44 protein-coding genes and 3 pseudogenes are annotated in these 51,579 nt (G+C 45.7%); 14 read left to right on the top strand and 33 right to left on the bottom strand.

What is annotated here, in order from left to right:
- Together RH949_RS16090 and RH949_RS16085 are read left to right on the top strand one after the other, a co-directional pair.
- Nucleotides 1-234, top strand: a pseudogene (locus RH949_RS16090) (hypothetical protein); the annotation flags it as partial.
- 102 nt (nt 235-336) lie between these two features.
- Nucleotides 337-483, top strand: coding sequence for a hypothetical protein (locus tag RH949_RS16085; RefSeq protein WP_446354474.1), 147 nt, complete (start codon nt 337-339; stop codon nt 481-483).
- Nucleotides 484-776: 293 nt separating this feature from the next.
- On the opposite strand, the gene RH949_RS16080 is transcribed toward RH949_RS16085, so the two are convergent.
- From RH949_RS16080 to RH949_RS16060, 5 genes are all read right to left on the bottom strand, one after another.
- Nucleotides 777-2,873 (bottom strand): AAA-like domain-containing protein, encoded by a 2,097-nt coding sequence (locus RH949_RS16080; RefSeq protein WP_446354472.1) that lies wholly within the window; start codon nt 2,871-2,873, stop codon nt 777-779.
- A 118-nt stretch (nt 2,874-2,991) separates the two neighbouring features.
- On the bottom strand, nt 2,992-3,408 hold the full coding sequence (locus RH949_RS16075) for a secondary thiamine-phosphate synthase enzyme YjbQ (RefSeq protein ID WP_006099225.1): 417 nt from the start codon (nt 3,406-3,408) through the stop codon (nt 2,992-2,994).
- A 47-nt stretch (nt 3,409-3,455) separates the two neighbouring features.
- Nucleotides 3,456-4,055 carry a hypothetical protein gene (locus tag RH949_RS16070; protein WP_006099279.1) on the bottom strand — a complete coding sequence of 200 codons (600 nt, stop codon included), beginning with the start codon at nt 4,053-4,055 and terminating at the stop codon, nt 3,456-3,458.
- An 11-nt stretch (nt 4,056-4,066) separates the two neighbouring features.
- Nucleotides 4,067-4,876 carry a hypothetical protein gene (locus RH949_RS16065; RefSeq protein WP_006099510.1) on the bottom strand — a complete coding sequence of 270 codons (810 nt, stop codon included), beginning with the start codon at nt 4,874-4,876 and terminating at the stop codon, nt 4,067-4,069.
- A gap of 18 nt (nt 4,877-4,894) precedes the next feature.
- Nucleotides 4,895-5,986: a hypothetical protein gene (locus RH949_RS16060; protein WP_006099492.1), complete on the bottom strand. Its 1,092-nt coding sequence runs from the start codon at nt 5,984-5,986 to the stop codon at nt 4,895-4,897.
- Nucleotides 5,987-6,349: 363 nt separating this feature from the next.
- Here RH949_RS16060 and RH949_RS16055 point away from each other — a divergent pair, with 363 nt between their 5' ends.
- Together RH949_RS16055 and RH949_RS16050 are read left to right on the top strand one after the other, a co-directional pair.
- Complete coding sequence (locus RH949_RS16055) at nt 6,350-7,828, top strand: hypothetical protein (RefSeq protein ID WP_157453072.1); 1,479 nt, start codon at nt 6,350-6,352, stop codon at nt 7,826-7,828.
- Nucleotides 7,829-8,067: 239 nt separating this feature from the next.
- Nucleotides 8,068-8,475, top strand: coding sequence for a hypothetical protein (locus RH949_RS16050; RefSeq protein WP_157453073.1), 408 nt, complete (start codon nt 8,068-8,070; stop codon nt 8,473-8,475).
- A 347-nt stretch (nt 8,476-8,822) separates the two neighbouring features.
- Here the strand turns inward: RH949_RS16050 and RH949_RS16045 are convergent, their stop codons facing one another.
- From RH949_RS16045 to RH949_RS15990, 12 genes are all read right to left on the bottom strand, one after another.
- On the bottom strand, nt 8,823-10,349 hold the full coding sequence (locus RH949_RS16045) for a diguanylate cyclase domain-containing protein (protein WP_006099430.1): 1,527 nt from the start codon (nt 10,347-10,349) through the stop codon (nt 8,823-8,825).
- Between the two features lie 572 nt (nt 10,350-10,921).
- Nucleotides 10,922-12,013 carry an MraY family glycosyltransferase gene (locus RH949_RS16040; protein WP_446354468.1) on the bottom strand — a complete coding sequence of 364 codons (1,092 nt, stop codon included), beginning with the start codon at nt 12,011-12,013 and terminating at the stop codon, nt 10,922-10,924.
- A gap of 191 nt (nt 12,014-12,204) precedes the next feature.
- Nucleotides 12,205-12,468, bottom strand: coding sequence for a regulatory protein SipA (gene sipA / locus RH949_RS16035; RefSeq protein WP_006099585.1), 264 nt, complete (start codon nt 12,466-12,468; stop codon nt 12,205-12,207).
- Nucleotides 12,469-12,742: 274 nt separating this feature from the next.
- Nucleotides 12,743-13,762 carry a sirohydrochlorin chelatase gene (locus RH949_RS16030; RefSeq protein ID WP_446354466.1) on the bottom strand — a complete coding sequence of 340 codons (1,020 nt, stop codon included), beginning with the start codon at nt 13,760-13,762 and terminating at the stop codon, nt 12,743-12,745.
- 311 nt (nt 13,763-14,073) lie between these two features.
- Complete coding sequence (locus tag RH949_RS16025; RefSeq protein ID WP_446354464.1) at nt 14,074-15,045, bottom strand: NAD-dependent epimerase/dehydratase family protein; 972 nt, start codon at nt 15,043-15,045, stop codon at nt 14,074-14,076.
- 208 nt (nt 15,046-15,253) lie between these two features.
- A complete protein-coding gene (locus RH949_RS16020; protein ID WP_446354462.1) occupies nt 15,254-15,910 on the bottom strand; it encodes a Uma2 family endonuclease in 657 nt (218 codons plus the stop codon).
- A gap of 184 nt (nt 15,911-16,094) precedes the next feature.
- Nucleotides 16,095-16,232 (bottom strand): hypothetical protein, encoded by a 138-nt coding sequence (locus tag RH949_RS16015; protein ID WP_006099410.1) that lies wholly within the window; start codon nt 16,230-16,232, stop codon nt 16,095-16,097.
- A 71-nt stretch (nt 16,233-16,303) separates the two neighbouring features.
- A complete protein-coding gene (locus RH949_RS16010; protein WP_446354459.1) occupies nt 16,304-16,873 on the bottom strand; it encodes a Uma2 family endonuclease in 570 nt (189 codons plus the stop codon).
- Between the two features lie 121 nt (nt 16,874-16,994).
- Nucleotides 16,995-17,456, bottom strand: coding sequence for a Uma2 family endonuclease (locus RH949_RS16005; RefSeq protein WP_446354457.1), 462 nt, complete (start codon nt 17,454-17,456; stop codon nt 16,995-16,997).
- Nucleotides 17,457-17,868: 412 nt separating this feature from the next.
- A complete protein-coding gene (locus RH949_RS16000) occupies nt 17,869-19,002 on the bottom strand; it encodes a hypothetical protein (RefSeq protein ID WP_446354455.1) in 1,134 nt (377 codons plus the stop codon).
- 36 nt (nt 19,003-19,038) lie between these two features.
- Nucleotides 19,039-20,319: an aminotransferase class I/II-fold pyridoxal phosphate-dependent enzyme gene (locus tag RH949_RS15995; RefSeq protein ID WP_006099353.1), complete on the bottom strand. Its 1,281-nt coding sequence runs from the start codon at nt 20,317-20,319 to the stop codon at nt 19,039-19,041.
- A gap of 428 nt (nt 20,320-20,747) precedes the next feature.
- On the bottom strand, nt 20,748-21,764 hold the full coding sequence (locus RH949_RS15990; protein WP_006099506.1) for a LysR family transcriptional regulator: 1,017 nt from the start codon (nt 21,762-21,764) through the stop codon (nt 20,748-20,750).
- Nucleotides 21,765-22,004: 240 nt separating this feature from the next.
- Here RH949_RS15990 and RH949_RS15985 point away from each other — a divergent pair, with 240 nt between their 5' ends.
- The 6 genes from RH949_RS15985 to ndhD1 all read left to right on the top strand — a co-directional run bounded on the left by RH949_RS15985 (nt 22,005) and on the right by ndhD1 (nt 29,618).
- Entirely contained in the window at nt 22,005-22,682 is a 678-nt protein-coding gene (locus tag RH949_RS15985) for an NnrU family protein (RefSeq protein WP_390434988.1), read from the top strand.
- An 89-nt stretch (nt 22,683-22,771) separates the two neighbouring features.
- Nucleotides 22,772-23,167, top strand: coding sequence for a thioredoxin (gene trxA / locus RH949_RS15980; protein WP_044205538.1), 396 nt, complete (start codon nt 22,772-22,774; stop codon nt 23,165-23,167).
- Nucleotides 23,168-23,578: 411 nt separating this feature from the next.
- A complete protein-coding gene (locus RH949_RS15975) occupies nt 23,579-23,953 on the top strand; it encodes a hypothetical protein (protein WP_446354451.1) in 375 nt (124 codons plus the stop codon).
- Nucleotides 23,954-24,080: 127 nt separating this feature from the next.
- The gene (locus tag RH949_RS15970) at nt 24,081-25,373 is read left to right on the top strand and encodes a GUN4 domain-containing protein (protein ID WP_446354449.1); all 1,293 of its coding nucleotides are present in this window, start codon (nt 24,081-24,083) and stop codon (nt 25,371-25,373) included.
- A 422-nt stretch (nt 25,374-25,795) separates the two neighbouring features.
- Nucleotides 25,796-27,850: an NAD(P)H-quinone oxidoreductase subunit 5 gene (locus RH949_RS15965; protein WP_446354447.1), complete on the top strand. Its 2,055-nt coding sequence runs from the start codon at nt 25,796-25,798 to the stop codon at nt 27,848-27,850.
- 163 nt (nt 27,851-28,013) lie between these two features.
- Nucleotides 28,014-29,618, top strand: a complete 1,605-nt coding sequence (ndhD1, locus tag RH949_RS15960; RefSeq protein WP_446354445.1) for a photosynthetic/respiratory NAD(P)H-quinone oxidoreductase subunit D1 — start codon at nt 28,014-28,016, stop codon at nt 29,616-29,618.
- A 67-nt stretch (nt 29,619-29,685) separates the two neighbouring features.
- Here ndhD1 and RH949_RS15955 read toward each other — a convergent pair whose 3' ends face one another.
- The 3 genes from RH949_RS15955 to RH949_RS15945 form a co-directional block, all read right to left on the bottom strand.
- On the bottom strand, nt 29,686-29,991 hold the full coding sequence (locus RH949_RS15955; RefSeq protein WP_446354443.1) for a hypothetical protein: 306 nt from the start codon (nt 29,989-29,991) through the stop codon (nt 29,686-29,688).
- Between the two features lie 293 nt (nt 29,992-30,284).
- Nucleotides 30,285-31,193 carry a GTPase Era gene (era, locus tag RH949_RS15950; protein ID WP_044205682.1) on the bottom strand — a complete coding sequence of 303 codons (909 nt, stop codon included), beginning with the start codon at nt 31,191-31,193 and terminating at the stop codon, nt 30,285-30,287.
- A 237-nt stretch (nt 31,194-31,430) separates the two neighbouring features.
- Complete coding sequence (locus RH949_RS15945; RefSeq protein WP_446354441.1) at nt 31,431-32,558, bottom strand: succinylglutamate desuccinylase; 1,128 nt, start codon at nt 32,556-32,558, stop codon at nt 31,431-31,433.
- 102 nt (nt 32,559-32,660) lie between these two features.
- Here RH949_RS15945 and aroC point away from each other — a divergent pair, with 102 nt between their 5' ends.
- The 3 genes from aroC to argZ all read left to right on the top strand — a co-directional run bounded on the left by aroC (nt 32,661) and on the right by argZ (nt 36,919).
- Entirely contained in the window at nt 32,661-33,755 is a 1,095-nt protein-coding gene (gene aroC, locus RH949_RS15940) for a chorismate synthase (protein ID WP_006099301.1), read from the top strand.
- A 7-nt stretch (nt 33,756-33,762) separates the two neighbouring features.
- A complete protein-coding gene (locus RH949_RS15935; protein WP_446354439.1) occupies nt 33,763-34,611 on the top strand; it encodes an MBL fold metallo-hydrolase in 849 nt (282 codons plus the stop codon).
- 199 nt (nt 34,612-34,810) lie between these two features.
- Entirely contained in the window at nt 34,811-36,919 is a 2,109-nt protein-coding gene (gene argZ, locus RH949_RS15930) for a bifunctional arginine dihydrolase/ornithine cyclodeaminase (protein WP_006099187.1), read from the top strand.
- A 123-nt stretch (nt 36,920-37,042) separates the two neighbouring features.
- Here argZ and RH949_RS15925 read toward each other — a convergent pair whose 3' ends face one another.
- From RH949_RS15925 to RH949_RS15865, 13 genes and pseudogenes are all read right to left on the bottom strand, one after another.
- The gene (locus RH949_RS15925; protein WP_446354436.1) at nt 37,043-38,716 is read right to left on the bottom strand and encodes a phosphatidylglycerol lysyltransferase domain-containing protein; all 1,674 of its coding nucleotides are present in this window, start codon (nt 38,714-38,716) and stop codon (nt 37,043-37,045) included.
- 62 nt (nt 38,717-38,778) lie between these two features.
- Nucleotides 38,779-39,048: pseudogene (locus tag RH949_RS15920) on the bottom strand (AI-2E family transporter); the annotation flags it as partial.
- A 268-nt stretch (nt 39,049-39,316) separates the two neighbouring features.
- Nucleotides 39,317-40,117 (bottom strand): alpha/beta fold hydrolase, encoded by an 801-nt coding sequence (locus tag RH949_RS15915; protein ID WP_044205547.1) that lies wholly within the window; start codon nt 40,115-40,117, stop codon nt 39,317-39,319.
- A gap of 24 nt (nt 40,118-40,141) precedes the next feature.
- On the bottom strand, nt 40,142-40,723 hold the full coding sequence (locus RH949_RS15910) for a chorismate--pyruvate lyase family protein (protein WP_446354434.1): 582 nt from the start codon (nt 40,721-40,723) through the stop codon (nt 40,142-40,144).
- An 845-nt stretch (nt 40,724-41,568) separates the two neighbouring features.
- The gene (locus RH949_RS15905) at nt 41,569-42,360 is read right to left on the bottom strand and encodes a class I SAM-dependent DNA methyltransferase (protein ID WP_006099252.1); all 792 of its coding nucleotides are present in this window, start codon (nt 42,358-42,360) and stop codon (nt 41,569-41,571) included.
- A gap of 32 nt (nt 42,361-42,392) precedes the next feature.
- Nucleotides 42,393-43,736 carry an aspartate aminotransferase family protein gene (locus tag RH949_RS15900; RefSeq protein ID WP_446354431.1) on the bottom strand — a complete coding sequence of 448 codons (1,344 nt, stop codon included), beginning with the start codon at nt 43,734-43,736 and terminating at the stop codon, nt 42,393-42,395.
- A 46-nt stretch (nt 43,737-43,782) separates the two neighbouring features.
- Nucleotides 43,783-45,144, bottom strand: a complete 1,362-nt coding sequence (locus RH949_RS15895) for an SET domain-containing protein (RefSeq protein ID WP_446354429.1) — start codon at nt 45,142-45,144, stop codon at nt 43,783-43,785.
- A gap of 68 nt (nt 45,145-45,212) precedes the next feature.
- Complete coding sequence (locus RH949_RS15890) at nt 45,213-46,049, bottom strand: class I SAM-dependent methyltransferase (protein WP_446354427.1); 837 nt, start codon at nt 46,047-46,049, stop codon at nt 45,213-45,215.
- Between the two features lie 179 nt (nt 46,050-46,228).
- Entirely contained in the window at nt 46,229-47,080 is an 852-nt protein-coding gene (locus RH949_RS15885; protein ID WP_446354425.1) for an MBL fold metallo-hydrolase, read from the bottom strand.
- Between the two features lie 56 nt (nt 47,081-47,136).
- A complete protein-coding gene (locus tag RH949_RS15880; RefSeq protein ID WP_446354423.1) occupies nt 47,137-48,063 on the bottom strand; it encodes a phytanoyl-CoA dioxygenase family protein in 927 nt (308 codons plus the stop codon).
- 23 nt (nt 48,064-48,086) lie between these two features.
- Nucleotides 48,087-48,920 (bottom strand): SDR family oxidoreductase, encoded by an 834-nt coding sequence (locus RH949_RS15875; protein ID WP_446354421.1) that lies wholly within the window; start codon nt 48,918-48,920, stop codon nt 48,087-48,089.
- Nucleotides 48,921-48,943: 23 nt separating this feature from the next.
- Nucleotides 48,944-49,726, bottom strand: a complete 783-nt coding sequence (locus RH949_RS15870) for an iron-containing redox enzyme family protein (protein WP_446354419.1) — start codon at nt 49,724-49,726, stop codon at nt 48,944-48,946.
- Nucleotides 49,727-50,085: 359 nt separating this feature from the next.
- Nucleotides 50,086-51,033: an S-layer homology domain-containing protein gene (locus RH949_RS15865; protein WP_446354417.1), complete on the bottom strand. Its 948-nt coding sequence runs from the start codon at nt 51,031-51,033 to the stop codon at nt 50,086-50,088.
- A 186-nt stretch (nt 51,034-51,219) separates the two neighbouring features.
- On the opposite strand from RH949_RS15865, the pseudogene RH949_RS15860 reads away from it, so the two are divergent.
- A pseudogene (locus RH949_RS15860) lies at nt 51,220-51,579 on the top strand (Uma2 family endonuclease); the annotation flags it as partial.

Below are 51,579 nucleotides of genomic sequence, written 5' to 3'. Positions count from 1 at the left end.
GACGTGGTGTTAGATGAGGATAATTCTCGGATGCGACAAGGTAACGCTCCCGCTAATTTTTCTATTATTCGTAGTTTAGTATTAACTATCTTGCGCTACAATGGCTATTCATCTATAACCACCGGAATTCGGCTGATTAGTTATAACCTGGAACAAATTTTTCAGCTAATAGGAAATGTGCCGACTCGCGTTGTTGAGCCAAATCCTAGAACTTTTGTGGTTACTTGCTCCTAGGTGAGTGCTAGTGGAAAGAGCGATCGCGTTGTTGAGCCAAACCCCAGAACCTTTGTGGTGACTTGCTCCTAGATGAGTGCTAGTTAATTCGCGATCGCGTCTTTGAGCCAAACCCTAGAACCTTTATGGTTACTTGTTCCTCAGCGAGTGCTAGTTTATTCGCGATCGCGTTGTTGTGCCAAAACCCAGAAACTTTGTGGTGACTTGCTACTAGATGAGTGCTTGTGGAATGAGCGATCGCGTATTTGAGCCAAACCCCAGAACCTTTGTGGTGACTTACTCCTAGATGAGTGCTAGTGGAAAGAGCGATCGCGTAAAGTAACTATGTGTTCTAATGGTGTTCTTCTAGCCCAGAGTCGTCTTGCTGTCTGAATAGTCCTGGTCGCCCTAATTTTCTCTCATCACAATGAATTAGCCCTGCCCTACAAGAGGGGGGAGGACAGAGGATGCTTCGCTTTTTTGGCAGGGGGGAGGACAGAGGATGCTTCGCATTTTGTTTCATAGGAGAAGGGGTTAGGGGATGAGGGTGAAGTACGAAGGATTTAATCCCCCAAATTATCGCGGAAATAATTCCGATACAAATCACAGCGCGGAATTGCTTCATTCCCCTCCAACTGCACTAACCCCATACTGTCTAATTTAAACGCTAACTCTGCATCTAATTCCACTGACTTATTTTTAACCACTACCTGACGAAACGCTTCCTTTAATTTGGGATACTCTTTCAAATTCCACCAATGACGCCGCAAATGATATAATGCTTTTTGTACTAAATAGGGATGTCCCCCGATTAACTGCGTTAATTCCTCAACCTGAGTTGTTGTCCAATTCAGTCCATACCGCCCCGCTAAATCTAACATTTGCTCCGGATTGAATTCCGGCAACTCCACATTTTTGCCCACATTAAACGGCGATTGATTAATATCCAACGGCACATACACCTCCGTTGAATGGACTACTACCAACCGCAACTTCTCCCACAATTCACTACTAAAATCCCCATACCTCGCCCCCTCATACCAAGAGCGCAATAAGGCAAAAAAGTCATCCGCAATGGCTCGATGGGGAAATACCCGATCCACTTCATCTAACCCCAAAACTAATGGCTGGTCAATTTCTTCTAATAAACATTCCTCAAAATAGGCTGTACATTTATCCTTACTTCCATACCCAATCCAATAGTCATCCAACTGATTTAACCGCTTGAGTCGCCGCCCCACCTGTTCACAAAACCAGCGTAAAAATTGATCTAAATTGCCTAAAAGCTGACTATCTGCCCGTTGTAAACTTAAGGGAATGGCATGATACCCTTGTTCTTTAGCATGATGCAAAATTCGTGCCATTAATGAGGTTTTTCCCATCTGTCGGGGGGCTTTAATCCGAATCAAGCTACCGGGTTGTAAAATTTCTTGATAACAATCAGTTTCTATCGGCAAACGTTCCACATATAACCCAGATTTCAGTGAAACCGCCCCTCCCGGTTCCCGTTGTAATTCCGGTTCCGCCACAGGTAAGGGCGGAAAATCGGGACTGGCTACGACAGGTGCAGCAGGTTCTGGAGTCTCGGCCAGGGGAACCACCCAAGGTTCTCCCCCATCTTCCTGGGATATCAGCGCCAATAGTTCCTGCACAATCACTGGCGTATCGTCAGGAGAATGCCATTCCCGTTGCTGAATCCGCTGTAAATACCCGCGCAGGTCATAATTTAACGGGGAATCCATGGGAAAGTTGACCCGAATCGGCAGAATTATGGGTTTCTTTTCTTCCCGTCTATCCCGCAATTCCCTCGCCCGTCGCACCTCCTCTGTGACCATTTCACTGGTTGCTGATTGGGAGGATAATAAGAGGAGGAAATAATCACAGTGTTCTAATTCCTGATCAATCCGTTCCGCCCAATTTTCCCCTAAGCGAATACTTGCTCCCGCCATAAACGGTTCATGTCCAGCCGCTTTCAAGGCTTCATAGAATTGCTGTGCCAAACTGACATCAGGATCACGGCTGCGGTAGCTGATAAAGATTTTGGCAGTTTGAGGCGAAGGGGAGGCGATAGGATGAGGAGGTGTTGGGGTTAAGAATTCCTGGAGGGTTGACCATTTTTTACTGATGGTGGTTAATGGCAATGCTAGCGCCCCTTGACTATGGTCAAACGCCGCAATTAAGCCAATCACCGCCTGAGTTTCGGCATCAAAGACAGGGGAACCGCTATAGCCCCCCTGAACCCGTTGAGCATCTGCCATTACCCGCAACCGCAGCATGGGTAAGTTACCAAAATTGGCTTGGGGATTAATATCAGTAATCGCCCCATCAATAGACGCCCCTTCTGGAAAATCGGGACGCCCATAACCGATACTTAAGAAGCGATGCATGGGTGTGACGGAGAGGGATAAAGGAACGCCTTCCCCCGGATAACCAGTTATCTGCAAAACCGCAAAATCATCCTGGCGACTGTCTCCCAGATACACCAAGGAAACCGATTTCCCTTGTACTCGTACCTGTTCCCAGCCGCCAGCCGCTTCCACAACATGGGCGCAGGTGAGCAAATACCCGTGAGACGAGACAAAAAATCCCGTCCCTCGGATACTACCATCCTCAGCCGCCGCGATCGCAACCGTTGCCCGTTTTACCTCTTCCCAACTCATCAGGCTTGATTACCGTTTCTGTTGATCCATCTTCCAACTCACTTTAACCCTCAAACCCTTACAAATGACAAATGACCAATGACAAAGGACAATCCCCACCGACTTAACCCTGCCCCAATCAATCTCCAGAAATATGAACCACAACTTCTCGATTGTGTCGATATTGTCGATGCTCCCAAATATAAATTCCTTGCCAGGTTCCTAACATTAATCTGCCATTGCCAATGGGAATTTGTTCTGAGGTTTTAGTTAAAGCCGTCCGGATATGGGCGGGCATATCATCGGGTCCTTCGGTATCGTGGATGTAGCTGTCATCTTCTGGCACTAATTTGGCAAAGAAATTCGATAAATCAGTCAGGACATCGGGGTCAGCATTTTCTTGAATCACCAGACTGGCTGACGTGTGGCGCAAAAATACGGTACACAGTCCAGTGTCGATTCCTGACTCCTCAACGATGTCTTTGATGTTTGAGGTGATGCGGGTAAAGGATTTTGCGGTTGTCTTGATCGTAAATTTCTGTTGATAATGGGTCATCGATTCATTAAACTAGGATATAGAGTCTCAAGTCGTCGGCTAGAAGGCTAACCCAGTTGCTTGAGTTCGTGGTCTTCGTCTTCTTCGTCTTCAGCGAATTCTTCGTCATCCTCCTCATTGTCTTCTTCGCGATCGCCAATTCCTAATTTCTCTGACAGGTGGGCGACTAAAGGGTCTTCCTCATCTACGTTTTCGACTTCATCATATTCGTCTTCCACGTTAATGTCGGATGCTTCAGATTCTATCTCGGCGGATTCTACCTGTTCTAAGGTTTCTAACGCTTCTGTTTCATCGGATTCTTGATCACATTCATTAGTTACCGATGTTTCGACGAATTCAGTAACCACCTCTACCAATTCTGCCTCATCTGTGTCATCCTCAATGTCATCCTCCAATTCCTCTGGAGTGTCAGCCATAACCTGTTCAGAACTGTCTTCCTCATCGGTATCCGATACCTGATCATCTAGTACCTCAGACTCATCCGCCTGTTTCACCTGAGGGTCCCGCCAAGGAGAATCATAACGATGCCACGGTAGGATTGGCTTATTGGGCAGGTTGCGCGTCAACACCGTGATGTTGTCTGCGTCGGGTTCTGGTAAATTTAACCGTTTCCCAGAAGAGTTGTTGTGAACGTGTTGAGAAGTCATAATCGCAAGACCTAGCCAAAACTACTCAGGTCAATCAACGGCACGAAGTAAATCCCTACAACATGCAGGGTAATAACCAAGGCTAACCCCCAGGTCACATAAGCAGAATATTGTAAGGATGATGAGACATCCTCCAATCGCTGCTTGTTTGCATTATAGGTCTCTACTAGGTTAACAATCATTCGCAGGTGATATTCATCTGGCGACAGGACGAGATAACGTTCCAAAAATTTCTTATCGCCCAAATTGGGGCTAACGGCTAACTGGCGCGGTAAGAAGGCGTTGATCAGCAGAGTGAAATTTACCAGAAATCCGAAAAGTTCGGCAAGGCTAAACCCGTTGGGAAAGAATAATAACCGTGATATGGTTAAGCTAGTGAACAAAGCGCCGTTGGTAACAAATAAGATATTTAACTTCGTGGTTAAGCTTTGGCTTTGCTCCCGTTGCTGATCAATGACCAAGCGGACATCATGGGCGGCTAATTCCAGGGTAGACGATGATGTACTCTCTTTTTCTTTTTTCTGGTCTGAGGGTTTGGTCGTCTTAGTGGTTTTCGTCGTCTTGGCTGTTTTCGTCTTAGTCGCCTCTGGGGTTTTAGGGGGTTGGGCAGGTTTGACGGTTTCAGGGGGTTCTGAACCTTTCTGGTTTTTTGCGGTTTCCGTTGTCTTGGGCGTTTTAGCTGTCTTTACCCTCTCTGTAGTCTCTGGCGTTTTCGGCTTGTCTAGGGTTTCAGTGGTTTCTGGACTATTGCTTGTCTTGGGCGTTTCTGATCCATCTGAGGTTTTCGAGGTAGGTGCGGTTTTGTCTAGCAGAGAATTCACAGTAGCTATCATGTCAGGTTAGGAAGATGAGAGAGTTTGTAAATAATGGACAACAGCTTGTGCGATCGCGTCAGCCCCATTTTTGGCGATAGGCTGGGATTGTCTGGGAGGATTGAGAGATTGGTGTAAAAATTCCCAGTCACCTAGGAAAAATTCTTTGGGGGTCACAATTTGATGGTACGCATAATTTTGAATACCTTCCAGTAGCAAGGGAGATTCGGCAAAATCTTCGCGGGTGAGGGAAACGATGGGAATGTCTAGACGTAGTGCTTCGGCGAAGGTACTGTATCCCGGTTTAGATACCACTCGTCCACACAAGGGCATCATATCCACAGGGCGATAGTCTCGACCCAAAATTTTCACTAAATTGGGTAAATCGGGGGCATGGGGATCAAAGGTGATGAATTGCCAGTCGGGAAACTGAGACAGTGTACTGTAGGGAATTGCCTGCAAACTAAGTCCACCAAAGGTGAGTAATACTGTTTTCTCTGGGGGTGAGGTTAACCCAAATTTTTCTCGCAACTGGCTGACTGGATAACTGGGTGTTCCCCCCGTGAGTCCGACATCGGTGATCTCGGGGAATGCTGTCATCGGTTCGTGTAAGGGGAGACGAAACAAGCGATCGCAGACGCTGTAACATTCGCTAATCCAATCCGCAATCTCGACAAATTCTCCACCCCACGCCCGGTAAATAAAGTCCCAGCCAAAGTTACTCATCATCCAACCGGGAACCCCTGCGGTTTTAGCGATTTTGGCAGCTAAGGGGGGAATATCTGCGAGTACAAGTTCCACACGATTGGTTTGGATAAAATTAACTTCACCGGCAATGATTGAATTTTCCGAGGCACGAATTTGCTTGAGTTTTGCCAATGTCGCCCCCTTATCCATGGTCAAGCTATCCGACTGAATCACGCCAATATCAAAGGCGCGGGGGCGATGAATAAAATCTCCGGGAATATAAGAGTCCAATAACCAACGTGGGGCTGTGGTTACTAAAATTAGTAGGATGTCTGGACAGAGATTTTGGATGGCGGCGGCGGCACAAGCCGCACGAACCGCATGACCAAAGCCATGGTTGGTGATCGCGATGTATACGGTAGGTCGAGACATGCTTAGGTGTTTAAAAATAGGGAACAGGGAACAGGGAACAGACAATCTGTAATTTAGAAGTGTCTTCGCTTAAGGGATTCCGTTATTTATTTTATCGGTGTTTTTTGTTGGCTTTTTTTGGTGATCGAGATAATTTATAATTTTTTTAAAATTCTTATGATTCTGTATAATTGCTTTGAGAAAACAAGTTGAAGTCAGATGAGCATCTGATGCAATTGCCATAATTCACAAGAAGGCAGGGTAATCTCTGGCGAAAAGAAAATAACTCAGTTGACGCGACCTTTCCGGGGTGGCGAGTTTTGTCCTGAATCCAGAAGGCAATTTCTGTAAAACAAGACAACACCCTTGGAAGGATTTAAGACTGTGACAGCCAAACTGAACGCGAATGGTCGTTATCAAAATTTACATCCTGCTACTAAATGTTACACAAGGGAACATCAACCTGTTCCGCAAACGTTAGATAAAAAAAGCAATAGCCGCCTGAACTCATCTCTACAGAATGTTTCTAGCCTTGCCCTCTATAGCGTAGCGGCATTTGCTGTCCCCGGTTTTTTCCATCCCGCTTGGGCAACGTCTTCAGTGAAGACAACCTATCAGCCTGATATTGCTGTCCCAACCCCAATTGAACCCAGTGAAACCCAGGCAGGATCATCAGTAACATCAACAACTAGCGCTCAAGCTGTTGCCTCACCAGAATCTATTATTGTCCAGGAATTTACACCAGAATCGAAGGTAGAGGGCAGTGGTTCGACAATAGAGGAAGATAGAATTAAGCTTGAGTTTTCCGGGGAATCCGAGTTAACCTTGCCCACTCTAGACGCATCTGAGTTGGAGATAGCATCGCCAGAATTAGAACGTCCCGACCAAATTGTGCCAACTGTGGTGAGTGCTAGACAGACAGGGACAAATCGCCAATCTAGAGTGGACGAATATACACAAGATGATACTGATGTCAATACCTTTGCCATAGACAGGGAAAATCACGCCGACAAGGAGGATAAGGAAAACAGACAACCTGTTGCCCTTAATCCGAAAAAGCCCTGTAGTGCGACTCAACAAACGATGTTGGCACAAGCACCCAATCAACGGACACAACCCTCACCCTGTCGGGAGGTTAACCGCTTGCAAGAAGAGTTGCGATCGCTCGAAGATATAGACATTCAATCTCAATTACGCGCCTCTCCAGCTCTGAGTATTGTCATTCCTACAGCCTATGGCGCTCATCGCAATACAGGGTTTGTTAGCGCTACCTATCAAGAACGCACCCGCTATAGTGATGTTGATGATGGGGCGTTAGGCATTGGGATTGGGTTGGGTGATGCTGAGAAGTCTGTGGGGGTAGAACTTTCATACGCACTTGCCAGTTTCGGGTCGAGTCGGGATTTTGGCAGTGGTGGTTTTAACGCTAAAGTGCATCGTCGCTTACCCCAAGGTTGGGCAGTCGCAGCGGGTTGGAATGGCTTGATTAACCTGGGTGATGATAATGACTTTGAGAATTCCGTTTATGGCGTGGTGAGTAAGATTATTCGGACACGAGAGGATATTAATCAACCCTTTAGTCGGGTGGCGATAACGGCAGGAATTGGTAATGGGCAGTTTCGCACGGAGGAGGCGGTAGAGGATGATAATGGCACGATTAATGTGTTTGGTAACGTTGCGGTGCGGGTGGCTGAACCTGTGAGTTTAATTGCTGAATGGACGGGACAAGACTTGGGTGTGGGTGTGTCTATTGCTCCCTTTAAAAATATCCCATTGGTGATTACCCCAGCATTGCGAGATATTGCTGGAGCTGGAGATGGGGCGCGATTTGTTTTGGGTGCAGGGTTCGCGTTTAAGTTTTGAGTATGTAGGGGCGGGTTTAGGGACTTTCTTTTTGCTGTTGATGATAACGTTTGTGCAAAATCCGCCCTGACGTAGGGGCGGGTTTAGGGACTTTCTTTTTGCATTGATGATAACGTTTGTGCAAAATCTACCCTGACGTAGGGGCGGGTTTAGGGACTTTCTTTTTGCATTGATGATAACGTTTGTGCAGAACCCGCCCTGACTGAGTGTTGTATAAATTGGAATATGGAGTGAGTGTGATGAAAGTAAAGCAACGGATAGTTTGGACAATAACAACGTTAGTCATGGGTACTGGGTTAATCTCAACATCTGCTAATGCTCAACCCCCAAGCCAGGGCGATATTACCGGAACGAATATCTGGAATAATACTGCACCTATTTTTGATCAAGATGGCGAATTAGATCCAGCCATATTAGAGAATGCCCGTCGTCTGGATCAAGCCTTAGAAGAAGCGGCTGAGGGTTGCTGTAATGCAGTTCAGCCAGAGGCTCCGCGTCGATTTGCTAGAGAACCGGGAAATCCGAATCCAGCTTGTGCAGATTGTCTAGAGTTGAATCGTTTAGTTGAGGAAACCGAGATATTTTTGGATGAAGTCAATCGCACTCAGGGAGCGCGAGTTAACACCAGTCGTAATCGTCTTTGGTAGAGAAGGCAGATGGCAAAAGGGTTAAGTCGGGGCGGGTTTATACCGAGTTGCGTTCTATAGCAATCCTAAATAGGATGCAACAAGCGAAATGCTCGAAACCCATGTATAGCAAGGGTTTCATTTTGGAAAATTGCCACAACCTAAATAGGATTGCTATATCATGTCATTCTGAGCGAAGCGAAGAATCTGGATAGATGCTTCGCGTCACTCCGTTTCACTTCGTTCTGCTCAGCATGACAGATTCTACGTTAGACTGCAACTTGGTATTAGTCACATCTGGGTACAACGGAAAAGATAGTAGTGAAACCCGCCCCTACACAAAACCATATCCTCCCCAGCTTCCCCGCTCAAACCTGAAAATCCGGGTCAGAGTTAGCGGAGAAAATGCGATCGCGTCCTAAGGCTTTGGCTTTGTAGAGGGCGCGATCGGCTAGTTGGACTAATTCACTGGACGAAAGTTGATGGGATGGAGTCGTTGTCGCAATTCCTAAACTGAGCGTTACCCAGGGATGAATCGGAGATTTGGCATGGGGACGCTTGAGTTTATCCATTTGGTAGCGGATTTTTTGGGCAACGATAAAAGCGCCTGGATTATCTGTATTGGAAAGAATCACGACAAATTCTTCACCGCCATAACGAGCGACTAAATCACTCGGTCGTTGAGCCGCTTGGCAGATGGCTTCAGCAACTTCTTTTAAACAATTATCTCCCACCCAATGACCGTAGGTATCGTTGTAGGCTTTAAAAAAGTCAATATCACACAAGATTAAGGATAGAGGAGTTAAGTTACGTCTAGAACAGATTAATTCCTCGGCTAAGACTTGATCGAAACGGCGGCGATTGGCAATTCCGGTTAAACTGTCTATTTTGACCAGTTTCTGTAGATGTTGGTTGTCTGTCTTTACCTTTTGATAAAGTTCTGATTGTTGAATCGCAATAGACACCTGTTTGACTAACTGGTTTAAACAATCAATTTCCCAAGTTTGCCATTGACGATTAGGGGTACAATGATGAGCGATAATTATCCCCCATAATTGATGGTACACAGGAGACTGAGGTTTTTTTAGATCAGACTCACTGTTACAGATGGGTATCGCTAAAACAGATTGCTTGTGCAAATTGAACAATTTTGGTTTTAGGTTAGACATTTTTTTACTGTTAATAACTTGAATAAACTCTTCATTGTCGGACAATATCTGAGGCAAATTAAAAAGTTCATGAATTGCCGGAATCTCTGGATAACTATTGCTATAGTCAGCCGCTTCTAAAAGCATAGTAGGAGATTTATCTGCTTGATAGCGATAGATGAGAACCCGATCAGTTTTCAGGAATTGACGGATTTGGGTGACAGTGGTGTGTAAAATTTCTTCGAGATCCAATGAGCGTCGGATCTGCTCAACCATACGCTCTAAAATCCGCTCCCGTTTAGCCTGCTGTCGAATTGACTCGCGATCGCGTTCCCGTTCAATGGCGTAGCGTATAGCCCGGATCAAGTTTTCTCCAGCAAATTGCCCCTTTATTAAATAATCTTGAGCGCCTTCACGAACCACTTGAATTGCCAACTTTTGATCGTTAAGAGAGGTTAAAACAACAATCGGAGTCGTGGGCGCTTTTGCTTTGACTTGAATTACAGTATTTAGTCCTTGACTATCCGGAAGAGATAGATCGAGTAAAATAATGTCGAAGGTAAAGTCTATCAATTTTTTTATGCCCTGACTCAAGCGTTGAGCATGGGTTATGGCGAATTGATTACTGTTTACTTCTGAAAATAATTCTTGGATTAATTCAGCTTCTACACGGTTATCTTCAATTAAGAGGATTTTTATAATTTGACTGTCCGATAAAACAGGTTGGTTGCATTTTAGTCTATTCATGATTATAATCCTATGACTTATTAATTAGATCTAAAGTTTAGCTTAAATTATAAATATCGTAAGGAGTCGGACAAGAATAAAGTTTAGGATTTGGACTGAGCGACAAGGAATTGAAGATTATTACGATTATATTTTATCGATTCTGGATTATGAATCTGGAAACATGACCTTAATGGTTTTAGGCGATTCCTAATTTCCAAGTTTTAGATTAACATCCGACTCCTATAAATTATTACTAACTTAAGGGAGAAGTTCGGTATACGCGAAGACGTATTTCAGTAATATAGTGCCAGATTATATACAATTTACCTGACCTAAATTATTATCGGCAGCCTGAATGCAAACTTGCTGAGTCAATGACTCATATATAAGAATTTTTCTCCTATCTTGGGGTTGAATTGACTGCGCTAATTTCCATCTCTTTAGGTAGATGCTCCCCTAATCACATCAGTTCAATAATCGAAGTATCTAACTTATCGCAAAAGGCAGAAGGTTATTACTGATCCGTAGTTGTTTCAGTGATTTAACTTTTGACATTCTGGAAAATTGTCCCCACCTACTTATTAGCCTTTTTATTTCGCCTGTAGTCTTTGCCAAAGGGTAAAACTTAGAAGAATAATTATAGTACCACTTGTAACAATAATCACCATTGAGGTCATCCCTTGCAGTTTCATCGCCAGTCCGTTACATGCCAACGTCACCCCCCACAGGGTAAAAGCCGCATGACGTTGAGAAAAACCCCAAGCTAGTAAGCGGTGGTGTAAGTGATCTTTGCCTGGAGTTTTCAGTGGGTTTTTTCCCGCCATGAGTCGCCGAACAAATACCTGAGTCGTATCTAGCACAGGCAATAATAAAAAGAATGCGGGCGGTACTAGAGCAAATACCGTCGTCACTTTCAGGTTGCCTAAAATACTGGTTGCGGCTAGCACATAGCCAAAAAAGTAAGCCCCCGCATCTCCCATAATGATTCGGGAGGGATAGAAATTGTGTCGTAAAAATCCCAGTGCAGCACCTCCTAAGGCTGCCAAAAGTAAGGTGGCGGCGGCTCTCGTTTCAAATTGCGCCGAAACTGCTAACAAACTCATGGCGGTAATGAAGCTGATCCCACCCGCCAAACCATCCATTCCATCCATTAAATTAATCGCATTGGTAATTCCCACAACCCACAACCAGGTCAACACAATGGAGAATATTGGGTCAATGGGAGTGCCAAAAGGCGTTTCGATGCGGATATCGCTGGCAATCAGTAAGAGGGCGGTAAGGGTTTGACTAAACAGGCGTACATACGCAGGTAGACCAAATTGGTCATCGATAAAGCCCACGAGGACGAGGATGGAACCACCGAGCAAAATCGTCAGCACTTGGGCTAAGACGCCTTCGATGACAATGGGTCTTAATAGAGTAGCCAGGACTAGCGCCGCTATGACACCCGCATAAATTGCCAATCCACCCGCGTTAGGTAGGGGTTCTTGATTGAGTCGTCGGGCATTCGGTTGATCCGCCCAACCCACTTGCAGTGCAAATGAGCGTACTGCTGGAATCAAACACCAGGTTACCCCCCACGCTAACCCGAAGGTGAATATAACTGCTAGCCAGCCACTGCCACTAGGGTTAGCAATGCCGAGAGACTCTAGGAAGCTGTACAAATCTATCTCCCACTTCACGCTCAGACTGCCAATTATTATTATTCTCAACTGTACAGGAATCAATTCGGCAAAGTGCTACCACAATTTTGGATATTGATTCGGTGTAGTAGTACTTACCGGACACCATTGTATTGATCCGGGTTGTTGTAGCTCATACTAAATTCAGGTTAACAAGGCTCCAAGGTAGAAGGCAGAAGGCTGTGAGCCGATTATTCGGGAGAGGATGAGGGCGGATTGGGATCAGAATGCTGATGACTCTCTACTGTCTCAAGGTATTGACTATCCAGTAAAAAAGCGCCCTTAGAAAAGCGAACTCCCCAAAATCCGCCGGGACGTCGATCAAGGATCACCCCTTCTTCACCAATGCTAATCACGTCCGGAGGTCGCAGCATCGGCATAGGTTCGGCTGTTTTAACATAGCGGGGTAGGGCAATTAGGCGAACGCGATCGCCAACTTTAAATTCTTCAGACATATTACTCGGTATGGGTCAGTGCTGATCAGTTCCTAGCTTATGACGAGATCTTGCCACACGGGTAATAAATCTTAAGATACCTTCTGGCGATCGCGCCCCTGATCAATTAAACCTCCGTCATTCTTATGTAGGGGCGACCCGCCTCCACAAATCGACAACTGTATCTACTCAATTGGCTCGGGTCGCCCTTTCCTCAAACGTTGGTGTCAGAACATGACCGATCATGAATCATTAGCAAAAACCAATGACATAAGCCATAAGACATAAGACCAATTTAAGGAACTTGCCAAATGCGCTGATGGTAAGCTTCGGGTTCAGCGTAAGGGTCAGGAGGATGCTCTGAGTGATTATGGCTATGGTGGTGATGATCATGGTGATGACCGTGATCATGATTATGAGTGTGACCCGTATTATCCCCCACTGCCGCTAATCGGAACTTACACAATTCACAATTCATCTGCACCTGTCCCAGTTGCGTCTCGATTTCTCGTTCCCGCAAGACCGAAAGTAATTCCGGTTGAATACCCATTTCCGGTAAACAGGTCATAGAAATGTCCGGATATTGCTCCTGCTGCTGCGCTGTGATATCAAATATTTTTTTCACCAGCACTCCAGTAAACAGGAAATAAGGCAGAACAATAATCCGCTTAGGCTGGAAAAGTCGAGCGCGATTGAATCCTTCCTCTAACCGGGGATGAGTAATCCCAATAAAGCAGATTTCCACCGTTTTGTAGCCACTGCCTTCCCAGAGCAGACGCGCTAATTTGTAAACATCACCATTAGCATCGGGATCACTAGAACCGCGACCAACAACTAGAAGAACCGTTTCACTTCTGGGAATTGAGGACATTGAACTGTTCTCTGATGGTTGATCCAGTTCAGCCAGTCGCCGATGCCATAACTCCAGAATTGCCGGAGTAATGCCAAAATGACGCCCATAATAGAATCGGATTTGCGGATGTCTGGCTTTAGCGCGGTCTAACTCGTTGGTGACATCAAATTTATTATGTCGCGCTGCAAACAGCAAAATCGGCAGGACGGAGAATTCTGTATATCCTTGTGCCACACATTGGTCTACGCCTTCCTGAATACTGGGAGTAGTTAATTCCAGAAAACAAGGAACAACCGGGCGAGACGAGTCTAACCCTTGGTAAGCCTGGGCAAAATCCAAAAACCCCTGACGCCCTTGCATATCCCGGCTACCGTGACCAATCATTAACAGGGGGCGGTTAAGGGGGAGTGGTGGCAAAGATAGTGAATCTGGGGTGAAATGAGTCGTATCTACAGTCGGCATTAAAATTAAGCTCCCTTCCCGTGCGAGGCAGGAATATAGGGTGGACAAGCAACAGCTAGGTATTCTGGCTTAGGTGGAACGTCAGCGAGGTTCGTCGTTGCGCTGTCTTCGCCATAAACACTGAAGCATCGACGACAAACCTTAAAGAGCGTGCCATTTCAACCTTGACAGTTGCCGCACAGCCCCGGACTTACACCGGAGTTTCCCTAGGTTGTTGCCATTCAATTGTGCCTTGATATCTTATCCGATTCGGCAACGAGTCAAAATCCAGGGTAGGGGGTTTTTCTCTAGCTTGTAGTTGTAGTGGCGATCTAGGATTGGGTTTTCATGATCCTGACAATCTCACTGAGGGTTTGGGATACCGATCGCGGATTCCAGCCTAAGTCTTGACGCGCTTTGGTTGCATCGACACGCACGCACCGATCATAGACGTAATGCACCCGTTCCCGACTCAGGGGCGGTTGCCAATTCAACAGGCGTCCGATGGGGTCAAGGATGTTTCCGGCGAGTCTCACCAAGGGTTTGGGGGCTTCCGCCGGAACCGGAATCCCAGTGTCTTGACTGAGAAGGGTGAACATCTCACGGGTGGAAAGATCGCCCGCCGAAATGATATATTTTTCGCCCGGTTGACCTTTTTGGGCTGCCAGAATCATGGCGTTAGCTAAGTCATCAACGTGGACAATTCCGGTAATGCGATCGCCCCCCGCCCATACTTTTAAGCCGCCTTTGAGGAATTGCTTGAGTACGGGACCAAAATGGGGGTCATCTGCACCAAAGATACCAGACGGGAGGATACTCACCACGGGTAATCCTTGGGCGGCAAATTGCTCTACAATTTGTTGGGCTTGGTATTTGGTGCTGTCATAAGCCCCGGAAAAGTCGGTTTGTTGGCGTTGAAAGGTTTCATTCACCACTTGACCTTTAGTGTCACCAAACACGCCAATGGTGCTACAGTAGACGAGTTTGGCTACACCAACCGCTTGAGCCACCTCTAAAACAGCGCGAGTTCCCTCAACATTCACCCGTTCCATTTCTTTGGCATCCACGAGTCCTAATTCCACATAAGCGGCGGTGTGAAATACCCAGTCTACACCAGTCATGGCTGTTTTTAGGGCGTCGCGATCGGTAATATCGCCGTAAACCAGTTTGACTTGGCAATCCGAGAGACGCTGAAGGTTGCTAGACTTGCGGACGAAACCGACAACGCTATCCCCCCGTTGTTCTAAGGCTTTAACTAAATGAGAACCGGTAAATCCATTGGCTCCGGTGACTAGGGCTTTCATCACACCTCCTGGCTGTTAGCGTTAACCAGCCTTGGGTTCAAACCCAAGGCTAAAAGCTTAAGTCAGCTAAAGCTGACTAGATAAGCATAGCCAGGAAATAAATTTCCGGCTGAAAGCTAAAGTAAGCTTTAGCTTACTGGAGAAGTCTTTGAACCCGTTTAAACGGGTTTAAGCTCTTAGCCTGGAGTTTGAACTCCGGGCTGATTTTCTATTGAGTTTGTAAAAGTTCTCGAATTCGTTGGCGAAACAACCGCACGGCTGTTCGCTGTCCCTGGATATTACTTTGTTCAATAAAACCGGGAATCTCGGTTACAGGTAAAAAGGGAAACGTCATGCTTTGTTCTCTCGGTTCATATTCTCCTTCAACTAATTGATAAACCTGGAGAGTTTGACGAGTATATCTCCACAATTCTGGAACACCCAGCGCCGCATAAATAGATTGTTTATCAACAGAGTAACTGGTATAATCTGACTCAATCGCTAAATCAGGCGGTGGGTCAATTTCCAGATTGATTCGTCTGCCTCTGACTCGTGATTCATTTTGGATATAGAAACAGGTATCCGGCTCGATAAAACGAGTTAAGTCTTCGCGATTCAAGCTCAATGCACCAACTTTCTTAACTTCTATTTCGCTCTCATCGGCGATAGCTTCAATAAAGCTTTCGAGCATCCCTTTCGGAACTTCATGGTCTTCCAGTGGCATTCTAATTTCTAATACTCCCTGATCATAAGCCATTCTACAGGCTCGGTCTTCACCAATTTCCGCCAGTAATGTCTTAAAGGTTTGCCAGCTAACGCCTTTTAAGGTAATGACTGGTTCAGCGCCCCTTTTCTGGGATTGAGGCGTTGGTGTTGCTGTTGTCATAGTGAACTGCCCTTGATACCTTGATTCAATTGTAGTCCCTGCCTAAGCTAGACGTGAAGATCATGTTGACCGAAGCATAAGTTAGAGGCTTGAGCAATAAAATATAATACCAGGTAGGGTGGGTTAGGCGGTAATTCAATTTAAAAAATCACCATTTAATTTGGTGTCCGCCGTAACCCACCAATCACAAGGCTTGTAGTATATTAATTAACAATACTGTGTAAATTGGCGCAAAGAGATTGGCGCGATCGCACACTTGTAATCCAAAATCCGCATTTTTTACCCCATTTTTGCCACGGCGATTAAAATCGCTGCTACACAAACAAAGTCCGCCTACGCGGACTGAATTATAACGGGGGCGGGAAACCTGGATTTAATATAATTTAATATAATTTACAAACGCTGTCCCAGTTTCAACCAGGAGAATACCTGTTCAATAGTTAGCTGTAGACTGAGGAAATCGGGTACAGGTAGTCTATCCTCTGGTTGTCGCATAATTTCTGGTAATTGATTGGGATAAAAACAGATTACGGCTTTCTCATCAGGATCAATCAACCACCCTAATCTGGTTTGATGTCTGAGACAGAATACAATATTATCTGTTACCTTTGTTTGTGACTGGTCTGGTGAGAGGATTTCAATTGTCCAATCTGGGGAACATTCAAATACATTTGCCACTTCTCCATCAGCATCGAAGGGAATTCTTTCCCATTGAAATACGGCAACATCTGGCACAATAGAGCGTCCGCCAAACGTGCAGCGCAATTCTGGGAAAGCATAAGCTATTTTTTCAGGAAATCCCACCTCGTTTACTGTATTGGCGAGGCATATTTGGAGAGTGCTGTGTTTCCCTTCTGGCATGGGTTTTTGATAGATTTTACCGTCGATAAATTCGCTAGATGGTTTGGTTTCAGGAAGTTTGAGAAAGTCAGCTAGGGTGAGGGGTTTAGTTGTTGTTGTCATGGTTTATTTTGGACATCAGGATAACAATTTGCAGAATTGGTTTGTCAAGTGTTTCTTTCAAGAGTACCCGTATGTGTATAGATCATTCAAACATCTTCGTCTGATAGCAAATCCCCAAAGTTTATGTCACAAACACACCAAGTTCGGCATAGAGTTTAAATTTATTGATGGAATAATTTTTATAATCGGACTCGACTACTAAGTCAGGCGGTGGGTCATCGGGTAGATTAATTTTGTCTTGACCTCTAACCCTACTTTCATTTTGAATGTAAAAACATGTGTCAGGTTCAACAGCACGGGTTAAGTCCTCCCGTTCCAATGTTAAAGCACCAAGACTTCTCAACTCAATGCCAAGTTCGTCTACTACAACTTCAATAAAACTCTCTAGCAATCGTTTAGGTTCTTCGTGTTTGGGTAGTGGCATCCTGATTTCTAATATTCCCTGGTCATAAGCTATCCTCCAAGCCCGATTATCTCCTACATCGTGCATTAAAGCTTGATACGTTTGCCAGCTAACCCCTCTGAGTGTAACGATTGGTTCAGCGCGAACTTGTGGTTGTTCTGTCGTTGATGTTGTTGTCACCGTCTAACCCACCATTATTAACTGTTTTAATTGTAGTGGCGTGGCACACCTAAGCAAGATGAATTAACCATTAGCCAGGAAACTGTAGGGGCGCAAAGGCTTGCGCCCAATTCAATGGTCAAATCTAATCCACGATTTTAGCTGTGTCAGTCCAGTAGTAGCGTGATATACTTCATTTGATAGATTAACCAAGGCTTGCGCCCAGAAAACCTGCAAGGCTGGGTATCATGCCAGTAGTTCTATCCTACAGCGAAAGGAATGATGATGGCACAGACGTTCCGCTTGAAGGTCTCTACTAAATAATCATCATTTTAATAGCGGTAAGGGTGCGTTACGCTACGCTAACACACCCTACAAATAAAGGCTGTGCGTAAGTCCTAAGTCATAAAAATTAGGCTGATACTGACTACAGCTACAGCGTTTTTTCATAAATTCGATAGGTTTTATAAATTGTTCCCCCCGATGCTTCAATCAACTTGCGAGACGGGAAATTATCTTCCCAAACCCAACCTAGTTCTGCTCGCTTATAGGGCTTGCCTTTCTTAATTCCCCCTTGCATACCCAAATAAATTAACGCCAGCGGCACCATTTTGCGGCGATATTCTGGCAATGAAGCAATCGCAATTACCCGTCCTTGGTCAATCTGGCGACGATGCCAAATAAACTTAAGAATTCCTAGCCAGTTTAGTTTACCCTTAACGTGTTTTAGGGGAATATTATAGTCCGGTAATCCCATAAAAAAGCCGATCATTTCACCCTTGTCTTCGGCAATGGGAAAAACATCTGGATCAACTAACGTCTGTAATGACTTGGCTTCTTCTAGAAATTCTTCCTCAGTTCTCGGTGCAGAACTCCAATTATTGGCAAAGGCACGGTTAAAAAGGTGATAGAGACTGATACAATCTTGTTCAAATCCTTCGCCTTTAGTTCTAATCGGACGAAATGTGATACCCGATTTACAGGCAATCTGATAGGCTTTCTTAAATTTATCCGATAAGGGCTTATCGAGGGGAAAATCATAAGAGTATGCATCCTTAGCTTTTTGCCAGCCCTCTTTTTCCAGAAATTCGGGATAGTAGGGGGGATTATAGGGCATCATCACCATGGGTGGTGTATCAAAGCCATCGACCAAAAATAAACAATTATTGTGGGTCGATAAATCAATCGGTCCCCGCGCCACAGTCATTCCTTGTTCTCGTAACCACTGACAAGCCGCATTCAGCAGAGATTGTGCGATCGCGAAATCTGGGACACACTCAAAAAATCCAAATAAACCAACCGTTTTCCCCTCTCGTTCAATTAACCGTTGATTCACCGCCGCCACAATTCGCCCCACCGCTTGGGAAGGGTGGGACGAGTCGAGGGCAATAAATTGCTGTAATTTGCCGTAGCTAAAAAAGGGATTATCGGGGGCAAATTGCTTCGCTACATCGCTACGCAGGGGTGGCACCCAATTAGGGTCATTCCCATAGACTCGTGCCGGTACATCCAGAAACAAGTCCTGGTCGGCTGGAGTGGTTACAGTGCGAATTTTGTCATTTGTCATTTGTCATTCGTCAAATAACCAATAACCCAAGACGAGTTAGGCGCTGATCATGGGTTTATATAAAAAATCTCGTGTTGCTACCATGGCGGCGACTAATTTATCCATTTCCTCCTTAGTATGCAGAGCATTTGCCGTCATCCGGATACGGGGTTTAGCAATAAACCAAATGGGTGATACCCAAATCCCATGATTCTCTAACATATACTGACCAAACAATTTCGGATTAATTTCTGAGGGTAAAATAACCGGGATCACGTTCGTTTCACCAATGGCATCAAATCCGGCTTCGACTAAGCGCGATCGCAAGTAGCGAGTATTTGCCTGAAGCTTTTTCACCATGTCGGGATGACGGCGCACCTGACGAATGCTCTCTAAGGCGGCGGCTGCTAGAGGTGGCGACAAGGAAACCGTACCGATAGACGTGGGCGAAACATTTAATAAGGGAATCAATTCTGCCAGAGGACTGCTAATTGCCGCCCCTGCTGATGCGGCAAACTTGGAGAATGTGGTCATAATCAGCGGCACAACACCTTGCTCCATGGTGTATTGGGGTAGGATGCCAAAATGCTCATAGATGCCGCCACCTGTCGCCCCAATCGCCCCACTAGCATGAGCTTCATCCATCACCAAGACACTGCCTTCGTAATGTCGCAGCACCTCGATCATATCGGGGAGGGGGGCAATATCCCCATCCATGGAGAACACTGCATCAGAAATCACCATAATTCGATCTTGGGGACGAGCATAGCGACGCAGTTTCCGCGATAAGTCCTCTACATCACAGTGGCGATAGGCTCTCACCCGCACACGCGGACTATGACCAAATAACTTTCCAGAACGAGTTCCCGCGTTGACGACGGCTGAGAGAATACAGCCATGGTTGAGGACATCAGTCAAAATTAATGTCTCACGGGTATGCTGAAAGCCAGGAACGGGAATAGCCAAATGGCAGAACGCATCCATTAGGGCTTGCATCGCCATCCACGCATTCAAAAAGAGTTGGGTATGGGGTAGGTGCTTAAACTCCGAAATCTCTTGCTCGAGCTGCCGATGCAAATCGATGCGACCACTCAGGACTGAGGTTGAACTGTTGGACGTACCATATTGAAAAATAGCATCAACCGCTGCTTGGCGAACCGCCTCGTTCTGAACCAGACCCAAGACATCATTCGTACAGAACGTGAGAACCGTCTGACGCTTTCCTGTGGCGACTGATTCTATCTCGACTAAATTTCCCTGCTTTTGATGGCAAACATATTCGTCGGGCGCTAATCCACTTTCGTACCACCGCTGGACGTACTCTTTGACAACTTCCACAACCTTACTCCTCTCACCTTTTCCTAGATAGACTACCGCTTCTAGCTAAAAATGTGTGTTTTTCTCTCAACTTTAAGTGATTATCCCGACTGAATATCAAGCTCCATGTTGGCGATTTTATAGAGTACACGGTAATCCTATATAATACGGGGTGATTGGACAGGGCGGCTTATGACAGACAATAATGCTGGCACATTGGCGATCGCTCTGGTTGGTGCTTTTTTAATTTCTGCTCTAGCAGGGTAGCATAAAAAGCAACCCCCTGCGGGATTTGTTTTAATCCAAGCCTCCGGAATACCCCACAGACAATTCATTCCCGAGTAGAGGCACGACATGTCGTGCCCCTACAGGTAGCTTAATCTTGCTCCTACACTCTCACACCTCTACACTCAGGCAATTTCAACCGAAAACCTTTCGAGCAATCTTCCTTAACCTGTCGATTGAGACGATGCAGGTTGAGACGATGCCGAATTCAATTTAGGAGCAGTTATTGGCGGCGAGGAAGGGGGTTTTTCTTCCCATCCTGGAGGCGCAAACTGGGGCAAAATTTCCCGACTGAAGGCTTCGGCGGCTTTGGAACGGTAGCGATGGGGATTGACGATTAAAGACAGCGTTCGCTTCACCACGACGCCTTCTATCGTTGCTCGGTGTAAGACACCCATTTGCAATTCTTTTTCGATGGCTGAAATAGATACAAATGCTGCACCCAATCCTGATTGCACGGCGTTTTTAATTGCCTCAATTGAGTTGAGTTCCATCTCAATCTTCAGGCGTCGGGTATCAATATCACAGCGCGTGAGAACCTGGTCGATTACCTTACGAATCGTGGATTGGGAGTCGAGTGCAATAAATTGTAACTTATACAAATCCTCCTTATGCACGGTTCCCACCTTTGCCAGGGGGTGGAAGGCGGGTAAAATGAACGCCAACTCGTCTTCCGAGTAGGGCATAATATGTAACGTTTCTTGAAGTTCCGTGGGGACTTCACCGCCAATGATAGCTAAATCAACCTGTCCATTGGACACAGACCAAGAAGTACGGCGCGTTGAGTGGACTTGTAATTGTACCGACACATCCGGATACTGCTGTCGAAACAAGCCAATCATTCGAGGTAAGAGATAGGTTCCCGTGGTTTGAGAGGCGCCCACAATCAGCGTCCCACCCTGGAGATTCTGTAAATCCTCAATCGCCCGACAGGTTTCCTGACAAAGGGTGAGAATCTTTTCACCGTAGCTTAGGAGTAAGTGTCCGGCTTCTGTCAATTGAGCGCGACGCCCGCCTCGGTCAAATAAGGGGACATCAAGCTGTCGTTCCAAGTTTTGCACTTGTAAACTCACAGCCGGTTGAGAAACGTACAAACTATCCGCCGCACGTTTAAAACTCCCCTCAGAAGCGATTGCTTTGAGAATCCGGAGTTGATCGAGAGTGAAAGGAAGGTCAGACATAGGAGCTAAACCATCAAAAAAGGAGCAATAACAGGCAATCCCAGGGGGGTTGAAGATGGGATTTAACGTCAACGATAGTAGGAATTGCCAACAACGAACGTGTAAACCTGTGCCTGAAATCGACAGTAACACAACACGGGATCAAGTCCTTGAGTATTCTTGCTAGGATGAATTGGGCAACTTTCAAGGGCATCAGGATTTATGGGGGTCTGGACTAACGTGACATCCAGTCATTGGGTAATGGCTGGACTACTTTTGAGCTTTGCGATCGCGCATAGTGGTCTAGCGGCATTGCGACCTTGGGCTGAACAACGGATTGGCGCGAGGTTCTATCGAATTTTATTTGCTCTGGTTAGCCTATCTCTTGCTGTTGTATTAATTATTTACTTTTTCAACCACCGCTATGATGGGATTCAATTGTGGCGGGTGCAGGGAATTCCGGGGATCAAGTCCCTAGTCTGGTGGCTTTCAGCGGTTTCTTTTTTGTTTCTGTACCCTGCTACATTTAACCTGTTAGAAATCGCCGCCATCCAGAAACCCCAAGTTCATCTCTACGAAACCGGAATCATTCGGATTACCCGACATCCGCAAATGGTGGGACAGGTAATTTGGTGTATTGCTCACACCCTCTGGATTGGCACAAGCTTCACTCTACTCACCTCGGTAGGATTAATTTTGCACCATTGTTTTGGCGTTTGGCATGGGGATCAACGGCTTTCCAAACGCTATGGCGACGCCTTTGAGTCTGTCAAAGAGCGTACCTCGGTTTTTCCTTTCCTGGCGCTAATTCAGGGACGCCAAACCCTGAAATGGGAAGAATTTATCCGTCCCGCCTATCTAGGCGTAATTGGCTTTGTCGGCTTGTTGTGGTGGGCGCATCCCCTACTTATGCGAGCAACTGCCCAAATAAATTGGTAAAATTAGCGGATTTGTTGTTCAAATAATCCCAATTCGATGTAGCATGATCCCAAGGAAGCGAGTAAAAATTCAATAGAATTCGAGGGATCATGGTGTTGTCGGTGAACGAGCAGACGTTTAAGCAATACGTTTTAGAAAACTCCAAGATGGTTCTGGTTGATTTTTGGGCACCTTGGTGTGGGCTGTGCCGCCTAATCCAGCCAATCTTGGAGGACGTACAGCAGGAATGGAGCGATCGGATTGAAGTGGTGCGGGTGAATGCGGATAATAGTCTCAGGCTTGCCAGTACCTATCAACTCAAATCTTTACCCACCTTGCTTTTATTTGAAAACGGTCAGTTAGTGGAGCGATTAGAAGGCTTTCAAGGACGAGATGACTTGCGCTTGGCGATTCAAAATTTGATCGGGAACAATCAATCGCAGTTTTCCGCCTCTATTGGCGGAGGTTTAACTCATACTACCAGTGCAACTCAATCAGCCGCCTAGCTAGTGCAAAAAAGCAGGAGGCAGAAGGCAGGAGGTAGGAGGGGAGAAAGCTTATACAGTAAGATTTGCAATCTACAAAACTTAGTACAGTGCCGTGTCAACCCTCTGTTGCGGGAAAATTCGGCACTTAGGTCGGTGAAAATTCCAGGAGGCAAGAGGGTGATTGTGTAAAAACCTTGCACTTGTTGGGTGAAAGAATGGCTTGTTGGGTGAAAAAATGGCTTGAAACCCAAATCTTGTCTACCTTCCTAACGAGTGTAGCAAGCCCTAACTAAGGCATAGTGCGATCGGGTAAACGCTCCGTGATTGAGAATCTGGATTGAAGATGAGAGTCAACTGCATAAGTTGGTTCCCCATGAGAGATAGAACGCAGTGAAGCTTACCCAAAGTAATACGAAAAGGATAAAAGCCATGAATATCCTAGTCAAAATCACCTTAGTGACTCTAGCTACAACCACTACAGCAGGGACATGGTTAGGGTTCTGTCCAGCGACCCAAGCAGAAACCCGGAAAGTCAGGATTTGTCGTCCCACCCAGGAAGTTCGGGTTGTGCAAGACGCGGCTGCTCACCCAGGTGCTTACCGAGATGGCTACCGGGAGGGTCAACAAAGTGCTAGCAAAGACGAACCTTTTGAACCTCGAACGGCGGGAGGTGAATTTGCTCGTGGGTTTGAGGATGGTTATTACGGTCGTCCTTTTACAGGTCAGCAATACGAAGTACAGGATCGCACGGAAACTTATACAACTCAACAATGTGAGACCATCACCATTGAAGAGGATGAGTAACTCTCTACAACGAGAATCCGCGATCGCTAGTATTCTCTTTAGTGCAGCTTGGCTCCAAAAACCTATCAATTTACACTTGTACTAGGCTAACACTCTATCTCTCTACATCCGATTAAGTGTAACTAAAATGAATTACTTCCCCACTCTACTCAGCCTGACAGCGGTTGTTGCCAGCATACAGCCTCAAATCGTGGCGGCTTTACCCTTCTCTGAAATAAACCAGATTGCTCAAGAGATTACCGTGCAAATCGAAAGTTCTGGAGGTATTGGTTCAGGGGTAATCATTAACCAAGAAGGGAATACCTACTCCGTTCTCACCACCCAATCAGTCGTCCAAGAGATCACGCCTGATCAGCCAGCTTATATTACCACCTCTGATGGCGAAGTCCATCCCCTCGAATTCAGAACTCTACAAAAACTGCCACAAGTCGATTTAGCTGTAGTCCAATTCACTAGCGATCGCACCTATAAGTTAGCCGCAATCGGAGACTCTGATCGGATTACTCAAGGCAGTGTCGTTTATGTAGGCGGATGGTCTCAACCTGGAGGAGCCATCTCCCAAAGCATTTTTGAGATTACTGATGGTAAGATTTCTAGTCGTTTACCGGAGCCATTAGACAATGGTTATGCCTTAATTTATACCAACCTAACTCGGATGAGTATGATCGGTAGTCCACTCTTAAATGAACAGGGACAATTAGTCGGAATTCATGGTCACGTTGAGAGCGATTCCCAGGAAGAACCCAGTGCCACTCAACCAGGTTTTAATTTGGGAATTCCCTTAAAAACCTTTTTAGATCGGGCTCCATCCATGAATTTAAGTCTTAATTTACCCCCCTTATTAACAGATGACCCGCCGCTTGTTTCCCAAACCACATCAACCAACTATACAACCCTGCGTGACTTATTGGCAGATCAACAGTGGCAACAGGCTGACAACTTGACCTTTGATGTCATGGTAGCTGTTGCTGGGATGCAAGTGACAAATCTAGGTAGGGACAGCCGACTTGACATTGAACAAGTTCCCTGTGAAGATTTAAAAATCATTGATGCACTTTGGCTTAAATACAGCAATGGGCAGTTTGGCTTCAGTGTACAGAAAAATATTTGGGAAAGTCTTGAAAGTCATGATGCACCCACTTGGACAACCTATGATCGCTTTGGTGAGCAGGTGGGATGGCGATCAAATGGCTCATGGCTCCAAACTAATCAATTTTTAACCTTCGATCTCTCGGCACCACCGGGACATCTTCCTGCAGCGATAACAGAAATGCAAGGCAAATTTCTTTCGCAATATCATTTTTCTCAAGGCTGTGAAGGAGGTGTATTGTGTGGTATTGGTGAGGTTGTCAAACATGGGCAAGGTATACTGTTTTCTCACGCCGCTGCTTGCAACTTAGACTCAAGCCTTGATAGGTGAAAAAACCTGACACAGTAGATTGAACTTTGGGGCTGTTCTGTAAACCAGCCTCGTGTAAGAAGGCAGAAATAACTGAAACTGAACAGCTAATATCTTCCCCTGCTGCCCCTGCTGCCCCTGCTGCCCCTGCTTCATCGTATCTACGAAGCTGCTCAAGTATTTCCAAGGGCACTGCACTAGAGGCTCGGAACTATTGTCTTGTGCAATAGAACCAGGGCTACCAAAAACCCCATCTGTATTAGTCGGTCTTTTAGGCGCAGCTAATCAGGTGGGGTAGTTTACTCCACTTATCCTCTTCATCTCCCCAATCTCCCCAATCTTCCTCATCTCCCCTTAAGTCAGGAAGTCGGGTAGGATATCAAATGTCACACTTGTTTACAGTTTGTCAAAATAGTAAAGAAATCTAAAGTAAGCTGTCTTCCATGGAACCGCTTTATCAATATGCCTGGTTGATCCCGGTCTTGCCCTTGGCAGGGGCAATGCTAGTCGGCTTAGGGCTTATCTCATTCAACAAAACCACGAATCAGCTACGGCAGTTATCCTCCGTGTTCGTCGTCTCCCTGCTGGGGGCGGCGATGGTGCTGTCATTTGCCATCTTCTGGAGTCAATTTCACGGACATGAACCGTTTACCCGTACCCTGGAATGGGCAACAGCGGGGAATTTTCACCTGATGATGGGGTACACCATCGACAACTTAACCGCGTTGATGCTAGTCGTCGTTACCACCGTCGCCTTTCTGGTCATGGTGTATACCGACGGCTACATGGCACACGACTCCGGTTATGTGCGCTTCTATGCCTATTTGAGCCTGTTTAGTTCCTCAATGTTGGGTCTGGTGATTAGTCCCAACCTGATACAGGTTTATATTTTCTGGGAACTGGTGGGCATGTGTTCGTACCTACTCATCGGATTCTGGTACGATCGCAAAGCCGCCGCCGATGCTTGTCAAAAAGCCTTTGTGGTGAACCGCGTGGGGGACTTTGGTCTCCTTTTGGGTATCCTGGGGCTGTACTGGGCAACCGGTAGCTTTGAGTTTGATGTCATCGGTGCCCACCTAGAGGCTTTTGTCGAATCCGGTTATATTAGCAGCGGACTCGCCGCCCTGTTAGCTGTATTAGTCTTTTTAGGACCCGTCGCCAAGTCTGCTCAATTTCCCTTGCACGTTTGGCTTCCTGACGCGATGGAAGGTCCTACCCCAATTTCTGCACTGATTCACGCCGCGACAATGGTGGCGGCTGGGGTATTTCTGATTGCCCGGATGTACCCAGTGTTTGAAAATATTCCCGTGGCGATGACGGTGATTGCCTGGACGGGAGGATTTACCGCCTTTTTAGGCGCAACCATCGCCCTGACCCAAAATGACATCAAAAAGGGTCTTGCCTATTCCACCATCTCCCAGTTGGGCTACATGGTTATGGCAATGGGAATTGGCGCATACAGTGCCGGACTATTCCACCTGATGACCCACGCTTATTTTAAAGCCATGCTCTTCCTCTGTTCCGGTTCCGTGATTCATGGCATGGAAGCCGTGGTGGGTCATGATCCGGATTTAGCCCAGGATATGCGGCTGATGGGGGGATTGCGGAAGTATATGCCCATTACGTCCCTAACCTTTCTAATTGGCACTCTGGCAATTTGTGGGATTCCTCCTTTTGCGGGGTTCTGGTCAAAGGATGAAATCTTAGGCAATGCTTTTGCTGCGTCTCCAGGACTGTGGCTGGTCGGTTGGCTAACGGCGGGACTGACTGCCTTTTATATGTTCCGGATGTATTTCATGACCTTTGAGGGCGATTTCCGAGGCAATATCACCAGCATTAAGGAACAAATTAAAGGGGCTGTGGCTGAACCCGTACCCGCGTTTGGACCTGGTGCCATGGATAGACGGGAATTAGAGGCTGAGGATCATGATCATGGGCATAGTGAGTCGCCCCATGAATCTCCGTTAACCATGACCTTACCTTTACTGTTACTTGCTGTTCCCTCCACTCTAGTTGGTTTGGTGGGGATGCCCTTTAATAACTACTTTGAGGAATTCATCCACGCCCCCGGCGAAACCGTGGCGGAAGTGGTGAGTCATGAAGCGGCGTTTAACTGGAGTGAGTTTCTGGTGATGGCGGGTTCGTCGGTGGGGATTGCCTTAATTGGCATTACCGTGGCATCCCTGATGTACCGGATGGGTCAAATTGACCCGGGTGCGATCGCGAAAAACTTTACATCGCTTTACAACTTTTCCCTCAACAAGTGGTATTTCGATGATATCTATGATCGGATATTCGTCCAGGGAAGTCGCCGCCTCGCCCGCCAAGTGATGGAAGTAGACTACCGTGTGGTGGATGGTGCGGTTAATTTAACCGGTTTAGTTGCCCTGATCAGTGGTGAAGGACTGAAATATCTCGAAAACGGTCGCGCCCAATTCTATGCGCTGATTGTTTTTGGGGCAGTTCTCGGTTTTGTGATTGTTTCTGGGTTGTCTTGATAATGTGTCATTTGTCATTTGTCATTTGTCCTTTGTTCTATCCTGTGGCAAATTGTGTCTGTGTTGTCGCTAGTGAGAGAGTTGGTGAGCTTGATGACGAATGAGGAATGAGGAATGATTAATGACGAATGACTAATGACCAATAACCAATGACGAATGACTAATGACTGATTTTCCTTGGTTAACCGTAATTATTCTGTTTCCCATCGTCGCTTCTCTGGGCATTCCTTTATTGCCGGATCAGAATGGCGTCTGGGAACGCTGGTATGCCCTGATTGTTGGGCTAATTGATTTTACGTTGATCGTTTGTGCCTTTGTCATCAACTATGACTTTGACAATCCGGGCTTGCAATTGGTGGAAAAATATGCTTGGATACCCACGCTGGACTTGAATTGGTCGGTGGGGGTGGATGGCTTATCCATGCCGTTGGTACTGCTGACGGGGTTTATGACGACGTTGGCAATCCTGGCGGCTTGGCCCGTAACCCTAAAGCCGAAGCTGTTTTACTTCCTGATGCTGGCAATGTACGGCGGTCAAATTGCCGTGTTTGCAGTTCAGGATATGCTGTTGTTTTTCCTGGCGTGGGAACTGGAGTTAATTCCGGTATATTTGCTGCTATCGATTTGGGGCGGCAAAAAGCGCCTGTATGCGGCGACCAAGTTTATCCTGTATACGGCAGGGGGATCGCTGTTTATTTTGATTGCAGCGTTGGCGATGGCATTCTATGGGGATACTGTCACCTTTGATATGCGATCGCTCGCCTTGAAGGATTATGCGATTAATCTAGAATTGTTGCTCTATGCGGCGTTTCTGATTTCCTATGGGGTGAAGTTACCGATTTTCCCCTTGCATACTTGGTTACCGGATGCCCACGGCGAAGCCACCGCACCCGTTCACATGTTGCTGGCGGGGATTCTGTTGAAGATGGGTGGATATGCCCTGATTCGTATGAATGCCGGGATGTTACCCGATGCCCATGCCTATTTTGCCCCAGTGTTGGTGATTTTAGGGGTGGTGAATATCGTGTATGCGGCATTAACGTCTTTTGCCCAACGCAACCTCAAGCGCAAGATTGCCTATTCCTCGATTTCCCACATGGGCTTTGTTTTAATCGGGATTGGCTCATTTACCGACTTGGGTTTGAGTGGGGCGGTGTTGCAAATGGTGTCCCACGGCTTAATTGGGGCGAGTCTGTTCTTCTTAGTTGGGGCAACTTATGACCGCACCCATACCCTAATGTTGGATGAAATGGGGGGTGTCGGTCAAAAGATGCGGAAGATTTTTGCCATGTGGACAACTTGTTCCATGGCGTCTCTGGCGTTACCGGGGATGAGTGGGTTTGTGGCAGAGTTAATGGTGTTTGTCGGATTTGCCACTTCGGATGCCTACAATTCCACGTTTAAGGTAATTGTGGTCTTTTTGGCAGCCGTTGGGGTGATTCTTACGCCGATTTATCTGCTGTCTAATCTGCGGGAAATCTTCTACGGTTCTGAGAATAAGGAACTGGTGGAACACGAGGTTTTACAAGATGCGGAACCGCGTGAGGTGTTTATTATTGCGTGTTTGCTGGTGCCGATTATTGGTATTGGCTTGTATCCCAAGCTAGTCACGCAGATGTATGACTCAACAACACAGCAGTTAACTGCCCGGTTGCGCGGTTCGGTACCGACGTTAGCGGAAGGGAAACCGCCCGTCGTATCCATGGTAGCCCCAGAAATCGGGGGACGCGATCGCGTGGGGTTAAAGGTTTCTCCACCGGTGCGGTAGCGCTTCTGGTTTCAATTTGAGGTAGGGGTACGGCATTGCCGTACCTCTATTTTTTGTGCAGCAAGCCCTAGTTAACAGGCGAATCATCTACCGGATCAGGCTGAGAATTCGGTGGCTCAATACCCTCAATCTCTAAGGGGGTTTCCCTATCAGCCGTTGGATTCACATCCAGTAGCGGCTCCGTTTCAGATTCTTGTTGCAGGCTTTCCTCCGCTTCCGGATTGTCTTCCTGGAGAGTGCGAATTTCTCGCTCTAATTGCTCCCATCCCTGCTCGAAAAATTCTTGAGTGGGAGTTCTGGCTTGAACCATTGCTCCACTCGTTATGCCGATTGTGGTGATAATTGTAGTTAGTATAACAATTGTGAATTTCATGGCGATCGCCTTCCTTAAATTACTGTTGTAGAATACCGAATCTGAAACCCTGCCAGCCTCACCCTGAATCTATAAGAGTTAGAAAAACTTGCCCCGCTTCAGAACGGTAAATCTACTGCTCTTAGCTTGACGTATATTTCTCTTTATGATAAACATTTTAGCCTAAGTTTCAGGAACATGTCTGAAAACTGTTTCCAGAAGAAAAAGGTACAGATGAGCGAAGATGCAGAAGTTGTAGAGAGGTTGCATGCAACGTCTCTACTCTACCTGTTCCCTGTTTCCTTACCAAATAACTATTCCTCCAACCGATACCCCAACTCTGCTAATCTCAGACGAGATTGTCGCCACTTAGGTTGCACTTTCACAAATAATTCTAGATAAACTTTACCCGCAATTAACTTTTGAATTTGCTGACGCGCCGCCGAACCAATGCTTTTCAGCATACTGCCCTTTTTGCCAATTAAAATTCCTTTTTGCGACTCCCGTTCAACGTGAATCGTGGCGAGGATGCGGGTAATTTTAGGTTCTTCCTCAACAGCATCAATAGTAATCGCGACGGAATGGGGAACTTCCTGGCGAGTCAACAGCAGAATTTGCTCTCGAATTAATTCTCCCATAATAAAACGTTCGGGTTGATCGGTGACTAAGTTCGGCGGATAATAATAGGGACCTTGTTCTAGCCGATCAATTAACTGTTCCTGCAAGGTTGCCAACCCGTCACCCGTCAGGGCAGAAAATTTTGTCACCTGCCAATTGTGGGGATCTGCCAGTTGATGATACCCTTCATCTAAGCCTTTCCCTGGCGATTGTAAATCTGATTTGTTAATGCCTAGAATGACAGGTGTTGAGGTTTGGCTGAGTAGATTACTAATGTAGCGATCGCCTCCTCCTGCGGGTGTCGCTCCATCCACGACAAACAGCACTACATCTACCGCTTCAATAGCAATCTTAGCATTTTGTACCAAAACTTTCCCCAGTTGATGATGAGGCTTATGGATTCCTGGCGTATCCACAAAAATCAGTTGAGCATTGTCTGTTGTCAGAATCCCCTGCAAGCGGTTGCGAGTGGTTTGGGCGACGGGGGAGGTGATGGCAATTTTCTGCCCCACCAATTCATTCATTAACGTCGATTTGCCCACATTCGGGCGTCCAATGATACCGACAAAGCCAGATTTAAATCCCTCTGGGGCTTGAGGAATCATTACGGCGTCTGCGTCGGGAATTAAGGTGAAATTGTTGCTGTCTTCCATTTTATAATCTTATAATTTTTTGAGCGACAAAAGCTTTAGTACAATTCTAGCCATAACCGTAGAGACGAATATGGCACATTTGTCTAACTGTAGGGGCGGGTTTAGGTACTAAATTTCGCTATCCACCGATAACGGAAAAACAAAACCCGCTCTCCCCACCAATAACGGAACAACAACATCTATCTTTATCTACATAATTGATAAAACATACTCCCCTTCATTAACCGCATAATTCTTGGCAACGCTAAACACCAAACCATCGGATTCAGCCTGAACGTCAATTATGTGAGGTAAATCCCCCTCTCGATTAAAACTCAGTAATTGATACAAAGGCTGCTCGGCTTGAATTTGACTGCCCAACGGAACTCGTGATTGAATCATCCCCCCGACTGGAGCGTAGTACGGCTTAATTTGGCTTTTTATGGTAAACTTAACCGATTGAGAGGTTGTCTTCTCTAAGGGCAGATCTGGACAATCAAGCAGTTGTTTTTGTGCCAGATAATTTTTGATCCCCATAACTCCTTTTTTTACCGAGTCGGGATTCATTTCCATCCCCGAACCCAGTTCAAGTGTCCAAGACTCAACATCAAACTGAATCGCTTTACCAAAGGCTGCTAATTGCTTCTCCAATGCCAACCACGGCTTCATAAAAGCTTCGTCAAAGGCATCACCGTCATATTCATTCATTAAAATTCCGCGATCCAAGAGAAAAGCTTTGGCACTTTCCTCACGACTCTGGAAACAATACAAATAATCAATCGCCTGATTGGTGGAACTATGAATATCAATCACATAGTTAGCATCTAAACAAAGGGATTGAAGCTGATAGCGATAGCGTTCAGTAAAAGGAAGTCCGCTAGGAGACTGAAGTGCGTCCAAATGTTGCTCAAAGCTGGATTGAATGTGTTCTAAATAATTGCGGCGGATTTCTTCAGGAGAGTGATGCACCTGAAATTTAGCCAACTCAGTTAAATTATCACATTCTTTTTCGTAGTCCCAAAATATCCGATTCCAATCTTTACCATCGTAGGGATTGAAGCGCCCAGTGGCAAAGAAATGATTCCGCTGGTTAGTACCGATGGGATTACAGACAGGAACTAGCCAAATTTCTCCAGTGAGTTGACTATCCTCTAAGTGGCTGAAAAATTCAATCAGTTGGTGAATGACAGCATTGCCAACAATTTCTGAACCATGGAGATTGGCTTGAATGTATGCCTTTTTCCCAGGGTTAGCGCCCATAAACTTATAGACTGGGATAGAAAGGCGATCGCCTGAGGCAAGATGCTGAATCGGAATTGTGGTAACGGTGGGAACCATAGCGATTGGGTACAGGAAAGTATGAGGGCTAGGGTGTAGGGTGGGCGGAGACGGCTAAATCGTTGCTAACATAAGAATCTTAACGGCATCATCTCGATCATTATGGGCAATAGTTTCGGGCATCTGTTTCGGATTACGACTTATGGGGAATCCCACGGCGGCGGTGTCGGTGTGGTGATTGATGGATGTCCACCCCAACTGGAGATTTCCGCCGCAGAGATTCAGTTTGAACTCGATCGCAGGCGTCCGGGACAAAGCAAGATTACCACCCCGCGCAAGGAAACCGATACCTGTGAAATTCTATCGGGCGTCTTTGAAGGAAAAACCTTGGGTACTTCCATTTCTATTTTTGTCCCCAACAAAGATACTCGTCCCCAAGATTACTCAGAGATGGCGGTCAAATATCGCCCATCCCACGCCGATGCCACCTATGATGCTAAATATGGGATTCGCAATTGGCAGGGCGGTGGACGTTCCTCAGCACGGGAAACCATTGGTCGAGTTGCAGCGGGTGCGATCGCCAAAAAAATCCTTAAACAGGTTGCCAATGTGGACATTGTTGGCTATGTTAAACGCATTCATGATTTAGAAGGCATCGTTGATCCCCACACCATCACCCTGGAACAGGTTGAAAGTAATATCGTCCGTTGTCCTGATAGTGAATGCGCCCAACGAATGATAGAAAAAATCGAGTTAATCCGGCGTGAAGGGGATTCCATTGGTGGGGTAGTCGAATGTGTCGCTCGCAATGTGCCAAAAGGACTAGGAGAACCCGTCTTTGATAAGCTGGAAGCGGATCTCGCCAAAGGGGTGATGTCCCTACCCGCTAGCAAAGGCTTTGAAATTGGATCTGGCTTTGCCGGAACCTTACTCACGGGTTCTGAACATAATGATGAATTCTATCTCGATGATACGGGAACGGTGCGGACGACAACCAACCGTTCTGGCGGCATTCAGGGAGGTATCACAAACGGAGAATCGATTATTTTGCGAGTGGCGTTTAAGCCCACTGCTACTATACGAAAAGAACAGCGTACAGTGACCAGTACCGGTGAAGAAACAATATTAGCAGCCAAAGGACGTCACGACCCTTGCGTCTTGCCCAGGGCTGTGCCTATGGTAGAAGCAATGGTCGCCTTAGTATTATGTGATCACCTACTGCGTCATCAGGGTCAGTGCCATACATTAAAGCCTTAAAATTCCGATGGAAAGCAGTCCTTCCTCTGAGTTCGTTGTCCAATTCTGGGGCGTGCGGGGTAGTATTCCCTCCCCCGGCAAAGAAACCATTCGCTACGGCGGGAACACCTCCTGTGTGGAGATGCGTATCGCTGACAAACGCCTAATTTTTGATGGGGGTACCGGTATCCGAATGCTGGGGAAACACCTAAAGCCCCAACTCCCCATTGAAGCCTATTGGTTTTTTACCCATTATCACTGGGATCATATTCAGGGCGTACCCTTTTTTGAACCGGCTTTTGTCGAGGGGAATGTCTTGCATATTCATGGCGCTGCACCCGATGGAGTGTCCATGCAGCAGCATTTCAAAGAGCGAGTATTGCATTTGAATTCCCCGGTTCCGAAACGAGAGATCCAGGCGGATTTGAAGTTCTATGACTTGATCTGTGGCGATACCATGACCCTAGGGGATATTACTATTGAAACCAGCCCCCTGAATCATCCCAATGGGGCGATGGGGTATCGGGTCACTTGGCAAGGACGTTCTGCGGTCTATTGTACCGATACCGAACATTATCCGGATCACTTGGATGAAAATGTACTGAATTTAGCCCGTGATGCGGATATCCTGATTTACGATGCCATGTACACTGACCAAGAATACCACAATCCCAAGTCTCCCAAGGTAGGTTGGGGACATTCAACCTGGCAAGAAGGGGTAAAACTCGCCAAAGCCGCTGGCGTTAAGCAACTAGCGATTTTCCACCACGAACCGAATCATTCCGATGATATGCTCGATGAAATTGCCATTGAGGTAAAAAGTGCTTGCGAAGGTTCGTTTTTGGCAAAGGAAGGACTCATTATTCCCCTTATTTAGAATTGACCGAATAAGGCAGAAGGCAGAGGACAGAGGGTAGAGGGCAGAAGGGGTTGACAAAAGCCGATTGGGTATGACGACTGGAGAGGCGATCGCATCTCCCCTAATCCAGCACTATATCTAGTGTGGGTTGTCCTTTGAAAATCCGATAGGATAGGAAGTTGGTCTATTGTAAGCGTCTACCCATTAAAAATTGATTATGACTGATTCGATTCGCTTTCTCATGTGCGCTCCAGACCACTACGATGTGGACTATGTGATTAATCCCTGGATGGAAGGAAATATTCATAAGTCCTCGCGCGATCGCGCTGTCGAACAATGGCATAAGTTGCACCATGTCCTCAAAGATCATGCGATCGTGGATTTGGTTAACCCGGAAAAAGGGTGGCCCGATATGGTGTTTACGGCAAATGCGGGGCTGGTTCTCGGTAAAAACGTTGTCCTGAGTCGCTTCTTGCACAAAGAACGCCAGGGTGAGGAACCCCATTTCAAGCAGTGGTTTGAAGCCCAAGGCTACACCGTCTATGAACTCCCTCCAGAACTCCCCTTTGAAGGCGCAGGGGATGCCCTCCTGGATCGGGAAGGGCGTTGGTTATGGGCGGGCTACGGCTTTCGTTCAGAATTGGATTCTCACCCCTATCTGGCAAAATGGCTAGATATTGAAGTCGTCTCCTTACGACTCACCGATGAGCGTTTCTATCACTTAGATACCTGTTTCTGTCCCCTGACGGGCGGCTATTTACTCTACTATCCCCCCGCCTTTGATGCGTACTCCAATCGCTTAATTGAGATGCGAGTCGCACCAGAAAAACGCATCGCCCTGGAAGAAGCCGATGCGGTGAACTTCGCCTGCAATGCGGTGAATGTTGACCAAGTTGTGGTGATGAACAAAGCGAGCGATCGCCTGAAGCAACGGTTGGCTGAGGCAGGGTTTAGAGTCCTTGAAACCCCTCTGACGGAATTCCTCAAAGCAGGTGGTGCGGCGAAATGCTTGACTCTGCGGGTGACTGAACCAGTTCGCACTGAAATTCATGCGAATGTCCCGGTAGAAAGTCGCACGATTCGCCTAGAAGGACATTTGTTAGACTCTGGCTTGATTAGTCGGGCGTTAGATCTAATTGTGGAAACGGGCGGTAGCTTCCAGGTTCTCAACTTCGATTTGGGTGTCCAACGGCAAAGTACCTCCAGCGCTGAGATTCGCGTCTCTGCACCTTCCCATGATGTGATGGAAGAGGTGATGAGCCAACTGATTGAGTTGGGTGCTGTTGCTCCCGTTCAAGAGGAGTGTGATGCAAATCTTGAACCTGTGATTCAATCGGGTGTAGCGCCGGATGACTTTTATGTCTCCACGATTTATCCCACAGAAGTCCGGATTAAGGGTGAGTGGGTGAAAGTCCAAAACCAGCGCATGGATGGGGCAATTGCGATTACCCAGATTGACTCTCAGCCGATCGCTCGCTGTAAAATTCTCCGGGATCTAGAAGTCGGTGAACAGGTGGTTGTTGGTGTGGAAGGAATCCGCACCGTTCACAAGCCGAAAACCCGTGAACAGCGTAGCAGTGAAGAATTTAGCTTCATGGGCGCTGGCGTTTCTAGTGAACGCCGGGTGGAATTAATTGTCGAGCAAATTGCCTGGGAATTGCGCCAAATTCGTGATCAAGGCGGTAAAGTGATTGTCACTGCCGGTCCGGTGGTGATTCATACGGGCGGTTCTCAACATTTATCCCGTCTGATTCGCCAAGGATATGTGCAGGCGCTGTTGGGCGGTAATGCGATCGCGGTTCATGATATTGAGCAATCCCTAATGGGAACCTCTTTGGGTGTGGATATGAAACGGGGGGTTCCGGTGCGGGGTGGACATCGCCACCATCTCAAGGTAATTAATACCATCCGTCGGTATGGCAGCATTGCTGGTGCTGTGGAGAAAGGGGCATTGACAAAAGGGATTATGTATGAATGTGTGACACATAACGTTCCCTTTTCCCTAGCCGGTTCCATTCGCGATGATGGACCCCTACCGGATACCCAGATGGATTTGATTAAAGCCCAAGCTGACTATGCCAAACTGCTGGAAGGGGCGGATATGATTTTAATGCTGTCCACGATGCTGCACTCCATTGGGGTAGGAAATATGACGCCATCTGGGGTGAAAATGGTGTGTGTAGATATCAATCCCGCCGTTGTTACCAAGTTAAGCGATCGCGGTTCCTTGGAATCCGTGGGTGTAGTTACTGATGTGGGCTTATTCCTGAGTTTGTTGGTACAGCAGTTGGATAAATTAACCAGCCCTTATCAACAATCTGCCTAACGGATTGAGGATTTCTCATAAAAAATGAAGGATAATTTTCATCCTTCATCTGTTATCTAAATTTGGCTGGAAAGCACCATTGTAGAGACGCGCCATGGCGCGTCTCTACAATTTTATGACTGATTAATTGCCTGGTTTAAAGTAGTCTAGTAAGCGATCGCCTGAATCTGCTCTTATTAAAGCGACGACTACTTCTGGTAAAGCTGTTGCACTAGGATAAACCAAATAGCGAGGTTCCCAATGGGGATGGAATTTATCTTTAAATGTATGTAAGCCCTGAAAATTATAAAATTGATTTAAGTGTTCATATAGGTAATGTAAAGCTTTTTCCAGACGTGGAGATTTTTTATGTTCACCAACTCCAGAAAGTGCTGATAAACCTAAGTTAAAACTGTCATAGCCCTGCTCTTTAAAATGCTGAAACAGAGAGATAAAGAGAAAATCCATCGTACCATTTTCTACCTCTGTCCGCTTACGCATCAAGTCGATAGTAATTTCATTTAACTGATACTCCGGGACAACATTAGCAAAAGCAGTTATCTCTCCCCCTGAGTTACGCACAGCAGCAATTTCACACTCTCTTAGATAGTTATCATCAAACCAACCGAGAGAAAATTGTTTTTCTGAACCCTGCATCATCTTCAACCACTCATCACTAATAACTCGCAGTTCTTTGAGTAATTCATTAGCAATAGAAGGTTGATAAAAATTGACCTCATATCCCAACCTTGCAAAACGATTCATCGTCGTCCTGAAATTTTTACCCGCTTTGCCTTGCAAGGTAAAAGCCTTAAGATCGACAATGGCTTCTTGACCAATAGTTAATACCTTAAAACCCAAAGATTGGTAGATTTCCAAATCCTCTGGTAGAGTTTGGTAAAAAGCAGGATACCAATCATTGCGTTGGCAAAATTCTTGGAAGCTGATAATGGTTTCTTTACGGTCTTCCTTCGGTCCAATGGGATCTCCTAAAGCAATTGCACCTCTACCCTTTGGTACATAGGCAATGAAACTACGTCCTGAAGGACTAAAATAATAGGCTTTGTCATTAAATAAAGTAAATCTTGCTAAAGAAGACTGTCCGTAGTCTGCAACAATTGCTTGAGCCAGTTTTCTTTCCTGGCTTGAAGCCGGCAAACCCCTTAGTAAAACTGGACGCAGTAACATGAATAAAGCGGTTAATAGAGTTACGGCTCCGACCAGATAAATTGAATCAGCAAAGAAGCGTCCGAAGCGGGTATTTGCTTGCATTCCAGCATTATCAAAGGTAAAAAACATTGCCAAGGTTTGGAGGATGGCACCGGGCAAACTAAAGTTAACATTGTATTGGCGATCAAGAAGAAAGAAGCCTGCTGTACTATAAGCTAAAGTGAAAAGTAATGCACCGATTAAAACCCTGACTCCTTGAGCAATAGAAGGTGGATCAGAGCGAGCAGTAAATAGAGACCGCATGACAAGCAATTGCAGCAGTAGTAACACTGAAAGCAAACTCTCCTCAAAATCTAATCCTTTGAGTAAGTGAGAGATAATAGAAATAATTAAAAAGATAACAGTGAGTAACCAGGCAACTCGCTTGCGTCGGAGGAGGTTAGTAGCTAAAGCCAGAAGGAAAAAGCCACTCAGTGCCGCAAAAATATGACTGCTAGCTCGCACTTCAAAAGGCAAAACTTCTTTAAGCAAAACTACTCGATCTTCTAAGCTAGGGGTAACAGAAGAAAGCAGGTTGACAATTCCCACTAAAGCAGTTAGTAGTACAGCTAAATAAACTCCTATTTTTTGAATTTGACGATTGCCCATTTAATTTATTTATCCTCGTGAGTTTTGACTAATTAATCATCCGCATAATATAATTATACTCTTTAGAGAAGGGGTCTTTTTTGCGTTTTCCAGACTGTTGCTGTACTTTTAATAAAACCTGCCATCGGTACAGCAATTAATAGTCCAACAACACCGCCAATTTTTGCCCCAATTAACAAAGAAACCAAAAGCCACACTGGATTAAGACCCGTGAAGCCTCCTAACAACCGTGGAGCAATCACATTTTCAATAATTTGCTCAATAATTATGGCTACAACCAACACTCTAACCCCTAACCAAAAGCTAGTTAAAGCGACCAATAAACTCACTATCTAGTAAGTAACTCAACAAAATAACTTAAAACAAAAGCTAATAAGGTTGAGATTATGCCAACGGTAATCAGTGACTGAAAATATTCAACAACAATAATGAATAGCCAGCCATTGAGAAATAATATGGGAAAAGCCAATCCAGCTTTAGTCCAGAAAGGTAAAGGTTTGATAGATTTCATTCAAGGTTAATAGATGAAAGCATTTAAGCCTAAAAAAGGTATAATAGTTATTATAATCCAGCTTGCTTAAACTGCTGATTTGATTAATTTCATAATAAATCGGCGATCACTCTATTAACCAGATCAGGGTATTCTCCTATGAGTAAATGCCCAGCTTCTGGTAAGTGTAGATGTTGCCCTAAAGGAAAGACAGCGGCTAGTTCTACTCCCATTGTCTTAGTAAACATAGGGTCTTTCCCGCCACTAATCACTAAAACTGGAAACTGAAACTTAACAGAGGAGCGATTGCGGGTAAAAAAGTTATAATCCCAGAATATTTCTAAAGCTTTATAGGGATGAGGTTCTGTGGGAACAGGGCTTTCAGCAAAAAAACGTTCGATCTTTTTTCCAGTGTGATCGCTTGATAGGTGGTTGGTTAGGGACTGAACTCCTGGTAAATAATAAAGATATCTCCCTCCCCAAGCGAAAAACTTCATCAAGGGAATTTCCCACCAAGGGGCAAGATCGTGAGTTCCTCCCGCAATTAAAACCAAACCTTGTACCGGATGTTTCCTGGCCCATTCTAAACCGAGGGGTACGCCATAGCTATGACAGCAGAGGAGAGGAGACTTAATGTGCAGGTGTTTTAACAAGCGATTTAAGTCCCGCCTGTGTCTGCCTAAAGAGTAACGTTGATAAGGTGTAGACTCTCCGTGTCCAGCTAAATCGTAGGCTAACACCTCCCTACCTTGCTGAGCAAAGAATTCGTACTGCGAGCGCCAGTTATATCTATTTCCTAAGCCGCCGTGAATAAAAACTATTGCAGGTGTCACCCCCGGAGAATGACATACCTGCAAATCTACTCCTGACCTTAGATGTAGTTTTTTACCAGCAAGTTGGTCTTCTAGCACCTTATTTATGTCCTTTGCAAGACATCACACACTGTTGATAAAATAGCTCTCCGGAAACTTTTCTGTAATCATCATTACAGGTTTGCCATTGGTAAATACCCGATAGGTACGAGAGAGGAGATTGTCACTCGGTTCAATTGTAAAATACTTGGCTAAATCCTGAGCTGGTTCTTTTGCAGAATCCAAAATTTCTTTGAAGGTTTCCACCTTTTGCTCCAACCAAATCTTACCAATGGGGGTTTTGGTTTTAAACAATTCATGTCTAAAATTATCATCCAGGCGTTCGGGAACCAAGATGGATTCCGCGTAAATATAGTTTTTACGACTGATGCGTCCTTGCAGTAAGATGCGTCTATCAATCACGTCCGTCCCCTCCACTAATTCCATAATCGGAAGTGATTTGGGAATGGGGATAAGATTTTGGGAGATTTTGACAACCTGGATCTGTTCAAACAGATACGCTTCCAGAATATTAGTTAACGTGCCATCGGTGGTTAGCAAAATTCGCTGAAACGTACTCAATGTAGCGGGATTGATATGATGACGCTCTAGAGACTGTTGTAAATCGTCTCGCATTAGGTGTTCGTTGGCTATCACTTGGCTCATGGTGTTTGAACTCCTAGTTTCCATATTCGCTTGGTTGAATCAAAAATGCTCACACTGCGGTTTTGTCCACAGTTAGCGTTTTACTAATCAGAAGCTTTACATTTGTTTACGATTACAACTAATGTAGCACTCTGGCGACAATTTGACCGGAAGTTTGGGTTCAGGCTCCCCGTCCTTCGACAGGCTTAAGAACACCTTCCAGGACGGCTTGGATTTTTGTGCTAGAATCTTCTGTCCAAGCAAGCTGGGTCTAGGGACGAAGAATCTTTGTCAACACGGAAATATAAATTCTTTTCGCTCTTTTTCAGTTAATACCTAAACTCACTTCAACTTAAGAGGAATGGCACTGAAATAAGCATTATGAGATCGCCAAAACCCTTGATATACCGTAGGGTGGGCATTGCCCACCCGCTTTAAGTCAGTGACATTCAACTTAACGAGAGAGAGGGATGATTGTGACGTTTTTTGGGGAAGGCGATCGCGAATTTTCACGCTATAGGTAATCGGTTTATTGCCGCCGCGACGTTAGCGATCGCATAGTCTGGTATTTAATCGCTATCTTTGCACCAAGTAGTCGGACAAAAGAAAACAGCCCCATACTAAGTGCAAGTAAACAAGCCTCAAACCCTTACAAATAACAAATGACGAATGACGAATGACAAATGACGATCTTCACCGTTCACGTTAATTATGTCCACCTACTTATTGTAAGATTTGACTAGTGCAGCGCGGCAGAAATAACTAACCAGTTAACAAGCTCCTTGAAAGCAGCTACCATAAGTCTTATAGCCTTCTGCCCTCTGCCTTCGGACTTCTGCCTTCTTGCACTAGGTTGGGATGAGAATTTAGGTTCCTTTGATCACAACGACGGCTACCTCGCTACCATGTCCATAAGCCCCAAATTGAAAATCCCCGTAAACTTGGGAAATTTTCAACCCACAGGTTTCTAGTAACAATTGGAACTCACCCAGGAAGAAAAAGCGACTTTTCCATAATACCACTTGTTCCCGTTCTAAACAGCCGTCGTGAGCATAAATTCGGTAATGTCTATCTTGTTCCATAATCTGGGTGGATGAGTCGAAACGAAACGTACTCCACATTTCCGTTGTGTTTCCTGTTTCTGGGTTAATTGCCTGTTTAACTTTCATCAGCGCCGGATCATTATTCAACCACTTCTCATCTCGTGCTTCTTCCCAGGTGGGCAGATCAATCACTAACGTACCCCCATCGGCAAGATGTCGCCGCAGGCAATTTAGGCATGATTTTTGGTCTTCAATTGTCAAGAGATAGACAAAACTGCCAAAGGGAACAAATACAAAAGTAAATTTTTGATTTAAATCAAAATTCCGCATATCAGCCTGATATAAATGTATTCGGTTGCGGGTTGTTTCTGGGATATCGGACAGTTTATCTTTGAATTTTTGCAGCATCGCCGCAGAGTAATCGATGCCATGGACAATTCGCCCCTTTTCGGCTAAAGGAATTGCCAGTCTACCGGTGCCTACAGCACATTCCAGGATAGACTCATGTCCTTCAGTTAAACGACAATACATTTCAATGTCTTTAGTCGTTTTTTGGTACAACCAATCATATAATATTGGGCGTTCTGGCACTTGGGGAAAGACATCTTGGATCATAATTAAATCTCACAGTTTTAATTTATCTTATTTTAAATTAAACCATCTGCTTTCATCCAGTCAATTGTCTGAGCAAATGCGGCAATGGTTTGTTCGATATCTGCGGCTGAATGGGCTGTCATGGTGACACTGCTTAGGGAAATATCGACTCCAGAGAGTAACAAACCCTGGCGCAAACGTTGACGCAGTTCTGGGTTACCCCGACGCATTAACTGGCAAAAATTCCACTGATACGGGTCAAAATCAGCCGTTTTCAGGTGATGAACCTGATGTCCAATTAGGAACTTGATACAAGAAAATTCACCATATACCACCCAATCAAGATGGTGTTGGTCAATAATATCATTTAACCCCCGACGCAGGGTTTTGGCAAGTTGCTCAACCTGGGCTTGAGGTTCACCCGTTTTCACAATTTTTAACATAGCAATTCCCGCTGCTGCCGATAATGGGTTGGCGTTGAATGTGCCTAAATGGGAGACTTTTTTCCCTTGGGCTAGTTTAGCCTGTTCCCGTTTAGAAATTAAGTTTAAAATCTCCGTTTTTCCCACTACCGCACCTCCGGGTAATCCCCCCGCCAACACCTTTGCCAAGGTCGTTAAATCTGGCATCACCTGATAATAGGCTTGGGCACCGCCGGGAGCAATCCGAAATCCGGTGATAATTTCATCGAAAATTAATAGTACACCATAATATTGGGTGAGTTCTCGTAACTGAGATAGAAACTTACCCGTTGTGGGAATTACCCCAGAACAAGCCCCTGTGGGTTCTAAAATAATACCAGCAATATCGGGGTCAGTTTGTAACCATTTTTCCACGGCATGAATATCGTTGGGTGGACAAACAATTGTCATGTCGCTAATACTCTGAGAAATTCCCGATTCTGGTGTTTCATTGGCACCTAAAATCACGGAATCATGCCACCCGTGATAATGTCCAACAAATCTGATTAGCTTTTTTTTACCAGTGTAGGTGCGTGCGAGTCGAATTGCCAGTAAATTGGCTTCCGTTCCCGAATTAGTAAACCGTACTCGTTCGGCGGAAGGGATTAATTCCATCACCAAGTTTGCCCATTCGATTTCCAGGGAATGACAGGCGCTATAGTGGGTTCCGTTTTGGATTTGTTGGGTTACTGCGGCAACAATTTCTGGGGGATTATGTCCGAGCAATAATGCGCCATTTCCGCCCCAATAGTCGATCAATTCTTTGCCACAGATTCCCGTTTTTTTTGACCCTTGGGCTTGTTGGATGTAAATAGGGAAGGGTTCGGTATAGCGCCCATCACTGGTGATGCCATCAGGAAAGATCTGATTTGCCTGTTGTGCTAGGTTTCTGTGGTTTTGAAACTGCTGTTGATATCGTTCTAAGATGGTTGGCATTGAGGGTTTCCTCTATGGGGTTGTAGAGACGCGCCATGGCGCGTCTCTACACAATGGATGTTTTTTGATCGAATAGGTATAAGAAATATTCGTAACGTTCACCCAAATAAACTTGTGCTTTCTGCATCAGGTTTTCCAGGGTTAGAGTTGATGGATAGCGGTGAAAGATATCAGACTGGCGGAATAGGGGATATAAACTTGTCATGGCGAGGATATAGAACAAATCATGATCCATTTTATAACTGCGGCGTCTTTCTGAAGACCAATCGTGATTAATTTCTTGTTTATATTTATTGAGTAAGAAAAGGTAAGGAATAAAACAATTCCACAACATCTTAGTAATTGGCTTAATTTCCGCCGCCGTCGCCTGGGGAAAATAGCCGCTAATCAACTCAAAGAGTGGATCGTATGTCAGGAGATTATTTAGGGTATAAATTCCCAACACCGCAGGAGTGCCAAATTTAGCCACGGTTCGGTATACCACAGAACCTAATTCTCGTAAGGCTTGCAAGGTACGAAACTCTGCTGGTATTTCTGCCATTTGTCGCGTGGAATCTAAGTCGGTAAAGAGTACCTCTTGGCGTTCAAAATCGTACTCAAAATTTGACCATTCCGGGGAATATCGGTATAATCCAGCTAGGGTAAAGTCATGCATACTTTTGCCAATTTTTCGGGCAAGACGATTAATGGTTTCTAACCGAGTGGTTTCATGAGTTGGATCACCTTCAATCCCTAAAGATTTACGAATGCGGTCATAATAATCATCAGCACCAGGATTCGTACCCCGTTGAGTAGCGCTACCAAACTGCACTTGGGATAACCGATAAGGTGCTGTATCGGGTACTAGAGAAATAACTGCACCCATAGGTTTACCCAGAAATCGATAATTATCTCCATACTGAATCACGGCTAGGGGAACAATTGTGGGTACACCGTTTTCCACTAGAATTTCGGCACTACGATACTCCAGGAGAGCGCGACTGTGGAGAATCCCACCAACGGGAGCCGGATCACTATAAACAAAGGTGTAGTCTCCTTCTGAGTTGAAGCCGAAATGGGGATAGGTGGCAAAACTTTCTAGGGGTTTCGTGGTGGGGGGAATGGGAGTTTCGGTAAAGGAATCCAAGAGTGGATCTCGATGACGACTGGTATCGGGGGGATTCCAAGCGCCTACTCCTTTTAGTTTGGCGGCTGTGAGTTGATAGTCGGGATTGGCAACTAAAGACGCTGGCTGTGCCAATTTATGCCATGCCATTCTGCCACGGCGAGGGAATTCCGGGATGCATTGCCAACTGGCAAGCTCAATCAGGGTTTCCCATTCGCGATCGCTAATCTCAACACCGGGAAAACGATGGGTGATAGTATAATCTAGGCTTGGTGTGGTCATTTGTCCTTTGTCATTTGTCATTTGTGAGGATTCCGGGGGAGTTTACACAATCTAACCGGGTTAGGTTTATGGCGAGCAACGGATTTAATTTAAACCGTGCCGACGGTTAAGACTTCCAACATACCGTAATAGAAATCATCGCGATCGAGGATATAGGTGTCAGAATGGGGGTCAAAATATCCACTCCATTGATTTAGCTCTGCCTGGGAAAGATAGGGGGCGGCAATTTTTGTATACAGTTGGGCATTTCCTGTGATGTAATGCTTGGCAGCGGGCGAGAGCGGCGGCAGTAGCTGTAGGGCATAGGATGTAGTAGAAATGTCGGCAAATCCAGTCTGTCGAAAAATACTATGGGATTTTCGCCCAAAATAGTTATCAAAATAGTGTTCTGGGGTTCTTTCTTCAAAGGCTTGGGCAACGGCTAACATAACTTTGCCCGATAAATAAGGGCTAATCGGATGCACAATAAACATACCATCATCCCAGCTGCGATCGGCAATTCTGCCGCATTTTTTTGTGATTTGTTTTTGCTGGGCTAAGACGGCGTGAATATCGGCTAAATACGGGGAACAACCGCTGATAAACACTAAATCAAAGGTTTCCGGGGCAAAGGAGAGATTCCTTAAATCGTCAACGCGATATTCAATCATGTCTTTGAGTGGGTTCTGCTCTAGATTTTGCTCCCCATACTCAATCCAGCGTGAGTCGATATCTACACCAATGACTCGCCCATTGGGTTTGACTTTTTCGGCAAACATAGAAGACCAAAGCCCAGCCCCACAGCCTAAGTCTAGCACCCAATCTCCTGGTTTTAGCTGCAAATCATTAACGATTTGTTGGCGATGTTGTTTTTTGGCAAAATGGTGATCTAGTTGCCATTCAATATTGAGAAGTTCTAGCTCTTTGATTCCTGTACCGTGTTCCATTTAATTGGTTGATTTGTTGAAGTTTTCAGATTAATTGGTAGGGGCGGGTTTAGTCAATTTATCGGTGTGTAGTGATAAGTTATCTGTGAAACCCGCCCCTACAACCAAACGCGCCAATTACACAGCTACACCATCGGTTCACGGTGCGTTACGCTTCGCTAACGCACCCTACGTAAGCCTTAATCAATTTGTACTTTCCACGCTGTTTTATGTTGCCTAATTCTAACAGGTTTGGCAGCGCTCCAATGAGTACCAATGACGAGAATATCTGTGTCGCTGACATGGTTGAGAAATTCTCGTCGAGTTGTCTCGGCTTGCTGGGGAAAGGTATCGGCAACACATTCCCATTCTGGGTGCATACATTGACAGGGATGGTGCATAATATCTCCTGTAATCATAACGTTCTGTCCTTGGGAGGAAATGGCGACGCTAGAATGTCCAGGAGTATGACCGGGTGTTGGGATTAGTTGCAATTCTGGGGTAATTTGATAATTAGAATCCACTAAGTCTACCAATCCGGCAGCAAAGATGGGTGCGACAGAATCCCCAAAGGCTTTTGCCCAGAAATCGTCCTTTTGATTCCGACAATAGTCAAATTCAGGCTGGGTAATTAGATAGCGAGCATTGGGAAATGTGGGTATCCATTCCCCGTTCACGTTCATCGTATTCCAACCGATATGATCATAGTGCAAGTGGGTACAGACGACGATATCCACTTGTTCACGCTGAAAACCTGATTTGGCTATATCTTCAAGAAAGGGTTGATTGAGTTGGTTAAAGACTGGCTCTGAGCGTTGTTTATCATTCCCCACACAGGTATCAATGATAATTTTATGCCCTGATGATTCAACCAGCAGTGCCTGAACTCTAAATTTGAGCTTACCGTCTGGCTCAACAAAATGGGGTTGGAGCCAGTCGAAGTCGGGGGCTAAGTTTTCTGGTGTCGCATCGGGGAGGCTAAATGATTCGTCTACTGATAAATCGAGTTCAATTACTGGGGTAATGGAAACATTGCCTATTTTCCAATTCATGGGTTCTTTCCTTGACTGCAATTAAGTAGAGACGTTGCATGCAACGTCTCTACAACTTATGATGTCCAAGCTTGGCGATAAAATACGCCTTTGCCTAAACTATTCTCAGTTTCGCTGGGGTGGAATTCATGCTGCTGCCATACTGAGTCGTAGCCACCCTCTTTAATAATCGAATCCGGCAGTTTAATTAGGGGGCGGTATTGATGATGATCTTGCCCTTCTTGAATAAAGGGGACATTATTAACGGCGTTATAAGAACAGTGCATTAACAGACGAGATGTATCAGAAGCATTGAAACCGGAACCATGGAGGGTGTTGGCGTGAAAAAATATAGCGTCTCCGGGTTCTATTTCGCAGTACACTACCTCAAATTTTTCCAATATTTTGGCTAATCGCTTGGATTCTGGAATATTCTGGTATCCTTTATCTTCTACGATTATATGATTAATCCGACCCAGTAAATGAGATTTCTTGATCACTTGCAAACAGCCATTATCTTTATTGGTGGGGCTGAGGGCAATGGTACAAGTGAGGAGTTGGGGAAACAGACAGCCATCTTGATACCAATGATCGTAGTCTTGATGCCATGCTAAACCACTGTTTCCGGGCTGAACTTTGACAATTTTTGAGTGCCAATGGTAACAGGGTTCGCCGAGTAAGGCTTCGGTGGCATCAACCATGCGAGCGATTCGAGGAATTACGCCGAATAGGGTGTTTCCCAGTTCTGTCCAAACCGAAACCCGAAAGTTATCACCCTGTTTATTGGTATTTCTTTGTGTCCAGTAACCGTTAAGATCTGGATCGTTTTCGAGTAATCGTTGTAAAGGCTCTATCTCCTCTGACTCAAAAAATTGAGGGATGATAATAAACCCATCTTCGTGATACTGGTTTACCTGCTCGACAGAGAGGGGGCGAGAGGTGATCAGGGGTTGGTTTGACTCAAGGATTGAATTTGAGAGGGGTGATTGTTGCGTCAGATTCATGGTTTTTGATTAAACGTCACAGGTTATTCCTGAGAAAGGTTTCGGGAAGCTTCTGCATAGGCACTTTTGAGGGAAACGGTTAGTTTTCCGCCATCGATGGTAATGGTTTGTCCTGTCATGTAACTGAGTTGATCGGATGCCAAACACGTCACTAAAGCGGCGACTTCTGCCGGTGTTCCCATCCGTGCCATGGGAACACCAAATGCTAATTGATCTCTAGCAGTTTCCACCGAAATTTCTGTCGCCGCCGCCATGTTTTCGGCTAGGTTCAACATCGCACCTGTGGCAATTACTCCCGGACAAACGGTATGAATTAGCACATTATGTTCCGCCAACTCTGCCGCGATCGCACGACTAAAAGCGGCTAATCCGGCTCGGAAGGTTGTGGAAATCAACAGATCGCCTCTGGGTTGTTCGACGGCGCTGGTGGCAATATTAATGATGCGCCCCCAACCGCGATCGCTCATACTGGGTACCACCCCTTTTATGAGTCGAATGGCACTCATTAGTACAAGCTGATAGGCATTATCCCAATCGGAATCCTTTAATTGGGAAAGATAACCAGCGGGTGGGTTGCCCGTATTATTCACCAAGATATTGATGGCACCGAGTTGAGTTTGTACGGTTTCCAGAAGTCGTTCTATATCCGACTTCACACTCAAATCGGCAACGACACCGATAATCTTGCCCTGAGTTTCAGCGGCTAAGGTTTGACGAGTGTCTTCCAGGGTTTTCGGGTTGCGACTGCATAGAGCGACAATTGCTCCTTCTTGAGCTAGAGATTTCGCGATCGCTTTTCCTAATCCTTGGCTACTGGCACAAACTAAGGCTACCCGATTCTTTAATCCCAGATCCATAATTGAATTCCATTACCAGGTGTTTAGGTTGTGGCGAGTACCGGCTCACGGGAACTGGTTACTGTTGGTTTTAGTTGAAAACTATTTGACTCTAGAACATCCTGGTGTACGACTTGCCAGAAACGATTCCAGAAGGCAATGCTGTGATGAAAGGTGTCAAGCATTGATTTAATCTGATGCTCGTCAGAGCAGGAATTCATCCCCATAGTTATCGCCCGTTTAATGTGTTCCGGCTCAACTTGGAAATGTTCTTGGAAATAGGCAGTCTGTCGTAATTCTTCCCGACTACACTGATCAGGCTGCAAACATTCAAATACATGAGAGATATTGTGTTCCGCCAAAAGCTCGAAACCGAGAAAAAATCCGGCAATCTCATAGTCATTCTTGGCTTCGAGTAGTCGTTGTCTAAAGGGTTCCAGAACTTGATCCAGTTCAATTGTTGGATAAGCCAGTATGTCGTTTTTATCCATACCCGCTTTCTTATATGCCTCTAGCAGTAGAACCGAGTGAACCTGATCTGGCACTCCATTCCCCAATTCTTCATTAACGGTTTGGGCGACATAGCTGCGATTCCGATGATTTTGCAGCAAGGATAGGGCTAAACAGAGAAAATCGGCGGCAAAAACACTGAAATGATACCAATAGGCAGCGACTCGCACAGCCGATGTTGCTTCTTGAATACTAGACAGTTCTTGGCAAGAGGCACTGGCAAGCCAAGCCTGTTGTGATACAACTTGCTTAACTAGATTTTCCCAGTTTTCTATGTTGTTATTGTGGTTCAACGACGAGATTTTATTATGCTTCATTTTTCGGAAAATATCGATGACATATTCTATCTCTATTGTTGTACCCCTGTGGAATAATCAGACTTACCCAAAATACCATAAGTGGCTGAAATTACTTGAGCATCAATGTGAAATATTGTAACTTTTTGGGATCAGTCAATCGAATACACCAGGATTTCGATACATTAGACAGACGCCAAAATTTTCCCGTAGGGGCGCACAGCGTGCCATTGGTGTCAACTTAAGCGCCAAAAGCACGACTGGCAAGCTTTTCACCCTCATCCCCTAACCCCTTCTCCCGACCCCCCTCGTTCCCCCCTGCCAAAAAAGCGAAGCATCCTCAAATGCAGGGCGCAAGGATGGTGCCCCTACAGTACGGATCAACGGATAGAAACTGTTAAAAATTTCGCTTGATGAAGCATCGCCGCAAGTTCAGCACGGGTAGCTGGTTTATTGGGATTGAGCAAATTTCCTCGAGGATAGCCAGTGACTAAACCCGCTTTTACCGCCGCCGCAACGTTGGCGATCGCGTAATCGGGTATTTTGTTACTATCTGCGTACTTTTGTAAAGTTTTACTGGGTTCGGATGGGGGTTTCAGGTTCAGGGCTTTAGCCAAAACCACTAAGGCTTCTGCACGGGTAATGGGTTGATTGGGACGAAATTTATGATCCGGGTATCCAATAATAATTCCCGCTTTAGCCACCGCCTTAATTGCTGCATCACCCCAGTAATTTGGCGGTAAATCCTTAAATGCGATCGCACGTTGCTTGGATTTGGGCTTAAATACCTGCTGTAACATCACCGCTAACTCGCCACGGGTAGCAAATCGCTGCGGTTTAAACTCACCCTCAGGGAAACCCACCACAATATTCTGTTTCGCCAACGCTGCGATCGCATTTTTTGCCCAAAATTCATCGGGTACATCTGAAAATTCTACTGAGGGAGTGGGTGTAGTTGGCGTTGGAGATGAGGGTTCCTGATGTGTTGGAGGTGTTGAATCAGCTTTCATTCTCCCTTGCTTTCCTGCATCCCTGTTTCCCTTTACCTCAGCCTCCTGGCGAGATATTCTCTCAGACTCCGATAACTCAGGAGTCGTCGGCGTGGGTTTAGTGGGTGGCGGAGATTCCGGCGTGGAGTCAGGTTGAGGCGAAGGCGGAGAAAACCCCAAATCTTGCAGAATTTGCTGCTTTTGTTCTTTACCCATCGCCCAATAGAAAATACCGCCAATCGTTGTCAATGTCACAAGAATCGCAATCCACTCATCCAAATCGAGAGGAGATGGGGGTTCTGGCGGAGAAGAAGGGGACATAGCGATCGCGTAACCCATGAAACATATACGCTCTTACAGGAGATTAGCGATCGCGTCTGGATAATTCACAACTTTCAAAGAGAGAGGGAACCCAGAACATGGACAATTCTTAGAAGATTCGGGAGAGCGTTATAATAATGAATCGAAAGCGCGATCGCAGGTTGAATCTGATTAATCATAATGAATGCAGGGAGATGATACCTGATGACGACGGTAACAACTCAGCCGAAAATTACCTGGGAGAAGCTACCCGATGATTTTCCCTTACCTGATGATCCTGTGGACAATATTGATCAGCCGACATTAGCCGCCGCACTCAGCGACAGTTTAGAACAAACCGGGCGATTGCAAGAAACGATGCTCGTCGCCACAAATTACGGTGTCTGCGCTCGGTTAGATGGCAAGATGGTTGTAGAAGCTCCTGATTGGATGTATGTACCTCGGATTAATGTATCCCAAGAGATTGTCCGCCGCAGTTATACGCCACACCTGCAAGGGGATATTCCAGGAATTGTCATTGAATTTCTCTCCGATACAGAAGGCAGTGAATATTCGAGCAAGCCG

Source organism: Coleofasciculus sp. A1-SPW-01, from assembly GCF_040217205.1.
Lineage (GTDB): Bacteria > Cyanobacteriota > Cyanobacteriia > Cyanobacteriales > Coleofasciculaceae > Coleofasciculus > Coleofasciculus chthonoplastes_A.
The sequence above is the reverse complement of the archived record's forward strand: the minus strand, read 5'-3'. Positions and strand labels throughout refer to the sequence as shown.

Bases quoted from the DNA above. Each gene is read 5' to 3' on its own strand.
- RH949_RS16060 (WP_006099492.1), bottom strand. From the start codon at position 5,986: ATGTCTCGACCTACCGTATACATCGCGATCACCAACCATGGCTTTGGT.
- sipA (WP_006099585.1), bottom strand. From the start codon at position 12,468: ATGTCTGAAGAATTTAAAGTTGGCGATCGCGTTCGCCTAATTGCCCTA.
- RH949_RS16050 (WP_157453073.1), top strand. From the start codon at position 8,068: ATGAAAGTAAAGCAACGGATAGTTTGGACAATAACAACGTTAGTCATG.
- RH949_RS15955 (WP_446354443.1), bottom strand. From the start codon at position 29,991: ATGAAATTCACAATTGTTATACTAACTACAATTATCACCACAATCGGC.
- RH949_RS15865 (WP_446354417.1), bottom strand. From the start codon at position 51,033: ATGGGTTACGCGATCGCTATGTCCCCTTCTTCTCCGCCAGAACCCCCA.
- RH949_RS15990 (WP_006099506.1), bottom strand. From the start codon at position 21,764: ATGTCTGACCTTCCTTTCACTCTCGATCAACTCCGGATTCTCAAAGCA.
- RH949_RS15945 (WP_446354441.1), bottom strand. From the start codon at position 32,558: ATGGTTCCCACCGTTACCACAATTCCGATTCAGCATCTTGCCTCAGGC.
- RH949_RS15885 (WP_446354425.1), bottom strand. From the start codon at position 47,080: ATGAATTGGAAAATAGGCAATGTTTCCATTACCCCAGTAATTGAACTC.
- RH949_RS15900 (WP_446354431.1), bottom strand. From the start codon at position 43,736: ATGCCAACCATCTTAGAACGATATCAACAGCAGTTTCAAAACCACAGA.
- RH949_RS16045 (WP_006099430.1), bottom strand. From the start codon at position 10,349: ATGAATAGACTAAAATGCAACCAACCTGTTTTATCGGACAGTCAAATT.
- RH949_RS15905 (WP_006099252.1), bottom strand. From the start codon at position 42,360: ATGATCCAAGATGTCTTTCCCCAAGTGCCAGAACGCCCAATATTATAT.
- RH949_RS15970 (WP_446354449.1), top strand. From the start codon at position 24,081: ATGAATTACTTCCCCACTCTACTCAGCCTGACAGCGGTTGTTGCCAGC.
- RH949_RS15925 (WP_446354436.1), bottom strand. From the start codon at position 38,716: ATGGGCAATCGTCAAATTCAAAAAATAGGAGTTTATTTAGCTGTACTA.
- RH949_RS15890 (WP_446354427.1), bottom strand. From the start codon at position 46,049: ATGGAACACGGTACAGGAATCAAAGAGCTAGAACTTCTCAATATTGAA.
- RH949_RS16020 (WP_446354462.1), bottom strand. From the start codon at position 15,910: ATGACAACAGCAACACCAACGCCTCAATCCCAGAAAAGGGGCGCTGAA.
- RH949_RS16080 (WP_446354472.1), bottom strand. From the start codon at position 2,873: ATGAGTTGGGAAGAGGTAAAACGGGCAACGGTTGCGATCGCGGCGGCT.
- era (WP_044205682.1), bottom strand. From the start codon at position 31,193: ATGATTCCTCAAGCCCCAGAGGGATTTAAATCTGGCTTTGTCGGTATC.
- RH949_RS15895 (WP_446354429.1), bottom strand. From the start codon at position 45,144: ATGACAAATGACAAAGGACAAATGACCACACCAAGCCTAGATTATACT.
- RH949_RS15965 (WP_446354447.1), top strand. From the start codon at position 25,796: ATGGAACCGCTTTATCAATATGCCTGGTTGATCCCGGTCTTGCCCTTG.
- RH949_RS15975 (WP_446354451.1), top strand. From the start codon at position 23,579: ATGAATATCCTAGTCAAAATCACCTTAGTGACTCTAGCTACAACCACT.
- RH949_RS15875 (WP_446354421.1), bottom strand. From the start codon at position 48,920: ATGGATCTGGGATTAAAGAATCGGGTAGCCTTAGTTTGTGCCAGTAGC.
- RH949_RS16025 (WP_446354464.1), bottom strand. From the start codon at position 15,045: ATGAAAGCCCTAGTCACCGGAGCCAATGGATTTACCGGTTCTCATTTA.
- ndhD1 (WP_446354445.1), top strand. From the start codon at position 28,014: ATGACTGATTTTCCTTGGTTAACCGTAATTATTCTGTTTCCCATCGTC.
- RH949_RS16075 (WP_006099225.1), bottom strand. From the start codon at position 3,408: ATGACCCATTATCAACAGAAATTTACGATCAAGACAACCGCAAAATCC.
- RH949_RS15880 (WP_446354423.1), bottom strand. From the start codon at position 48,063: ATGAATCTGACGCAACAATCACCCCTCTCAAATTCAATCCTTGAGTCA.
- RH949_RS16030 (WP_446354466.1), bottom strand. From the start codon at position 13,762: ATGCCGACTGTAGATACGACTCATTTCACCCCAGATTCACTATCTTTG.
- RH949_RS16000 (WP_446354455.1), bottom strand. From the start codon at position 19,002: ATGACAAATGACAAAATTCGCACTGTAACCACTCCAGCCGACCAGGAC.
- RH949_RS16010 (WP_446354459.1), bottom strand. From the start codon at position 16,873: ATGACAACAACAACTAAACCCCTCACCCTAGCTGACTTTCTCAAACTT.
- aroC (WP_006099301.1), top strand. From the start codon at position 32,661: ATGGGCAATAGTTTCGGGCATCTGTTTCGGATTACGACTTATGGGGAA.
- trxA (WP_044205538.1), top strand. From the start codon at position 22,772: ATGGTGTTGTCGGTGAACGAGCAGACGTTTAAGCAATACGTTTTAGAA.
- RH949_RS15935 (WP_446354439.1), top strand. From the start codon at position 33,763: ATGGAAAGCAGTCCTTCCTCTGAGTTCGTTGTCCAATTCTGGGGCGTG.
- RH949_RS16070 (WP_006099279.1), bottom strand. From the start codon at position 4,055: ATGACTTCTCAACACGTTCACAACAACTCTTCTGGGAAACGGTTAAAT.
- RH949_RS15870 (WP_446354419.1), bottom strand. From the start codon at position 49,726: ATGAAGCATAATAAAATCTCGTCGTTGAACCACAATAACAACATAGAA.
- RH949_RS15910 (WP_446354434.1), bottom strand. From the start codon at position 40,723: ATGAGCCAAGTGATAGCCAACGAACACCTAATGCGAGACGATTTACAA.
- argZ (WP_006099187.1), top strand. From the start codon at position 34,811: ATGACTGATTCGATTCGCTTTCTCATGTGCGCTCCAGACCACTACGAT.
- RH949_RS15985 (WP_390434988.1), top strand. From the start codon at position 22,005: ATGGCTGGACTACTTTTGAGCTTTGCGATCGCGCATAGTGGTCTAGCG.